53 protein-coding genes and 2 pseudogenes (2 of these 55 cut by a window edge) are annotated in these 56,781 nt (G+C 59.1%); 28 read left to right on the top strand and 27 right to left on the bottom strand.

Annotated elements, in window-relative coordinates; translation table 11 throughout:
* The 3 genes from LVY75_03440 to LVY75_03430 form a co-directional block, all read right to left on the bottom strand.
* Positions 1-346, bottom strand: partial view of an ABC transporter permease gene (locus LVY75_03440; protein XAZ21024.1) — the start only. It extends 635 nt beyond the left edge of the window; only the first 346 of its 981 coding nucleotides appear in the window; the start codon lies at positions 344-346; its stop codon lies off the left edge, out of view.
* Between the two features lie 19 nt (positions 347-365).
* Positions 366-2,060 (bottom strand): ABC transporter substrate-binding protein, encoded by a 1,695-nt coding sequence (locus LVY75_03435; GenBank protein XAZ21023.1) that lies wholly within the window; start codon positions 2,058-2,060, stop codon positions 366-368.
* A 372-nt stretch (positions 2,061-2,432) separates the two neighbouring features.
* Positions 2,433-2,900, bottom strand: a complete 468-nt coding sequence (locus tag LVY75_03430; GenBank protein ID XAZ21022.1) for an Lrp/AsnC family transcriptional regulator — start codon at positions 2,898-2,900, stop codon at positions 2,433-2,435.
* Between the two features lie 132 nt (positions 2,901-3,032).
* On the opposite strand from LVY75_03430, the gene LVY75_03425 reads away from it, so the two are divergent.
* Both LVY75_03425 and LVY75_03420 read left to right on the top strand, forming a co-directional pair.
* Positions 3,033-3,449: a DUF2000 domain-containing protein gene (locus LVY75_03425; GenBank protein ID XAZ21021.1), complete on the top strand. Its 417-nt coding sequence runs from the start codon at positions 3,033-3,035 to the stop codon at positions 3,447-3,449.
* Positions 3,450-3,555: 106 nt separating this feature from the next.
* Positions 3,556-4,185: a glutathione S-transferase family protein gene (locus tag LVY75_03420; protein ID XAZ21020.1), complete on the top strand. Its 630-nt coding sequence runs from the start codon at positions 3,556-3,558 to the stop codon at positions 4,183-4,185.
* Between the two features lie 445 nt (positions 4,186-4,630).
* Here the strand turns inward: LVY75_03420 and LVY75_03415 are convergent, their stop codons facing one another.
* Entirely contained in the window at positions 4,631-4,819 is a 189-nt protein-coding gene (locus LVY75_03415) for a hypothetical protein (GenBank protein XAZ21019.1), read from the bottom strand.
* Positions 4,820-5,120: 301 nt separating this feature from the next.
* Here LVY75_03415 and LVY75_03410 point away from each other — a divergent pair, with 301 nt between their 5' ends.
* The 4 genes and pseudogenes from LVY75_03410 to LVY75_03395 all read left to right on the top strand — a co-directional run bounded on the left by LVY75_03410 (position 5,121) and on the right by LVY75_03395 (position 7,748).
* A complete protein-coding gene (locus tag LVY75_03410) occupies positions 5,121-5,615 on the top strand; it encodes a DUF4334 domain-containing protein (protein XAZ21310.1) in 495 nt (164 codons plus the stop codon).
* Positions 5,602-5,988: a cytochrome c family protein gene (locus LVY75_03405; GenBank protein XAZ21018.1), complete on the top strand. Its 387-nt coding sequence runs from the start codon at positions 5,602-5,604 to the stop codon at positions 5,986-5,988. The genes LVY75_03410 and LVY75_03405 overlap by 14 nt, the downstream gene beginning before the upstream one ends.
* A gap of 151 nt (positions 5,989-6,139) precedes the next feature.
* Positions 6,140-6,585: pseudogene (locus LVY75_03400) on the top strand (SRPBCC domain-containing protein).
* 104 nt (positions 6,586-6,689) lie between these two features.
* Complete coding sequence (locus LVY75_03395) at positions 6,690-7,748, top strand: adenylate/guanylate cyclase domain-containing protein (protein ID XAZ21017.1); 1,059 nt, start codon at positions 6,690-6,692, stop codon at positions 7,746-7,748.
* Positions 7,749-7,811: 63 nt separating this feature from the next.
* Here LVY75_03395 and LVY75_03390 read toward each other — a convergent pair whose 3' ends face one another.
* The 3 genes from LVY75_03390 to LVY75_03380 form a co-directional block, all read right to left on the bottom strand.
* Positions 7,812-16,289 (bottom strand): protein ndvB, encoded by an 8,478-nt coding sequence (locus LVY75_03390; GenBank protein ID XAZ21309.1) that lies wholly within the window; start codon positions 16,287-16,289, stop codon positions 7,812-7,814.
* A gap of 412 nt (positions 16,290-16,701) precedes the next feature.
* Positions 16,702-17,916 (bottom strand): NO-inducible flavohemoprotein, encoded by a 1,215-nt coding sequence (gene hmpA, locus LVY75_03385; protein ID XAZ21016.1) that lies wholly within the window; start codon positions 17,914-17,916, stop codon positions 16,702-16,704.
* Positions 17,909-18,595, bottom strand: a complete 687-nt coding sequence (locus tag LVY75_03380; GenBank protein ID XAZ21015.1) for a DUF1971 domain-containing protein — start codon at positions 18,593-18,595, stop codon at positions 17,909-17,911. The genes hmpA and LVY75_03380 overlap by 8 nt, the downstream gene beginning before the upstream one ends.
* A gap of 103 nt (positions 18,596-18,698) precedes the next feature.
* Between LVY75_03380 and LVY75_03375 the strand changes: the two genes are divergently transcribed.
* Positions 18,699-19,118: an Rrf2 family transcriptional regulator gene (locus LVY75_03375; protein XAZ21308.1), complete on the top strand. Its 420-nt coding sequence runs from the start codon at positions 18,699-18,701 to the stop codon at positions 19,116-19,118.
* A 27-nt stretch (positions 19,119-19,145) separates the two neighbouring features.
* Here the strand turns inward: LVY75_03375 and LVY75_03370 are convergent, their stop codons facing one another.
* Entirely contained in the window at positions 19,146-20,165 is a 1,020-nt protein-coding gene (locus LVY75_03370; GenBank protein XAZ21014.1) for a LacI family transcriptional regulator, read from the bottom strand.
* 142 nt (positions 20,166-20,307) lie between these two features.
* Between LVY75_03370 and LVY75_03365 the strand changes: the two genes are divergently transcribed.
* The 5 genes from LVY75_03365 (at position 20,308) to LVY75_03345 (ending at position 26,724) form a co-directional block, all read left to right on the top strand.
* Positions 20,308-22,641, top strand: a complete 2,334-nt coding sequence (locus LVY75_03365; GenBank protein XAZ21013.1) for a glycoside hydrolase family 78 protein — start codon at positions 20,308-20,310, stop codon at positions 22,639-22,641.
* Positions 22,642-22,716: 75 nt separating this feature from the next.
* Positions 22,717-23,991 carry an extracellular solute-binding protein gene (locus tag LVY75_03360; GenBank protein XAZ21012.1) on the top strand — a complete coding sequence of 425 codons (1,275 nt, stop codon included), beginning with the start codon at positions 22,717-22,719 and terminating at the stop codon, positions 23,989-23,991.
* A gap of 64 nt (positions 23,992-24,055) precedes the next feature.
* A complete protein-coding gene (locus tag LVY75_03355) occupies positions 24,056-24,919 on the top strand; it encodes a sugar ABC transporter permease (GenBank protein ID XAZ21011.1) in 864 nt (287 codons plus the stop codon).
* The gene (locus LVY75_03350) at positions 24,916-25,740 is read left to right on the top strand and encodes a carbohydrate ABC transporter permease (GenBank protein XAZ21010.1); all 825 of its coding nucleotides are present in this window, start codon (positions 24,916-24,918) and stop codon (positions 25,738-25,740) included. Before LVY75_03355 ends, LVY75_03350 begins: the two co-directional genes overlap by 4 nt.
* 3 nt (positions 25,741-25,743) lie before the next feature.
* Positions 25,744-26,724 carry an ABC transporter ATP-binding protein gene (locus LVY75_03345; protein ID XAZ21009.1) on the top strand — a complete coding sequence of 327 codons (981 nt, stop codon included), beginning with the start codon at positions 25,744-25,746 and terminating at the stop codon, positions 26,722-26,724.
* A gap of 2 nt (positions 26,725-26,726) precedes the next feature.
* On the opposite strand, the gene LVY75_03340 is transcribed toward LVY75_03345, so the two are convergent.
* Complete coding sequence (locus LVY75_03340; GenBank protein ID XAZ21008.1) at positions 26,727-27,011, bottom strand: acylphosphatase; 285 nt, start codon at positions 27,009-27,011, stop codon at positions 26,727-26,729.
* Positions 27,012-27,103: 92 nt separating this feature from the next.
* On the bottom strand, positions 27,104-28,012 hold the full coding sequence (locus LVY75_03335) for a helix-turn-helix domain-containing protein (protein ID XAZ21307.1): 909 nt from the start codon (positions 28,010-28,012) through the stop codon (positions 27,104-27,106).
* An 85-nt stretch (positions 28,013-28,097) separates the two neighbouring features.
* Here LVY75_03335 and LVY75_03330 point away from each other — a divergent pair, with 85 nt between their 5' ends.
* The 7 genes from LVY75_03330 (at position 28,098) to LVY75_03300 (ending at position 35,113) form a co-directional block, all read left to right on the top strand.
* Complete coding sequence (locus LVY75_03330) at positions 28,098-29,372, top strand: ABC transporter substrate-binding protein (GenBank protein XAZ21007.1); 1,275 nt, start codon at positions 28,098-28,100, stop codon at positions 29,370-29,372.
* A gap of 80 nt (positions 29,373-29,452) precedes the next feature.
* Positions 29,453-30,313, top strand: a complete 861-nt coding sequence (locus LVY75_03325; protein ID XAZ21006.1) for a sugar ABC transporter permease — start codon at positions 29,453-29,455, stop codon at positions 30,311-30,313.
* Positions 30,310-31,146: a carbohydrate ABC transporter permease gene (locus LVY75_03320; GenBank protein ID XAZ21005.1), complete on the top strand. Its 837-nt coding sequence runs from the start codon at positions 30,310-30,312 to the stop codon at positions 31,144-31,146. Before LVY75_03325 ends, LVY75_03320 begins: the two co-directional genes overlap by 4 nt.
* An 11-nt stretch (positions 31,147-31,157) precedes the next feature.
* Positions 31,158-32,243, top strand: coding sequence for a sn-glycerol-3-phosphate ABC transporter ATP-binding protein UgpC (gene ugpC, locus LVY75_03315; GenBank protein ID XAZ21004.1), 1,086 nt, complete (start codon positions 31,158-31,160; stop codon positions 32,241-32,243).
* Positions 32,244-32,279: 36 nt separating this feature from the next.
* A complete protein-coding gene (locus LVY75_03310) occupies positions 32,280-34,283 on the top strand; it encodes an aldo/keto reductase (GenBank protein XAZ21003.1) in 2,004 nt (667 codons plus the stop codon).
* A gap of 171 nt (positions 34,284-34,454) precedes the next feature.
* Complete coding sequence (locus LVY75_03305; GenBank protein XAZ21002.1) at positions 34,455-34,673, top strand: hypothetical protein; 219 nt, start codon at positions 34,455-34,457, stop codon at positions 34,671-34,673.
* 65 nt (positions 34,674-34,738) lie between these two features.
* Positions 34,739-35,113: a hypothetical protein gene (locus LVY75_03300; GenBank protein ID XAZ21306.1), complete on the top strand. Its 375-nt coding sequence runs from the start codon at positions 34,739-34,741 to the stop codon at positions 35,111-35,113.
* Positions 35,114-35,146: 33 nt separating this feature from the next.
* On the opposite strand, the pseudogene LVY75_03295 reads toward LVY75_03300, so the two are convergent.
* The 3 genes and pseudogenes from LVY75_03295 to LVY75_03285 form a co-directional block, all read right to left on the bottom strand.
* Positions 35,147-35,356, bottom strand: a pseudogene (locus tag LVY75_03295) (DUF2934 domain-containing protein).
* Positions 35,357-35,397: 41 nt separating this feature from the next.
* Positions 35,398-35,580, bottom strand: a complete 183-nt coding sequence (locus tag LVY75_03290; protein XAZ21001.1) for a hypothetical protein — start codon at positions 35,578-35,580, stop codon at positions 35,398-35,400.
* Positions 35,581-35,712: 132 nt separating this feature from the next.
* Entirely contained in the window at positions 35,713-36,483 is a 771-nt protein-coding gene (locus LVY75_03285; protein XAZ21000.1) for a siderophore-interacting protein, read from the bottom strand.
* A gap of 317 nt (positions 36,484-36,800) precedes the next feature.
* Between LVY75_03285 and LVY75_03280 the strand changes: the two genes are divergently transcribed.
* Positions 36,801-37,064, top strand: coding sequence for a DUF982 domain-containing protein (locus tag LVY75_03280; GenBank protein ID XAZ20999.1), 264 nt, complete (start codon positions 36,801-36,803; stop codon positions 37,062-37,064).
* Positions 37,065-37,165: 101 nt separating this feature from the next.
* Complete coding sequence (locus tag LVY75_03275; GenBank protein ID XAZ20998.1) at positions 37,166-38,086, top strand: lytic transglycosylase domain-containing protein; 921 nt, start codon at positions 37,166-37,168, stop codon at positions 38,084-38,086.
* 742 nt (positions 38,087-38,828) lie between these two features.
* Here the strand turns inward: LVY75_03275 and LVY75_03270 are convergent.
* Positions 38,829-38,975, bottom strand: coding sequence for a DUF1127 domain-containing protein (locus LVY75_03270; protein ID XAZ20997.1), 147 nt, complete (start codon positions 38,973-38,975; stop codon positions 38,829-38,831).
* A 639-nt stretch (positions 38,976-39,614) separates the two neighbouring features.
* On the opposite strand from LVY75_03270, the gene LVY75_03265 reads away from it, so the two are divergent.
* Positions 39,615-40,535, top strand: coding sequence for a TIGR03571 family LLM class oxidoreductase (locus LVY75_03265; GenBank protein ID XAZ20996.1), 921 nt, complete (start codon positions 39,615-39,617; stop codon positions 40,533-40,535).
* A 16-nt stretch (positions 40,536-40,551) separates the two neighbouring features.
* Here LVY75_03265 and LVY75_03260 read toward each other — a convergent pair whose 3' ends face one another.
* Entirely contained in the window at positions 40,552-41,331 is a 780-nt protein-coding gene (locus tag LVY75_03260) for a DUF1194 domain-containing protein (protein XAZ20995.1), read from the bottom strand.
* A 225-nt stretch (positions 41,332-41,556) separates the two neighbouring features.
* Here LVY75_03260 and LVY75_03255 point away from each other — a divergent pair, with 225 nt between their 5' ends.
* Positions 41,557-41,799 (top strand): DUF6074 family protein, encoded by a 243-nt coding sequence (locus LVY75_03255; protein XAZ20994.1) that lies wholly within the window; start codon positions 41,557-41,559, stop codon positions 41,797-41,799.
* Between the two features lie 6 nt (positions 41,800-41,805).
* Here LVY75_03255 and LVY75_03250 read toward each other — a convergent pair whose 3' ends face one another.
* The 3 genes from LVY75_03250 to LVY75_03240 form a co-directional block, all read right to left on the bottom strand.
* Positions 41,806-42,108 (bottom strand): hypothetical protein, encoded by a 303-nt coding sequence (locus LVY75_03250; GenBank protein ID XAZ20993.1) that lies wholly within the window; start codon positions 42,106-42,108, stop codon positions 41,806-41,808.
* Positions 42,109-42,249: 141 nt separating this feature from the next.
* The gene (locus LVY75_03245; GenBank protein ID XAZ20992.1) at positions 42,250-42,471 is read right to left on the bottom strand and encodes a hypothetical protein; all 222 of its coding nucleotides are present in this window, start codon (positions 42,469-42,471) and stop codon (positions 42,250-42,252) included.
* Between the two features lie 46 nt (positions 42,472-42,517).
* The gene (locus LVY75_03240; GenBank protein XAZ20991.1) at positions 42,518-43,237 is read right to left on the bottom strand and encodes a Crp/Fnr family transcriptional regulator; all 720 of its coding nucleotides are present in this window, start codon (positions 43,235-43,237) and stop codon (positions 42,518-42,520) included.
* A 119-nt stretch (positions 43,238-43,356) separates the two neighbouring features.
* Between LVY75_03240 and LVY75_03235 the strand changes: the two genes are divergently transcribed.
* The gene (locus tag LVY75_03235; protein ID XAZ20990.1) at positions 43,357-43,590 is read left to right on the top strand and encodes a hypothetical protein; all 234 of its coding nucleotides are present in this window, start codon (positions 43,357-43,359) and stop codon (positions 43,588-43,590) included.
* Positions 43,591-43,897: 307 nt separating this feature from the next.
* Here the strand turns inward: LVY75_03235 and LVY75_03230 are convergent, their stop codons facing one another.
* Complete coding sequence (locus LVY75_03230; GenBank protein XAZ21305.1) at positions 43,898-45,190, bottom strand: sorbosone dehydrogenase family protein; 1,293 nt, start codon at positions 45,188-45,190, stop codon at positions 43,898-43,900.
* Positions 45,191-45,234: 44 nt separating this feature from the next.
* A complete protein-coding gene (locus LVY75_03225) occupies positions 45,235-45,678 on the bottom strand; it encodes a DUF2231 domain-containing protein (protein XAZ20989.1) in 444 nt (147 codons plus the stop codon).
* A gap of 144 nt (positions 45,679-45,822) precedes the next feature.
* Between LVY75_03225 and LVY75_03220 the strand changes: the two genes are divergently transcribed.
* The 3 genes from LVY75_03220 to LVY75_03210 all read left to right on the top strand — a co-directional run bounded on the left by LVY75_03220 (position 45,823) and on the right by LVY75_03210 (position 48,893).
* A complete protein-coding gene (locus LVY75_03220) occupies positions 45,823-46,983 on the top strand; it encodes an HlyD family secretion protein (GenBank protein ID XAZ20988.1) in 1,161 nt (386 codons plus the stop codon).
* A 1-nt stretch (position 46,984) separates the two neighbouring features.
* Complete coding sequence (locus tag LVY75_03215) at positions 46,985-48,595, top strand: DHA2 family efflux MFS transporter permease subunit (GenBank protein XAZ20987.1); 1,611 nt, start codon at positions 46,985-46,987, stop codon at positions 48,593-48,595.
* A 106-nt stretch (positions 48,596-48,701) separates the two neighbouring features.
* On the top strand, positions 48,702-48,893 hold the full coding sequence (locus LVY75_03210) for a hypothetical protein (protein XAZ20986.1): 192 nt from the start codon (positions 48,702-48,704) through the stop codon (positions 48,891-48,893).
* Between the two features lie 121 nt (positions 48,894-49,014).
* On the opposite strand, the gene LVY75_03205 is transcribed toward LVY75_03210, so the two are convergent.
* The 6 genes from LVY75_03205 to LVY75_03180 form a co-directional block, all read right to left on the bottom strand.
* Positions 49,015-50,085 (bottom strand): ABC transporter ATP-binding protein, encoded by a 1,071-nt coding sequence (locus LVY75_03205; GenBank protein XAZ20985.1) that lies wholly within the window; start codon positions 50,083-50,085, stop codon positions 49,015-49,017.
* A complete protein-coding gene (locus LVY75_03200; protein ID XAZ20984.1) occupies positions 50,082-50,909 on the bottom strand; it encodes a carbohydrate ABC transporter permease in 828 nt (275 codons plus the stop codon). Before LVY75_03200 ends, LVY75_03205 begins: the two co-directional genes overlap by 4 nt.
* Complete coding sequence (locus LVY75_03195; GenBank protein ID XAZ20983.1) at positions 50,906-51,808, bottom strand: sugar ABC transporter permease; 903 nt, start codon at positions 51,806-51,808, stop codon at positions 50,906-50,908. The genes LVY75_03200 and LVY75_03195 overlap by 4 nt, the downstream gene beginning before the upstream one ends.
* A 99-nt stretch (positions 51,809-51,907) precedes the next feature.
* Complete coding sequence (locus LVY75_03190) at positions 51,908-53,140, bottom strand: sugar ABC transporter substrate-binding protein (GenBank protein ID XAZ20982.1); 1,233 nt, start codon at positions 53,138-53,140, stop codon at positions 51,908-51,910.
* 65 nt (positions 53,141-53,205) lie between these two features.
* On the bottom strand, positions 53,206-54,108 hold the full coding sequence (locus LVY75_03185; GenBank protein XAZ20981.1) for a sugar phosphate isomerase/epimerase: 903 nt from the start codon (positions 54,106-54,108) through the stop codon (positions 53,206-53,208).
* Between the two features lie 11 nt (positions 54,109-54,119).
* Positions 54,120-55,154 (bottom strand): Gfo/Idh/MocA family oxidoreductase, encoded by a 1,035-nt coding sequence (locus tag LVY75_03180; GenBank protein XAZ20980.1) that lies wholly within the window; start codon positions 55,152-55,154, stop codon positions 54,120-54,122.
* A 287-nt stretch (positions 55,155-55,441) separates the two neighbouring features.
* Here LVY75_03180 and LVY75_03175 point away from each other — a divergent pair, with 287 nt between their 5' ends.
* Positions 55,442-56,488 (top strand): substrate-binding domain-containing protein, encoded by a 1,047-nt coding sequence (locus tag LVY75_03175; protein XAZ20979.1) that lies wholly within the window; start codon positions 55,442-55,444, stop codon positions 56,486-56,488.
* Between the two features lie 96 nt (positions 56,489-56,584).
* Here LVY75_03175 and LVY75_03170 read toward each other — a convergent pair whose 3' ends face one another.
* Positions 56,585-56,781, bottom strand: the 3' portion of a protein-coding gene (locus LVY75_03170) for a transglutaminase-like cysteine peptidase (GenBank protein ID XAZ20978.1). Its footprint extends 397 nt past the window's final position; the window shows 197 of its 594 coding nt (coding positions 398-594); the start codon falls outside the window, past its right edge; its stop codon occupies positions 56,585-56,587.

The following is a 56,781-nucleotide window of genomic DNA, read 5'->3' as shown; positions in this document are numbered from 1 at the left end:
CGCTGAGCGAAAAAATGATGGCGGTGACGACAAGGAAAATCGTCCAGATTGTCGAGCGGCTGAGGACCTGGACAACCGTCTGAGGGTAATATTTGACCGAGACGCCGAGATCGAAGGTTGCAAGTCCCTTCATATAGTCGACGAATTGCAGGAGCACCGGCTGATCGACTGCGCCGAAGCGTGCCTTGATCGCCTCGACGGCTGCAGGTGTCGCCCGCGGGCCGAGCTGCGCGACCATGGCATCGACGGGCGTCCCCGGCATAAGCCGGGGAAGTATGAAGTTCATCACGATGGCGAACGCCAGGGCGACTGCATAGACGCCAAGGCGCCGTCCGGAAACACGCATGTCCCTTGCCTCGCCGGTCTTATTGGACCGGCTTCAGGCGGAGCAGATGCATGAGGCGCATCCGGTTGTTATCGTGATCTTCCGGGTTCATGACCGGGTCTTTGTCGGTTACCCAGCCGGTAAAGCGCTTGCTGGAGAACTGATACCAGGTCGGACCATTGAAGACAGGCACGACGGGGAAATCTTCGGCCACCAGCAGCTGAATATCGTTGAAGATCTTCTTGTGATCATCATCGGACGTCGCCTTCAGATATTGATCGAAGAGCGCGTCGAGTTTCGGGTTGGAATAGCGCGAGGGAGCACCTGTGACGCGGCCGGCATAAGCCGTCGACAGGCTTTGGTAATAGCCGCGGAATGGAGTCGCCCCATCGGCACGCGAGTTCATGACGACCTCGAAACTACCGTCGAGAATCTGCTTGCGCCACTGTTCGTATTCCGGTGTCGTGACCGAAGCATTGATGCCGGCTGCGCGCAGGCCTTCGACGGCGATCTGCACGGCATCGATCCAGTCTGTCCAGCCATTGGGAACGATGATCGGGAAATTGATCGGCTTGCCGCTCGGCGTCGTACGAAAGCCGTCCGAACCCTTCTTGTAGCCTGCGTCGTCGAGGATCTTGCTGGCCTTCTCGGTATCAAAACCCATGAAGGCATCCTTGTCGCCTTCGGCAGCCTTGTTGCGCCAGCCTTCAAAGCGGGGCGGCAGGCCGGAGGCATGTTCGTTGACGACGGGATAGCCGAAGCCGGCAATGTCGACCATCGACTTGCGGTCCATGGCGAGGCTGAAGGCGTGACGGAAGTTCAGATCCTTGTAGGCTTCCAGATTGCCCTCGTCCTTGCTCTTGAAGTTCATCTGGAAGGCGACGGTTTCAGCCGGCGGCTGCCAGTAGCCGTTGTGATCGGCGTCGAGCGCCACGAAGGTCTTGTCGATCTCGGGGATGAAGGAGCCGATCCAATCCATATTGCCTTCCGGCAGGATCGCGAGCATCTGGTCGTTGCCGGAAATCTGCGGCAGTCGCAGGCAATCGACATGCAGCGAAGCGGCATCCCAGTAGTCCGGGTTGCGGCACTGTTCATAAACCTGCGGCGTGAACCGGCGCACTTCCGTCATCGGACCGGAACCGATCGGCTTCTCATTCTTGAAAGCAACCGGATCTGAAACATCCTTCCAGACATGTTGGGGAACGACGGCAAGATCGGCAAGCGATTCCGGGAAGTCGGAATTGACGGCCTTGAGCTTGATCGTCACCTCCGTCGGCGACGGCGCCTCGACGGATGCAACGGTCTCGCCGACACCAACCGTGTCGAGCGCGGCATTCTTCAGCATCAGATCGATTGTGTACTTGACGTCAGCTGAGGTCAGCGGCTGTCCATCAGACCATTTCGCGCCGGGCCGCAATTCATAGGTGATCGACATCATATCGTCGGAAAACTTGTAGCTTGTCGCCAAGCGCCAGACCGGCTTGCCGCCATCCTGCGCGTTGAAGATGACCAGCGGCTCATAGATGAAATCCATGGTGCTCTGCCGACGACCGGCAAGATCGAACGGATTGAAGTTTTGCACCCAGCTCGACTGCTCTTCGATATGCATCGTCAGCACGGATTCGGCAGCCGAAGCAGCCGATATACCAAAGGTCATCACCACCGTCAGGGCGGTGGCCGCGGCCCAGGCGGCGCGCGCAGAAACACTGCGGATTACGCTCTTATCCAGTCCCATTTTTTCGTTCCCTTAGTTGTTATTTTTTGATTCAATCAAATTGATTTAATCAAGCTAACGCAAGGTTTCCGATCCGGTCAATCGGGTGGAAACTAAAAATTTCGGCTTCCTGGAAACTGAATTCTTCTGTGCTGGTACACATCGCGGCAAACGGCTCAACAACTGTGGCACGGCCTGACAAATCAAATTGTCATACTTATTGTGCGTCGCGAAAAGTCTCGCGCAAGCGTCACCGATCATTCTGGATCTGTTGAAATGTGATTATTTGATCCAGCTATATTGAAGCCATGACGGCCCGCTTTTCAGTACCCTCTAGCCGTCCAGCACCCGCTGGACGGCTATTTCCACCGATCATCAATTCGGATCCGCTTCTTAAAATCCTACCGGAAAACCTTCGAACGGTTTGATTTCCTTAAGAACAAACGTGGTCTGCATTTCCTTGATGCGCGGCAGGCGGCGCACGACCGACATGGCGAAATCGGCATAGGAATCGAGATCAGCCGAGACGACCTGCAATAGAAAATCCGAATCTCCGGCAATGCTATAACAAGCGACGACTTCCTGTAGCCGTGCAACCTCGGCGGCAAAGGCGTCCGCCTCTGCCTCGTTATGACCATCTATCTTCACTCGGATGAAGGCAAGGACGCCGAGCCCGAGTTTGCGCCGGTTGAGATCGGCCTTGTAACCCCGGATCACACCTGTCTCTTCAAGCTGCCGCACCTTTCGCCAGCAAGGGGATGTGGACATGCCGACACGCTCGGACAATTCCTGATTTGTCAGGCGTCCCTCGGCCTGCAGGCTCGAAAGGATTTTCAGTTCAACCGGCTCAAATGTCGTCATGGGAAGCATCTACCTACAAATTGCACAAAGCAGGTCGATCCTACCAAGTTTCGGCCGAGGACGGCAATATCAGACAGGATTGTTCTGCTGCGATCACTTAGGCTGTCGCCATCGTAATCTCAGGTCTTTCAGATGCTCTCCGATATCCGCATTGCCATTGTCGTCGACCCCAAACTCCCGTCCGCTCTCATTGCAAATACAGTCAGCGCCATCGGCATTGGCGTAGGCGCCAAAATGCCGCTCCTTGGCGCCGAGAGGCTCAGCGACCGTGCTGGCAGGGCCACCGATATCGTCTCCAATCGACCGGTGCCGATCCTGCAGGCCGATGGCGAGACGATCCGACAGATCCTGTTGAAGGCGCTGAACCAGCCGGAAGAACACGCCATCGTACCGTTTCCTGGTTTTGCGCGCTCACTGCACGACTATACTGACTACCAGCGTCAGTTCCCGGACAGGGACTTGAGCGATGAGGAGATCGACGGACTGGGCCTTGCTGGACCGGCTAAATGGGTAAGGTCGCTGACCGGATCCCTGAAATTGCTGCGGTAAATTGCCGGGAATACACAAGTGCAGGCTTTGTTGTCGCCGCGACATGTTTGGTGGTGCAAAGCAAGATCTCATTCGATAACCAAGGCCCACTGGTTAGGAGTGGATCATGGGCGCCCTTCGAGTTCTTGGCAGGCAATCATCCATCAATGTTCGAAAGGTGCTGTGGACCTGCGAAGAGATCGGCATCGAGTATGTGCAGGAAGATTGGGGAACGGGATTTGCCTCGACCAGCGCACCGGAATTCCTTGCGCTTAATCCGAATGGTCTCGTGCCGGTCATCGATAGCGATGACGGCATCCTATGGGAGTCCAATACGATCTGCCGTTATCTTGCGTCCAGGTATGGCCGCGACGATCTCCTGCCACCCTCCCCATGGAGACGGGCGCTCGTCGAACGATGGATGGATTGGCAAGCAACGGAGCTCAACAGTGCCTGGCGCGGTGCATTCCAGGGCCTTGTGCGCAAGGACCTCGCCTATTCCGACCGCTCCGTCATTGCCGACAGTGCCGGGAACTGGAATCGCAGGATGGAAGTCCTGGAGAACACCCTCGCGACGACAGCACCTTTCGTAGCGGGAGACGAATTCACGCTGGCCGACATCCTGATCGGCCTTTCGGTCAACAGATGGTTTCACACGCCCATCGAACGACCCAGGTTACCGGCGGTTATAGCCTATTTCGAGCGCCTCAAGGCACGACCGTCCTTCCGCCGCGGCGGTTACGACATGTTCCCGTAGATATCGGGCATCCGACAACGCCGAGTGGCGTTGTCTCGCCTATTGTTGTTTGGGCGCAGGTGCCTGTTGGGGTGTGTCGCCCGGTCGAATGACCGGCATGTCCCCGGTCGGAGGGGCCGGTTCAACCATCCCGCGATCGCCCGTCGGCGGAGGCGTCAATACGCCTTTGCAGCGAGATATCTTGCTTTCCGATCCCCCATTCACCGTCTGCCGATCCGTCTCGACTGACGACGGGTTATCGGCCTGACATCCCGGTTGCTGTTCCTTGCTGCCGGCTTGGCTCATTGCAGCATGGGGAGCGGCGATGAAAAGCCCGACGGCAAGCCCAAACAAGAATGGCTTGCCGAAAAGGCGATGCATCGGGCGCCTGGCCGAGGGTATTTGCCGCAAAGTCCACATCGGTGTCACTTCCGGTTCCCCCAACCTGCGATGAGCTTCAGGCAAGTCATCGCTTTCCTTCGCGAACGCGAATGCCTGGCTTGCCAATCGGCATCAGGCGGGGATCGTTGATGCCCGGCCTTATGGCATCTTGCTCGCCCGACCCCTTGATAGGCGGGCCGCGCCCGACCTTGTTTTCCGGGGCGCCTGGAGGTGTTTCCAAATGTTCGCGATGTTGCTTGTCGAGTTTGGTCATAATCGGCCTCATTGCATCCGATCAATCGTGTGTCTGGCTAGGTATCCCGCGGCAGTTTTTTCGCGCATAAGCGCGGATTGGTATCGCCAACGCCAGGGCGAAAAAGCCACAATGAACACCCATTTTGCCGGACACCGTCTTGCGATTGACGCTCTTTATATTCAGTCCAACCAGCACGAACTTCGAAAGTTCCGGACAGAGAGAGGATTCGGCCCTCGGAATCTCCGCACACAAGCGCTACGTCGTTTCTGGTGTGACCATAGAAAAAGGTGAAGCCGTGCAAGTGGACCTGCAGAAAGACATGACGGATTGGTTCCGGTCGCTCGAGCCTGTCGATCCGCTTGAGATGACCGGGCTTTGGAGAGGCGCCGGCATTCCGTCGGGGCATCCACTGGACGGCGTTCTCGAGAATTTGCGATGGTTCGGCAAGCGCTTTCACCCCGACAGGCGAGCGGACGCCCTGCTCTTTCAGTGGCTTCCCGGGAGGCTTGTGGCCGTTGATCCACGCTTCGTTCCTCTCGGGCTTGCAATCAGGCTTGCGCCGTTGGGACGGACGTCCCTTGCCCGAAGCCTGTTTTCGCTTCTGCACAAGGCGTTCCGCGCGCGGGGCACGACAGCAGCCCTGGAAGTTCGGGCATTCGAGCACGTCGCAAGCGCTGCAATGGTTTACGACAGGCAACCGATCGTCGACCATTTCAGACGGGTGAACGATAACACGCTGGCTGGGATGATGTGCGTGCGCGACGACGAAAGGCGGTTCTTCTTCAAACTCACCAGGATCGATGCGCAGGCCTAGAACGACGTTGAAAACAATCGCATTGGCAATTACGGCAGCTTCAGTTGCGAGCAATAGTTTCGCGGCTGATGCAGATCGTGGTGCGAGAATTTTTCGGGCCTGTTCTTCGTGCCACATTGTCGATGACACCAGAAGTACATTTGGCCCCTCACTGAAGGGTGTCGTGGGAAGGCGGGCAGCTGGCCTAGACGACTACGCCTACTCCCCTGCCTTGAAGAAAGCCGGCGAAGAGGGGCTCGTGTGGAACGAGCATGAACTTGCCGAATTTTTGGCAGCGCCGAACAGAAAAGTCCCGGGAACAAAGATGCGCTTCTGGGGATTGTGGAGCTTCGAAGTCGACGATCTTATCGCCTTTCTAAAGGCAAATCCGTAGTTCCCCCCGTCATCTGCATAGGCCTGACGGCAACCACAATTCTCAAGACGATCACTCACGACGCCCTTGCTGGGAGAGATCTTCCCCCTAAAATAATTGAGGACACCGCGTCGTGGCCTCAATCGGCGCAGACCAATTTAGGGAGAAAACGATGCAGGAAGCTCTCGTTGTTCGCCGCGAAACGCATCTTTCTGCGCCGCCTGCGGCAGTGTTCGCCCTGCTGACGGATCCGGAAAAGATCCTCCGCTGGATGGGAACAGAGGCGGATATCGAGCCCAGCCCGGGGGGCTTTATCTCGTCAACGTGACAGGTGCGCGTTTCGCGCGCGGATCGTTCCGTGAAGTGGTGCCGGTCCACCGCCTGGCCTACAGCTTCGGCTGGGATGGCAGCGACGTGGTGCCGCCGGGATCGAGCCTCGTCGAGATCGATCTGATCGAGCAGCCTGATGGAACGCTCTTGCGTCTGACGCATACCGGCTTGCCCAATGTCGAGCAATGCGCCGGCCATGCCGAAGGCTGGGCCCACTACCTTGGCCGCCTGGAAGCAGTGACGGCGGGACGCGACCCGGGACCGGATATCTTTCACGGCAGGAAGTGACCAAGCTTATCATTTGAAAGGGAAGCCAGGTTCACGAAGAAAGCGCGTCCGACTGTCGCAGTCGTCTGGCTGACATCAGGCGGGCGCTATGGCATGATCGAGGAATGGATTTGCCCGCCCACCTCGCCTGGCTGGTCGATGAGGCCAGTACCTCGTCCAGCCCCGAACAATTCATAGCCGAGCTTGGCCGCCAGTTGCTTGCCGACGGTCTGCCACTTGCGGGCGGGGCTCTCACTCTTTCCATTCCGCATCCGATCATTGCGCGTCGGACCTGGTTGTGGAGGGCTGAAACCGGCGCCGTCATCGAGGCACTCGATTTTGCCGGCAGCTCGCTCAACAAGGCTGCGGGCGACTGGCTTGCCGGACTTGGACCAATATACGAAGGAAAGATCGGCCGAGGCTCTGACAATCCGATATTGGGCTGGGCCGGATCCCGCTCGTTCACCCCGTCCGAGACAGAGCGGCTGGACGAAGCCGCGCGTTTTGCAGCGGCACCCTTAGCGGCACTAACCGCCCGTACAGCGCTGACAACCCTTCTTGAAGCTTATCTCGGCAAACGCAGTGCCGCACAGGTACAGGCCGGGGCGCTCGGCCGCAACAATGGTGAAACCATTCGCGCCGCTTTGCTCTGTGCTGACCTCCGCGATTTCACGGCGCTCTCGGAAGCGACCGACCCCTCCCTCATGATCGCCACCCTTGACGCGTGGTTCGATCGTATTGCGGGTGCAGTGCATGCTTTCGGGGGCGAGGTGCTGAAGTTCATCGGGGACGGCGTTCTGGCGATCTTTCCCGTTACCGGAACGCCCGCTGAGGCCTGCGAAGCGTCTCTGCGTGCTGTCGCTGCCGCCCGTGCAGGCATGGTCCATCTCGACGCCACACGGCAAGCACAGGGCCTGGTCCCATTGCCCTTCGGCGTGGCGCTGCATTTCGGCGAAATGCTCTGGGGCAATATCGGTGCTGCCGACCGGCTGGATTTCACGGCCATCGGCCCCGCGGTCAATCTGGTCAGCCGGCTGGAAGGGCTCTGCAAGTCCCTTGGTCATCGTGTGCTGATATCAGGTGCGCTGGCAGCAGAGACGACAACGCAGCTGGTTCCACTGGGTGAACACCGATTGCGCGGCATCGCCGATCCCTGCACCGTCTTCACCCTGCCGACGGATTGAACGAGACTGGTCGGGACAATCGCCGGGGCAGTGACACCAGTCAGACTGCCCCGGCAACGAGTTTTACTTGGCCGCCAGCAGATATCCTTCGTTCAGATCATCAACTGCCGCGCCGTTGATGGTCACGGAGCAGCGATCCGAGTCCACCTTCGAAACGGAAACCTGATATTTCCCGCTCGGCAGATCGAGTTCGGCGGAGAAGCCGTCCCATCCGGCCGGCAGGACCGGCCTGACGTGCAGTCGGCCATTCTCCGAGCGGATGCCGAGGATGCCCTCGACGGCCACACGGTAGAGCCAGCCGGCCGAACCCGTGTACCAGCTCCAGCCGCCACGTCCCTTGAGAGCACCTTCGCCATAGACGTCGCCGGCGATCACATAGGGCTCGATGCGATAGACGTCTGCAGACGATTTATCGAGCGAATGATTGATCGGATTCAGCATCTCGAAAGCGCGCCAGGCGTCTTCGGCCCGCCCCATGCGGGCGAGAGCGAGCACGGCCCAGGTGGCGGCATGGGTGTACTGGCCACCGTTTTCGCGAACACCGGGCGGATAGGCCCTGATCACGCCGGGATCGTTGACCGGCTTGACGAAAGGCGGCGTCAGCAGGCGGATGAACTTGCCCTCCTCATCGACGAGCTTGTCGAGGACGGCCTTCATCGCCATGCCGCTGCGTTCCGGATTGCCCTCGCCTGACAGCACGCTCCAGGACTGGGCGATCGAATCGATCTTGTCCTCTTCGGATTGGCTGGAGCCGAGCGGCGCGCCGTTGTCGTAATAGCCACGGCGGTAATATTCGCCGTCCCAGCCCGCCGTTTCGATCGCGCTCTTGAGCTTCTCCAGATGTGCGGTCCAGTGGCTGACACGCTGCGTGTCGCCACGAGCTTCGGCATAGGCAATGAAGCGGCGCAGGGCACCGGCCAGGAACCATCCAAGCCAGACGCTTTCGCCACGGCCGGCCATGCCCACCCGGTCCATCTTGTCACACCAGTCGCCGCTCATCATCAGCGGCAAGCCGTTGACGCCGGTGCGTTTGATCGCAAGATCCAGCCCGAGGGCCGCATGCTCGTAGAGCGATGCGGTATTGTCGGAAACACGCGGCTGGATGAAAGCATCGTACTGACCGGGGCTGAGCTGCGCGCCCTCGACGAAGGGCAGCATCTCGTCCATGATCGCGCCGTCGCCTGTCGCCGTGCAATACTGATCGACGGCATAGGCAAGCCAGACCGGATCGTCGGAGATGTTCGTGCGAACGCCGGCGCCGCTGTCTGCCAGCCACCAATGCTGGAAGTCGCCTTCCGGAAACTGGCGCCGGCCGGTGTTGAGGATCTGCTTTCGGGCGATTTCCGGCGAATGCAGAAGGAAGGCCAGCGAATCCTGCAACTGGTCGCGCAGGTTCCAGGCACCGCTCGACTGATAGAAGGCGGTGCGCGCCATGATACGGCAGCCGTAGGTCTGATAGGGCAGCCAGCTGTTGACCATGAAGTCGAGACGCTGATCCGGTGTCGAAACACGCGTCTTGCCGGTAAAGTTCTTCCAGAAATCGCGGGTCTGACCGAGAACCTCTTCGAAGCCGACGGTGCGGATCTCGGCGATCAGAGCGGCGGCTTCCTCCTGCGAGGCGGCATCGCCCATATAGAAGCAGATGTCGCGCACTTCGCCAGGCCCGATCGTCAGATCGAAGGCCATGGCGGCTGCCGGATCACCATCGAGATCCAAAGCGTTGGAGAGACGCGAGCCCGCAGAAACGGTGCGCGGCTGCTGGATCGTCCCGTGACGGCCGATGAACTCGCGGCGGCTGGTGGAAACGCTCGACGGCGTTTCGCTTGCCGCAAATGCGGCGACACGCGTGCCGAAGTTCACGCTGAACGGATTATTCGCAAAGACCGCCCCACTCGCACTGTCGAAGTTCGAGATGATGAAGGGCTTGCTCTTCGTCGGGTTGTTGCCGAGGATCCATTCGGCATAACCATAGAGACGCAGTTTGCGCGTCTCACCCGCTTCGTTGCGGATGCGCAACTGCGTCAGCTTGACCGACTTCTGCATATGCAGGGTCTGCGTAACCTCCAGGGCGATTTCGTCCTGAACCGTCGAGAACACCGAGTAGCCGAGGCCATGGCGGGCCTCGAAGCGCGTGTCGGAACGCTGCGCCAGCGACGCATAGGGCACGATGACCGAACCGCGGTCGAGATCCTTCAGGTAGAAGGCCTCGCCCGGCCGGTTGGTGACCATGTCGTTGGTCCAGGGTGTCAGCTGATGGTCGCGCGAGTTCTGGCTCCAGGTGAAGGCGGCGCCTTCGGCCGAGACATGGAAGCCGAAACTGTCATTGGCCATGATGTTGACCCACGGATGCGGCGTCTGTTCGCCGCCCGAGAGGCGCACGACATATTCGCTGCCATCGGCCGCAAAGCCGCCGTAGCCGTTCCAGAAGGCGAGATCGCTGCCATCGGCCGAGGTCGCATCGCCTGCGTTGCGAACCATCCTCGGAACGAGGGTGGAATCGCCCCACTGGCCGAGCAGCGCCGGGGAGCCGGCAACGGAGCGGGCCTTCTGCACCTGGTCGATCAGGCTGCCGTCGCGGCCGCGCCACACGACACGCGAGGCGGCAATGATGGCATCATAGGCTTCCGGCGTCGTCAGATCCTTGCGCAACACGTAGATGTTGCGCTGGATGCCGGCAATCTCGCTGGCGTGACGCGCGGCGTCACAAAGCTGGTCGATCGTGCGCTGCATCTCGCCAGCCGCCTCACCGGCGCGCTCATTGAAGATAACGAGATCGACCTCTACGCCGCGGGCCTGCAGGAGGCCCTGGGCGCGCAGCAGTTCCTTGACAAGATCGGTGCCGAGCTCATCAGTGATGCGCAGCGTCATCAGTGGTGCGTCGCCGGAGAGCGTTGCGCCCCAGAGCACGGACTGCGACTTGAGGCCCTCCCGAACCAGCTTGCTGTCGGCGCGCAGCGCCATGTCGGGATAGATTATGTAGCGGGCGAACCGCTGATAGGCGGCCGCTTCCTTCGAGTTGACGCCGATCTGGCGCAACTGGCTCTGCGTTCTTGTCCAGGCCTGGACGAGGCCCTGGGCAAAGCTCTCCGGCTGGCGATAATGCTCGAGCGCCGCTTCGAGTTCGGCGCGTTCGCCGGCCGCAACGGTCCAGAAGGTCACGCTGACCTTTTCGCCGGCCGGCACGCGAAGCGTACGGCGCAGCGACACGCAGGCGTCCATGGTGAAACCGTCCGTGCCTGACAGCTTGGCATCGGCATCGAAAGCCGCAGCTTCGGTCAGGGTACGGCCGCGACCGAGGAAGCGCATGCGATCAGTCTCGCATTGCGTCGGGCCGCTTCCGCCTGACGTATCAACGATAAGCTGCGCGATGGCGACATCCGGATCCGTCAGGCCACGCCTCTGGCGCTCGACGACGATCGCGTCGCCGGCCGCGGCGATTTCGGTCTTCAGGAACATGCGGGCAAAGACCGGGTGGCCCGTATCGACGATATCGAGTGTCGCGACCGGCTCCATATAGGAGGTCACCTCGATCATGCGATCTTCCGTGCCGGTATTGGTGATCGTCAGACGGCGGCCTTCCGCATCGTGATCGCTCGCGACGAAGACCTCCATCTCGCTGGTCAGTTCACCGACGGTCTTGACGAATTCGGCCTTGTCGTCGCTGAAGCTGACGCGCACGTGCTCGTTGGCAATCGAGCGTGGCTCGGCGGTCGCGGACCACCACTCGTTCGATGCGGTGTCCCGCAGGAAGATGAAGGAACCCCAGCGATCCTCGGTCGGATCGGCCCGCCAGCGGTTGACGGAGAGGTTCTTCCAGCGGCTATAGCCGGATCCTGTCGCCGTCAGCATGGTCGAATAGCGACCGTTGGAGAGCAGCAGCAATTCGCGTTCGCGCGATGCCGGGTCTTCCAGGCGGCGCACTTCCGGGCGCATGAGATCGCCCTGGATGGTGGCAGGCGCATCGGTTTCGTGCTTGGCCGCCATGACGGGGATGTCGCGCGGTGCCTTTTCCTGCAGTAGCAGCTCGGCTGCTTCGATGACCGGATCGGCGTGGAAGAGTTCGCGCAGCATGCCGTCGAAGGCGACGTTGGCAACGGCCGCAATCGACATGCCGTGATGGTGCGCATAGTAGTTGTAGACCACAGCGCACTGCTTGCCCTCAGGCACACGGTTCGGCGTGAAATCCACGGCATCATGGAAACCATACATGCCGAGCGCGCCGACGGCCCGCAGCCTGTTGAGGTTTTCGAGTGCTGCGACCGGATTGTACTGGCTCGCCAGCAGCGAAGCGTAAGGGGCGATGACGGCATTCTGGCCGAGACCGCGCTTCAGACCGAGCGTCGGCACGCCAAAATTGCTGTACTGATAGTTCATCTGGTGGTCGCGAGCATTGAAGGCCGCTTCCGAGATGCCCCAGGGGGTGCCGAGCTTGCGGGCGTAATTCATCTGTTCGAGAACGATCAGATTGTTGGTCTGGTTGAGAATACCACCGCTGCGCTCCTGCATGACGAGCGGCGGCATCAGATATTCGAACATCGAGCCGGACCAGGAAACGAGCGCCCCGCGCGGGCCGACAGGCACGACGTGACGGCCGAGCTTGTACCAGTGCTCCGTCGGAAGATCGCCCTTGGCGACGGAAAACAGGCTGGTCAGGCGCGCTTCCGAAGCAAGAAGGTCGTAGCAGGCCGCATCGACTTCTTCCGTCTCCACGCGGAAGCCGATCGACAGGAGCCGACGCTCGGGGCGATAGAGGAAGCTGAAATCCATGTCGAAGGCGATTTCGCGGGCACGGTTGCCGACGCGCGTCAGCCTTTCGCTGATGGCATCCACCTGCGAAGGATCGAAGGCTTTATCTACCTGATGAAGCTCGCAGGTTGCCACGAGCTTCTCGGCCCAATGAACAACCTCGTCACTCTGCGCCGTCTTGACCTCCCGGTCGAGGCTGCCGGCGAGTTCGCGAATTTCCCGCGCCTGTCCGGCGAACCGCTCGATCAGGCCCGAAGAGAACTCCTTCTCGCGTTTGCCGGTGGCAACCGCAGCTTCGAGGTCGGCGATCCGGCCATCCAGACGATCGTGAAGGGATCGGACAGACCTGTCTGCTTCCCGAAGCTCGTTCAGCACCTCGCGAAGAATGGCCGCGACATCGCCGATGCCATCAAGGTCAGTGTGAATATGGGCAAGCGGCGACTGCGCCCAGATGCGGCAAGCTGACGATACCGCAATCAGATGACCGGCAAAATTGCCGCTGTCGACCGATGACACATAGCGCCGGCCAAGCGGCTTTAGGGTGTCTGTATGATACCAGTTGAAGAGATGACCGCGATACTTCTCGAGCCGGTCGACGGTTTCGATCGTCTGCTCGATACGCTTGACCGCGTCTTCGAAGGAAATCCAGCCGAAACGGCGCGCCGAAATCACCGACAACAGGTAGACGCCGATATTGGTCGGCGACGTGCGCATGGCCACGACGGCATGCGGCGTCTGCTGGACATTGTCCGGAGGCAGGTAATGCTGGCCGGGAACCACGAAGTGGTCGAAATAGCGCCAGGTACGCCTTGCGATCTTGCGCAATTCGTTGCGGACAGTCTCCGGCACATCGAGCCGGTCTTCGGTTTCCGCCGTCTGGCTGACCGTCCAGGCGATAGCCGGCGAGAGCGCCCACAGAATGACGAAGGGAAGACCGACCATCCAGGCGCTGTCGCCGGAGGAAATGACGAAAAGCAATGCCAGGATGGCAAGCACCGGAGCCCGCCACATGACCTTGTAGTGGCCGAGGATGGTCGTCTGCGCCATGGCCTGGGCGCTCGCGGCCGTACGCCACTGCAGCATCAGCTTGCGGCTGACGAACAGTCGATAGAGCGAGCGGATGATTGCGTCGGCCATCACGCAGGCAATGTCGGCGATGAAGACGATGCGCATCGCCACCTGGGCGTTGGCATTCTCGATGTCTTTCCAGACCGTATGCAGGTGCGCCTGAAGGATGATGTCGCTGGTGCGAGGGATGATACCATTGATCAGCGACAGGGTCGGCGCAACGAACAGGCTGAAGATCAGCAGGATCTGCCAGATGAGCGCACCAAGCGGGTCCATCCAGTACCAGCCGAGAACCGATGCCAGGAACCAGGCGATCGGGGTCAGCGAGCGGCGAAGATTGTCGAACATCTTCCAGCAGCCGAGCGCAGTCACGCCACGGCGATCATCGAAGATATAGGGAAGAAGTTGCCAGTCGCCGCGGGCCCAGCGGTGCTGGCGCGAGACTTCCACCTCATAACGGATCGGAAAATCCTCGACCAGTTCGCAGTCCGTCACAAGTGCGCAGCGCGCCATCGAACCTTCGAGCAGGTCGTGGCTCAGAACGGAGTTTTCCTTGATCCGGCCCTTCAGCGACGCCTCGAAAGCATCGACGTGATAGAGCCCCTTGCCGGTAAACGTGCCTTCGCCGGTAATGTCCTGATAAACGTCAGAGACGGCAAAGACGTAAGGGTCGAGACCGCGATTGACCGAGAAGACGCGCTGGAAGGTCGATGCATCCTTGCCTGTCGTCAGCGACGGCGTCACGCGGGGCTGGAGCACGCCGTAACCATCAACGACACGCTGTTTCTTTTCGTCGAAGACAGGGCGGTTGATCGGATGATGCAGCTTGCCGACAAGCTTGGTCACCGTGTCGCGGACGACACGCGTGTCGCTGTCGAGCGTCATCACATATTTCACGTCCTGCGGCACGACATCGGCGCCCGGCAGGAAACTCGTATTCGGCTCGCCACGCAGCAGCATATTCAGTTCGTGCAGCTTGCCGCGCTTGCGCTCCCAGCCCATCCAGGCGCCTTCGGCGGGATTATATTGGCGGCGGCGATGCAGGAGGTAGAAGCGCTGCTTGCCGTCTTCGGCGTAACGTGCCTCCAAATTGGCAATCTTGCTCAACGCATAGTCGAGCACTTCCAGATCGCGGGCGTTCTGTTCTTCCTGTGCATCCGGCCAGTCGCTCAAAAGCGCGTAGTAGATCTCACCGCGCGCATTGGCGAGGTAATGAACTTCGAGGTTACGAACGAGTTCATCGACATGTTCGCGCTTGCCGATCAGGCAGGGAATCGTGACGAGCGTGCGGGCTTCCGCCGGCAGGCCCTTCTTGAATTCGTAGCCGACGAGGCGGTCGGGCGTGATGAAGAAGGTGGCGAAGAAGTTGAAGAGGCCGGTCGCTCCCTCGGAAGCCGGAAGCGCAAACATCAGCAGCAGCACGATCGTCGCAAAAAGCGGCATGCCGGCGTCAACGAAAATGGCATCGGTGATGACCAGTGCCAGCAGCGTCAGCAGCAGAACCGGTACGGCGATCGCCAGCCAGTTCAGCTTGCGGATCACGCGCATGAAGCGCAAGCCGAGCGGTGGCCGGAAGCCGATCTCGGTTTCGAGCGCCGGACGTCCATTGCCGACGAAATAATAGCCGACATTGCCGGCTGAAGCCGAAAGATCCTGGCTGTCGGCCTTCGCGCGGTCGGCCAGGCGCACGGCCGCCTCGGCGATATCCATTTCCGTCTTGTCGGAGCGCTTTGCGAGCTTTTCGATCTGGCGGCGATAGCTGTTGCGGGAACCGGAATCGAGCTCGGCATAATCCGTCTGCTGCCAAAGCAGCTTGTCGATGGTGCTGACCTCTTCGACCCATTCGGACCAGTCGGTATCGTTGATCTCGCGCAGGCTCTTGATGATACTGCCCATCAGAGCATTGGCCGCGCCAAGACGAGTCTGTTCCGCCGACATGACGGCTTCGGCGTCGGTCCCCTTTGCGGCAAGCTTGCTCTCAAGCCAGCTCAGCGCGGATTCGGTCGGCTCGAGCGCATTGCGCAGGCGATAATGCAGCTGCGTGACGAAGGTCGTATCGTCGAGGCTGGCAGCCAGCGTCTCCAGATGATCGGCCGCGCCTGCGTCGCCGAGCGCGATCGCCTGGGTCGCCGCGGCATTGGCGCTTGCCCGCATCAGGCGGCTCTTGTCGATATGAGACGCGACGCGGCGAAGGTTGTCGATCAGCACATAACGGACGAGCGACGGTAGCGCCCAGAGCTCGCCGATGCGCAGCGTTTCCTTATCTTGGAACCCTTCTGTGACGGCTGCCATGCCGGCATTGCTGATATTGCTGTGAGCATGCGCCATGTAGAGCCAGGCAAGCGCCAGCGTGCGCGGCACTTCCGTCCCGTCGAGCGTGATCTTGCGCAGCTCGCGATAGAACTTCTTCGGAAAGTCGCGACGGACTTCCTGGATCGCCTCTTCGACGATGTAGTGATTGTCGAGCAGCCATTCGGTGGCGGGCGTAATGCTCTCGCCGGCATCGACGTCAGCGGCAGCGGCGCGGTAGACCCTCAGGATCTCGGCCTCATTCTCCCGGTGGCGCTGGAAGAAATCAAAATTCTTGAAATTCGTTACATCAAGGGCGCGGCTTTCCGCAAACTGCGCAGCCCTGGCCCTCAACTGGTCGTTCGACAGGAGCGGCGCGCGAATGCCGAAATCAGGATCCGCGGACGATGCTTGAACATGCACGCTCGTAGCACCCATAACATTTTGAGAGGTCATAGTGTTTTCTCTTCTACTGGGTTCGTGTCCAACGAATGCATTCTTGCGGAACTGGATGCGAGCAGGAGCACGAGCGTTTCGAATTAGGCATCTTCATCGCTTTTGAAAGGGAGTTTACATTCAAACTGGGATTGTTCGAAATGGCGGATAGCGGTCAATAGCGACCACAAAATGAACAGGCGATTAATCGGGTTGCTCGCTGGATAAAATGGCCTCGCCAGGGATCGGCAACCTGCCGAAAAGGCGAACTCCTCGCCTGACAAGCGGCCGCCATCTCCGTCCAATTTATGGTGTCAAGACGGTCTTTATAATGAAAGCGACCAGGCGAAGCCTAAGCTGGCTTCGCCTGGTCGCGAATCTGGAGGTGCTGGAATAGACGGCTGAACAGATAGCTTCAGGCGGCCAGCGCCTCATCGGTCGGCCCGAAGAATTCGTAGTGGATGCGATCGCGCGAAACGCCAAGGCCCAGCAAGTCACCGACTATTGCCCTCAGAAACGGCTTCGGTCCGCAGAGATAGAAATTGGCCGTTTCAATCGGCGTATTTGCGGCCAGCCATTTCCCGGTAACGAAACCATCCTCGTCATGAGAATAGCCCGCGGCATCCTGAGCCGTCGGTTCACTGTAGAAGGTGCTGACCGATACCCGGCCATGGCTTTGCGCAAGCGAGCGGACGTGCTTGTCCATCGCATGCGTCGAGCTGTTGAGCGCGCCGTGTACGAAATGCGCTTCGACTTCGGGATAATCGGCAGCGATCGCTTCCAGCATGCTGACCATGGGCGTAAGACCCACGCCGCCGGACAGCAGAACCATTTCGCTGGTCGGCTCTTCGGGCAGGTAGAAATCTCCGGCAGGCGGAGTGACTTTCAAGATCGCCCCCACCTCGACATTATCGTGCAGATAGCGCGACGCGCCCTTGCCGTTTTCTTCCCGCTTGACCGATATGCGGTAGAAATCCTGGTTCGGGCCGGATGAGATGGAATAGTTCCGCTTCATCTTGACGCCTTCGGGAAGGCTGAAATCGAAGGTCAGGTACTGGCCGGCACGATGCAAGGCCACCGTTTGTCCGTCGACAGGACGCAGGACAAAGGAGGTCACGACGTCGCTTTCCTTGATTTTTTCGGCAACCCTGAATTCGCGCCATCCGTTCCAGCCGCCTGCCCGCTTTTCGAGTTCGGCTCGTATCTGCTCCTCTCTTTCGATCAGAGTGTCAGCAAGGAACCAGTAAGCTTCACCCCAGGCATTGATAAGTTCCTCGGATGCTGCTTCGCCCAATACTTCACGAATTGCCGCCAGCAACGATTTGGCGACGTAGGGATAATGCTCGGCGAGGATATGAAAACCGATGTGCTTGTGGGCGATCCGTTCGATGACGGGCACGAGTGGTGCGAGGTTGTCGATATTCTGTGCATAGCCGACGATTGCCGCCGCCAGTGCATGAACCTGAGAACCATTCTCACCGTGATTGGCCTGATTGAACAGCGCCTTGATGTGCTCATCCTTGAAGAGCAGCCCGTACATTGTTTTCGTAATGTCGCTTGCATGGGCGGCGACCGCCGGGGCGCTCTGCTTCACCAGTTCGATGGTGCGCGGCGAAAGTGGCTTAGGCATATTCTTTCCTTTCAATGCTATCAGTGTGGAGAGGATCGCGATCGAAGAATTCGATCTGAAATTGAACCGGGCCGTGGAGTTCCAGATGATGCTCGACCTCAGGCAGGACCCGGCCGATACAATCGGGGCTCAAGGAGCTCACGGTCTGCCCTGTCACCAGACGCACGCCGCCCCTCAGAACGCGGATGAGCGCCCAAGCGCCGGACTTGAGCCGATGGCTTTCGAGAAGCGCCGTCGGCACAGTCGTTTCATCGAAGATCTTTGTCGTCTTGTATGGCGTCAGCGCCAGCACTGCATCTGGGGCCCGTAATTCAAGCACCTCCCCAGTCAGCGCCAGGTTCAGGCGCGAGGCAATCCGCCCCGCCTTGATTTGCATCTCCTGCGCAACCGAAGGCAGCAACATCTCGTTCGTTGTCTCGTGCCATATCGCAAGCCAGCGTTCGAACATCGCGGGCTCTATTCTGTCGGCATGGATCAGGTGCATCGCGACGGGATTGCCCTTGTATTTGCCTGATGTCAGCATCAGCGAAGACCAGAAGTCGGTTAGTCGCTGCAAATGCTCCGGCCAATCCGCAACCACGGCGAAAACCGGGCCAAGCATCGGATCACGCCGGACCTTTTCGTAAAACCGCTCCAGTACCGGGAGGATCTGCCCCTCTTCCAATTTGGCCGTATCCATCGCGTTGCTCCATAATCATGCATCTTGAATGCATGTATACGACGCCGATAAAAGATGCTATTGGAATGCATCATTTCTTTTCGGGCGTTTTGACGCAGGTGCGATGAAGCTCACACGCTACACAGACTATGCGATCCGCGTGATGATTTACCTTGGATCACATGAGGGAGAGATCTGTTCGATCAGACAGGTCGCCGACGCTTATGACATCTCCCAGAACCACCTGATGAAAGTCGTTCAGGATCTCGCCAAAGCCGGGTTCGTGGAATCGATCAGAGGCAGAAATGGCGGGATCCGGCTCGATCGTCCGGCGACCTCCATCAATCTTGGCAGTTTGCTCCGACATACCGAAGGTCTGGATGATATTCTCGAGTGCTCCTCCTGCTCCATCAGACAAGGCTGCGGCATGCCCCCTATCCTGCGGGAAGCGACGGCCGCTTTTGTCGGGGTCTTCGATCGCTATAGCGTTGCCGACATTACAGAGCGGAAAGACGTCTTAAGAACGCTCTTTGCCGCGGCATAGGCTGCGACCACAGAAAGGCTGTAGCGTTCAGGTGCTTCCGCGCATCTCGACATGCGGCTCGATCAGCACGTGACGAGCCTCTTCGCGGCCATCAATCCTGCTGAGCAATATCTCGGCAGCGGTTCTGCCCAGTTCGGCGGCGTTCTGGTCCACGCTGGTCAGGCCGACGAGCGGTATGACCGCCATCGGCGAGTTGTCGTAGCCGATAATCGCAAGATCTTCCGGAACCCGTATACCGCTCATGCGCGCGGCATTGATGAGCGGCACGGCATCAAGATCCGACCAGACGAAGACCGCGCGCGGGCGGTCCTTCAAGGCCAGGAAATCATTGATCGCGGCGCGGCGGTCGGCTCCCACCAGAGGCAGACGGATGATGCGAGCCGCCAGACCCGCCGTCTTCATGCCGTCAAGATAACCCTTCTCGCGCTGGAGGGCGACGATGGTCGGCGGTGAATCAGCGAGCTCATAGCTCAGCATCGCGATGTTCTCGTAGCCGGACCGCAATGCCGCTTCCACGGCCAAAGTTGCACCCTTGCGATCATCGGAATTAACGGTGTCATAGGTCTGGGCGTGCAGCTCGTGATGGGCAATGACGACGATCGGGATCTGACGTGCATAGCGCTCCAGTACCTTGCCCGATATGCGAGGCGCGATGATCAGTACGCCATCCATGCGATTGTCGATCATCGACTCGATCATCGATGCCTCGATCGGGCTCGTGGAACGACCAATCCCGATCAGCGCCTTGAATCCGTTTTCGGCCAAGGTGGCATTCGCCTCCTCGATGACCCCGGCCAGGAAGGGGTTGGACAATTCGATGACCAGCACACCGACTGTCTGCGTGCGGCCGCGCATGGCGCGCGCTGCCACAGAAGGTCGGTAATTCAGCTTCTCGATCGAGGTCTCGACCTTCGTTCGCAAGACTTCACTAACGCCGTAGGCATTGCGCAGAACCTTCGACACCGCAGCGACGGAGACACCGGCATCCTGCGCCACGTCCCGGATGGTGATCCTGTCCCTCGTCACGTTAACGGCCTGATTTTTCATTCCAAAATGCCTTACTCTCAAGTGTGGCGAAAACTATACGCACAAAAGCTCTTGCGCGGCAATCGATAGTGTAGAATGATATACATAGAACGATATACACGGAGTGACCGCCGGAGGAATTGGCGGTCGAGGGAGGTTCTCAATGAAGACTGTTTCGGCCCACGGCATCGCCGGGGAGGACGGCCTTGCCGGTTCTGCTTTCCGGTTCACGGCGTCAATGATCGGCCCGTCCTGCGACGGTGGCCAGGCAACATCGGGCACGTTTGTGTCGCGTGAATTCGCACTCGACGCCGTTCCTGCCGAAACAACGCTGCGTATCTCCGCGCTCGGCCTCTATCGTGCCTTCATCAACGGACAGCGCGTGGGTGATGACCTTCTGACGCCCGGATGGACCTGTTATGACGACCGGATCGCCTATCAGGCCTATGATGTCGCGAAACTCCTGCAGCCCGGCGACAATCGCATCGAGATCTGGCTCGGCGACGGCTGGTATCGCAGCCAACTGATGTGGGCGTCCAATCCGATCATCAATTGCTGGGGCGAGCGGACGGGGGCGATCGCAGAATTAAGCGCGGGCGGCGAAGCGCTCCTTAAAACCGACGACAGCTGGAAGAGCGGCTTCACTCCCGTTACGCGCAACGGGATCTATTATGGCGAAGATTATGATGCCCGCATCCGCCCGCGGGACAGCCACGGTATCGATGTTCTCTCATTCGACAAGGCTTTGCTCGTTCCGCACGAGACCGGCGCAGTCAAGGAACTGCCCGGCCTCGCTCCTGTCGATCGCTGGACCGAGAGCGACGGCCGGATCGTCTATGATTTCGGGCAGAATGCGGGCGCCTATATAAGGCTGCGGCTCGAAGGTACTGCCGGAGCGCAGGTGCGCGTCGAGCATTCCGAAGTGCTCGGCGCTGACCGCTTTTTCGACAATCGCAACTACCGCAGCGCGCGTGCCGAGCTGATCTATACGCTGTCGGGTGAAGGCGAAGAGGAATATGCGCCGCTCTTCACTTTCATGGGCTTTCGCTATGCACGCATTACCGTCACCGGCCAGGCCGAAGTGATCGCGGTCACCATGGTCCCGGTAACCTCGGTGCCGACAAGCGCCGGCGGTTTCACATCAGGTATTGCCGCCGTCAACAAGCTTGTCGACAACACCATCTGGTCGCAGCGCTCCAATTTTATAGAAGTGCCCACCGATTGCCCGCAGCGCGACGAACGCCTCGGCTGGACCGGCGATGCGCAGGTCTTCGCCGGAGCGTCCTGCTGGCTTGCCGACAGCCAGTCCTTCCTCAAGAAATATCTTCGCGATGTGATCCACGACCAGCGCGCCAATGGCGCCGTTTCGCATTTTTCACCCGATCCCACTCGATTGCACCCGATCGACGGACGGGGTGACTGGGCTGGCTCGACCGGCTGGGGCGACGCGATTGTCATCATTCCCTGGCAGCTCTACCTGCATTACGGCGATAGCGCAGTGCTGGAAGAATGCTTCCCGGCGATGCTGGGCTGGCTCGAGTATCTCTGGGGAATTTCGGATGGACCGATCATACGCCCGCCCGCCGTCTGGGGCGAGCATGGCTTTACCTTCGGTGACTGGCTCCAGCCGGTGGGCGACAACAGGAAGCCACGGCCGACCGTAGCGGATGATTGCGCAGCCACCCTCTACCATTTCATTTCAACGCAGCTGACGGCAAAAATCGCCCGCATTCTTGGAGAGACTGTCGAGGCCGCTCGGCTGGAAAAGCGTGCCAACGAGATCAGGGCAGCATTCAGGAACGAGTTCTTTTCACCCTCCGGCCGCATTGCCCATAACGACCAGACATCCTGGTCTCTGGCGTTCCTCTATGGCCTTGTCCCGCCCGAATATGAGGAGGCCGCTCGCGGCTATTTCCGCAGAGTGGCAGAAGAGACCGACGGCGTTATCGGTACCGGATTCATTGGCACCCCTGCCCTGCTACCTGCGCTAACGCGGCTCGGCATGCTGGATCTTGCCGAAAAGATGTTCCTCAACCGGAAGGTCCCGGGCTGGCTTTATCAGGTCGAACGCGGCGCGACATCGATCTGGGAACGATGGGATGCGCTTGCCGAGGACGGCACGATCTATGATCCCGATATGAACAGCTATAACCACTATGCCTACGGCGCGGTGTGCCAATGGCTCTTCGAAGATGTTGCCGGCATCAAGCCGCTGGAAGACAAGCCCGGCTTCGAGGAAGTGGCCTTCGACCCCGCGATTCTGCCCGCCCTCTCACCGGTTTCGGCCTGGCATGACACGCGCTTCGGTCGCATCGAAGCTGGATGGACCCTGGAGGAGGGAACCGTCACATGCCGCCTGGTGCTGCCGCAGGGCGTGACCGCGCGTCTGCAAGGGAGAGGCGATCGCAAGTCGCTGCAGGCGAATGGCGCCCCGATCGAGCAAGGTGAGGAGACCAGGCTCGATGCAGGAGAACATACGATTACGTTTTCCATCTGATGCGATTGCCCGCGGGTTTTCGATCCGCGGGCAATCAGCCCAACGCATTCCGGTCTTCAAGAGGAGGAAATGACTATGCGAATGACGAAGTGCAGCATCCTTGCAGCCAGCATCATGGCTCTTGCCGCTGGAGTGGCACATGCAGATGTGACCCTCAGCGTGCTGATCGATACCAATCCGGAATCCATTGCCTCGTTCGATGCCGTTTCCAAAGCCTATATGGAAAAGCATCCGGACGTCACATTCGACGTCGAACAGCGTGCCGGTGGCTCTGAGGGTGATAACATCATCAAGACCCGGCTTGCTACGGGCGAAATGGCTGATATTTTTCAGTATAATAGCGGTTCACTCTTCCAGGCATTGAAGCCGCAGGAGACGATCGCAGATCTTTCTGACCTTCCGTCTGAAGCTGGCATTCTCGACAGTTTCAAGAAGGTCGTCACCAGCCCCGACGGCCACGTTCGCGGCCTTCCTTTTGGTCCCGCCATGGGCGGCGGCATCTTCTATAACAGAAAGATCTACGCCGATCTCGGCCTCACCCCGCCGAAGACCTGGGCGGAGTTCATGAGCAACAACGAGAAGATCAAGGCAGCCGGCAAGGTAGCCGTGGCCCAGACTTACGGCACGACCTGGACGTCGCAGCTCTTCGTGCTGGCGGATTTCTATAACGTTCAGGCCGAGGTTCCGAACTTCGCGAGCGACTACACAGCCAACAAGATCAAATATGCCACGACACCTGCCGCATTGCGCGGTTTCGAACATCTCGAGGAGGTTGCGAAAGGCGGGTTCCTCAATGCGGACTTCGGCGCGGCCACCTTTGACGACGGTATGCGGATGGTGGCCACGGGAGAAGCCGCGCACTATCCGAATCTCACCTTCGGCATCGGCACCATCCAGCAGAATTTCCCTGACAACCTGAAGGACCTGGGCTTCTTTGCCCAACCCGGGACGGACGCTGCCAAGAACGGCCTGACCGTCTGGATGCCCTCGGCGCTCTATGCTTCCGCCAAGTCCGAAAACCTGGAAGAGGCCAAGAAATTCCTTGATTTCGTCGGCTCCAAGGAAGCCTGCGATCTGATGGCGAAAGCCGTTCCCTCAGGTCCCTATCTCGTCAAGGGATGCGAACTTCCGAAGGATATTCCGCCGGTCGTTTCCGACATGCTGCCCTACTTCAATGCTGACGGGCACAATGGTCCGGCACTCGAATTCCTGTCGCCGGTGAAGGGACCGGCGCTTGAGCAGATTACCGTCGAGGTCGGGACCGGCATACGCTCTGCCAAGGACGCAGCCGCTCTCTACGATCAGGATGTCGAGAAGCAGGCCAAGCAGCTTGGCCTGCCGAACTGGTAACCTTCCAGCCGCTCCCCCGCTCACCGCGTTGAGCTCTGAGTGGGGGACGCTTCACGGTGTCCGCATGACAACACGCAAGTCGCCTTATCCCTATTGGTTCGTACTGCCGGCGGCGGTGATATTCACCGTCCTCTTCCTGGTGCCAACGATCGCATCCTTCTGGTTCAGTCTCACACGTTGGGATCTCTTCACCACGCAGTTCATCGGTCTCGAGAACTACCGGCAGTTCTTCCGCGAGCCCTTCCTGATCCAGGGCCTGGTCAACACGATCATCTATGCGGTTCTGACGTCGGGCACGAAAACCGTCCTTGGTCTCCTTCTCGCGGTGCTATTGACCTCAGGCCTGTGGGGACAAGGCCTGCTGCGCACCGTGATCTTCTTTCCGGTTCTTGTCTCGACAATCGGCGTCGGCATCACCTTCTCGGTGCTCATGCATCCGACCCGCGGGCTGATCAATGTCGCGCTTGCAGCCATTGGCATCCACGGCCCCGGCTGGCTGACCGATCCGGCTCTTGCGCTCTACTCCATCGTCTTCGTCGATCTCTGGAAAGGCATCGGCCTTGCGACCGTGATCTATATTGCCGGGCTCGCCTCAATCAGCCCGGACTATTATGAAGCCGCCCGTATCGATGGCGCGACCCGTACGCAGATGTTTTTCCGTGTCACGGTCCCGCTGGTGCGCCCCGCCACAGTGACCGTCGTGACGCTCTCGCTGATCGGCGGGCTCAGAAGTTTCGACCTGATATGGGCAATGACCCGCGGCGGGCCGGGCTTTTCCTCTGATGTTCTCGCAAGCGTCATCTACAAACAATACCAGGCAGGCTTCTATGGCCTTTCGACGGCCGGTAACGTGATCCTCTTCCTGCTCATCGGCCTCATCGTCCTGCCACTGACGGCCTGGTTCAATCGCAAGGAGGTGGACCTATGAGCCGCCGCCAGCTTTATACCGGGGTTGCGGCACTGGCCGCCTGCAGCGTGATCTTCGTGCTGCCTTTCCTCTTCATCTTCGTAACGGCGGCCAAGACGAAACAGGATGCGGCTGCGCTGAAATTCAGCTGGCCGGCCGAGTGGCAGCTCTGGCAGAATTTCATGGAGGTCGTGCAGACCCGCAACTACATGCTGCTGCTCGCCTATTTCAATTCGACCGTTATCACCGTGGCGGCCGTCAGCCTGCTGGTATTGTTCGGGGCGATGGTCGGCTACGTGCTGCAGCGCCGCCCCTCGCGTTGGAATACGGTCATTTATGGATGTGTGCTCGCCGGCCTGATGATCCCGCCGGCCATTGTTCCGACCATCTGGGTACTGCAGCTGCTCGGCCTCTTCAAGACACTGTCGGGCATGGTGCTGATCCAGGTCGCCTATGGCCTCGGCTTCACGGTTCTGCTGTTTCGCAGCTTCATCGCAACCATTCCGCGGGATCTCGATGAGGCTGCGATCATCGACGGGGCAAAGCCGTTCCAAATCTTCTTTCGCGTCATTCTGCCGCTTTTGAAGCCCGTCACCGTGACTGTCATTGTCGTCCAGTCTATTGCCATCTTCAATGATTTCACCAACCCGCTCTACTATCTGCCGGGCCGCGAGAACGTGACTGTGCAGCTGACGCTTTATAACTTCCAGGGCCAGTTCCAGACCCAGTTCAACCTGCTGTTCATGAACATCCTCCTGGTAACCATTCCGCCCCTGATCGTCTTCATCTTCTTCAACCGCCAGATTGTTGCAGGCATGACTGCCGGCGCAGTCAAGGGATAGGCCATGACATCAGTTGTTCTCGAAAGTGTCCGCAAGAATTTTGGCAGCCTGGAAGTCATGAAGGGCATTGATCTCACTGTTGAGCCGGGTGAGTTCTGCGTCTTCGTCGGCCCGTCCGGCTGTGGGAAATCGACGCTGCTCCGCATCATCTCGGGATTGGAGACGACAACATCGGGGCAGGTCTTCATCGACGGAAAGGACGTGACCGATGCCGAACCATCCGAGCGCGGTATCGCCATGGTCTTCCAGTCCTATGCCCTCTACCCGCATCTGACCGTGGCGGAAAATATCGGCTTCGGCCTGTCGCTTGCCAGGCGCCCAAAGGCGGAAATCGCCGAAAGGGTGAAGCAGACGGCCGATATCCTGCAGCTTTCGCATCTGCTCGAGCGCAAACCAAGGGCGCTTTCGGGTGGACAACGGCAACGCGTCGCAATCGGCAGGGCGATCATCCGCAACCCCAAGGTCTTCCTGTTCGACGAGCCGCTTTCGAACCTCGACGCGTCGCTGCGTTCGCAGATGCGCATCGAGTTGACCGAGCTTCATGCCAAGCTCGGTGCCACGATGATCTACGTCACCCATGACCAGGTCGAGGCGATGACGATGGCCGACAAGATCGTCGTTCTGAACGGCGGCCAGATCGAGCAGGTCGGGACGCCGATGACGCTCTATAACAATCCGGCCAGCCCCTTCGTCGCCGGCTTCATCGGCTCGCCGAAGATGAACCTGTTCGACGGAGAGATCGCTGCGCGGGAGAATTGCCGGACTTACGGCATCCGGCCGGAGCATATCGCGCTCTCATCGATCGAAGGAAAGTGGCAGGGCAAGGTACGCCATATCGAGCGGCTCGGTGCCGACACGGTAGTCTATCTCGATGTACCGGAATTGCAGACGCTTGTCGTACGAACGGATGGCGACCGGCCGATCAAGATCGGAGAAATGCAATTCGCCTCGCCGCTCGCCGCGAAGGAACACAGGTTCTCCTGATCTTATCGGACGATACGAAAGTCGCTCGGCACCTCGTCGAGAGCGGCCTCCTCTGTTTTCACCTCCAATACGGAGGAACCGGCGGGACCGCTCCAGAAACGCTCAAGCATGGAACCGGTGGCGACTGGGGAGCCGACAATCAGAGCGCTGACCGAGCCGTCGGCCTCATTCCGCACCCAGCCCGTCAAGCCGAGCTGCAGGGCTTGACCGCGGGCCCAGGCGCGATAGCCGACGCCCTGCACACCGCCGGTAATGCGTACACGAAAAGCATCCTGGCTGGTTGTCATTTTGAAGTCCTCTCTGACAACCGGATAGTCATTCCAGGTTGTCGCTCGTTCCAATCGCGCGAACGGTTCCGAGAGGCAGATCGAACGGCATCTCAACCGGCGACGGAGATGTTTCCTATCACTGAGCGTATATCGCGCCGGAAGTCGGATGGGGACATGCCGGCAATATTCCGGAACGACTTGTTGAATGCACTGATCGACCCGAACCCACTATCCATCGCGATCTGAAGCACATTCGAGCCCTCGCCCATCAACTGTGCCTGGGCATGCGAAAGACGCAGCAGATTGAGATACTTACTGATCGTCATGCCGGTCGTTTTCTTGAACAGGTTCATCGCATATTTCGGATGGAGCTCGACCGCGCGGGCGATTTCGACCGTATCAATATCCTGCAGGAAATTGCTCGCGATGAAGTCGCACATGCGAGCGACGCTGCGGGACAAATGTGCGCTGGGCTGCTCAAGTTCGTCGGCGCTATCGTCGGGCGTCATCGAGTAGGAATCCAAGGCAATCCGCTCGATGCGCAGAAGCAATTCGTCAACGGCATGCTGCGTTTTCCGCGGGTCGCCGGACCTGGCATAGTCATACCAACGCGGAAAATTTGCCTCGTCGGCCGCATCGGTCGCAGATGTCAGCAGGATCTCCCCCTTCATCAGACGGGTGCCTATGGTCGGAGGCAGGCGCATCTTGAAGAAATAAACGAGCGGCAAATGCGCGCCGGCATAGAGAGAATCATCGGAGGATTCGTCCATCTGATGCGGCTGCCCGCCCCAGAACAAGCACATCTGACCGGCCTTGAGGCTGACTTCATGGCCATTCATGCGGTAGTGAACGTCGCCGCGCATGATATAATTGACCTCGACCTGCGCATGCCAGTGCGGCATCGCCATGACCGGCGGATGGGCGTAAAACATCTGAAGCGCCATCGGCATGCCTTCAATGGTGCTCGCACCAGGCTGGTAAACAGGTTTGCCGACGACCTTACTTTCCGCCAATTCGATATTCCCTTTTTATGAGACAGCCGTTTCCGCCGCGTTAGATTAGCCACGTTCGCACAGCGACAGCAATTGAAAAGGGAGGATTTTCATGCGCTCTAAACTCATAACGGCAACGACAGCGCTCGTGCTGCTTGCATCCGGATCTGCCTATGCGCAATCCGCTACGCTTACCATCTGGAGCTGGAACGTCGCAGCTTCCGCTCTCAAATCGACGATCGAGGGCTTCAACAAGCAGTTCCCGGACATCAAGGTCGATGTCCAGGATCTCGGCAACCAGCAGGTCTTCGACAAGACGCTCGCCGCCTGCGCCGCCGGCGGCGACGGCCTTCCCGATATCGTGACGATCGAGAATTTCGAGGCGGAAATCTTCTGGAGCCGTTTCCCGGATTGCTTCGCCAATCTGAAGGATCTCGGCTACAACGCCGACATGCAGTCGAAATTCCCCGATTTCAAGCGCACCGAGCTTGAAATCGGCGATGTCGCCTATGCCATGCCGTGGGATTCCGGTCCGGTTACCGTCTTCTATCGTCGCGATTACTACGAAAAGGCCGGTGTCGATCCGAAGTCGATTGCAACCTGGGACGATTTCATTGCCGCCGGCAAGAAGATCTCGGCAGCCAATCCCGGCGTCTTGATGGGCCAGGCCGATTTCAACGGCGACAGCGAATGGTTCCGCATGCTCGCCAACGAACAGGGCTGCGGCTATTTCTCGACCGACGGCCAGTCGATCACCGTCAACCAGCCGGCTTGCGTCCAGACGCTGGAAAAAGTCAAGGCGATGAAGGATGCCGGCACGCTGACGGCAGCAAACTGGGACGAAAAGATCTCCTCCAACACCGCCGGCAAAGTCGCAAGCCAGGTTTTCGGCGGCTGGTATGAAGGCACGATCCGTTCCGGCTCTCCCGATCTGTCGGGCAAATGGGGTGTCTACGCCATGCCCGGTATGAGCGCGGACAGCCCGCATGCTGCCAACCTCGGCGGCTCTTCGCTCGCCATCAATGCCAATTCGCAGAACAAGGAAGCAGCCTTCAAGTATCTGACATACGCACTCACCACCAATGAGGGCCAGGTCACGATGCTGAAGTCGTTCGGCCTCGTGCCGTCGCTGCTGTCGGCCGTGCAGGATCCCTTCGTCAACGAGCCGCAGCCCTATTGGGGCGGCCAGAAGATCTGGGCCGACATCCTCGCTACCCTGCCGAAGATCGTGCCGAGCCGTGGCACGGCCTTCCAGACTGACGCGGATGCAATCTACAAGACGACGCAGACAAAGTATTTCGCCGGCGGCTATCCCGATGCGAAGGCGGCTCTCGACGACGCCGCCAAACAGATCGCCTCGGCGACGGGTCTTCCTATCGCTCAATGAATGGCAAGCCGGGTGCCTAAGCGCCCGGCCTCGCCTGCCGCGGGAGGCGGCAGGCACATTCGTTTCGGTAAGGAGGTACCATGCCGATCAGAAACCGGAGCGCCTATGCGTTCCTAGCGCCCTATCTTCTGGTCTTCGCCGCCTTCTGGGTGTGGCCGATCATCAATTCATTTCTGATTTCGTTCCAGAACACACGCATCAATCCGTGGAAATTCAGCCTGCAGGCCAATTGGGGGCGCCTCTTCGCCGACCCGGCCTTCTATAACGCCGTCTATAACACGCTCATCATCCTGGTCATCCAGGTGCCGGTCATGATTACGCTGGCAACCATCATGGCCGTACTGCTCAATTCGCCGCTTCTGAAAGCGCGCGCCCTGTTCCGTTTCGCCTTTTTTGCGCCGGTCGTGGTTGGCGAAGTCGCCTATGCAGCGGTGTTCAGGCTGATGTTCAATCTCGATTTCGGCATCATCAACAAGCTGATCGGCGCAGCCGGTCTTGCCCCCGTTTCCTGGTTCGACAATGCCAATGCCGCCATGGTCGTCATCATTATCGCCGTTACCTGGCGATGGGCGGGTTACAACGCCATCATCATTCTGGCTGGCCTGCAATCGATCCCCGAGGATGTCTATGAAGCGGCAACGCTCGATCGCGTCAGCAAGCTGCAGCAATTCTTCCACATCACCCTGCCCCTCCTGAAGCCGATCATCCTCTTCTGCGTGGTCTTGTCGGTCATCGGCACGATGCAACTCTTCGCCGAGCCCTTCCTGATCACCAATCGCGGTGGCCCAGGCGGCGGCACCGAGACACTGGGCCTGCTTCTCTATCGCCAGGGCTTCACCTCGCTGAATTTCGGCTACGCTTCGGCGATTGCCTATACGATGGCAGCACTCGCAGTGGTGATCTCGCTTCTCAATCTCTGGGTCGGGAGGGAACCGAAATGAGATCCAAGTCGCAATCGCTTCTCCTGCGCAAGATTGCCCTGCACGCTTTCCTCCTGCCGCTCGCGATCATCTGGCTCTTTCCGCTCTGGATGATGTTCGTCTTCTCGACTATGCCGGATTACGGCATTTTCAGCCCGCAGATCGTACTTTGGCCCTCGACCAATTTTGTCGCGAACTTCCAGAACCTGCAGGCGGACACGAACTTCATCGGCGCCATGATGATCTCAATCGTCGTCGCCACCGTCTATACCGTCCTGTCGGTGATGCTGACCTCCATGGCCGGCTGGGCGCTCGCCCGCTACCGCTTCGTCGGCCGTTCGCTTGTCATCGCCATCATTCTCGGCACGATCACGCTTCCCTATTTCGTCGTGGTCATTCCGCAATTCATCATGGTGGCGCGTGAGTTCAAGCTCGCCAATACCTGGATCGCACTCATCGTGCCGCCGCTCTTCAATTCGCTCGGCGTGCTCTTCATGCGGCAATCCTTTTCCATGATGCCGAATGACCTTTTCGATGCGGCCCGCGTCGAGGGTGTCAAGGAGTGGCAGATCTTCCTGCGCATTGCATTGCCACTGGCGCGCCCGACCATTGCGGCACTGGCGATTATCCTCTTCCTCGCGTCCTGGAACAATTATCTCTGGCCGCTGCTGATCAATTCGAAGCCGGGCATGATGACGGCTCCTGTCGCACTCGGTGTGCTGATCGGCCTCACCAAGGTTTCCTGGGGCGGCATCATGGCGGGTGCAGTGCTTCTGACGGCACCGATACTCGTCGTCTTCGTGGCCCTGCAGCGTCACTTCATCGCCGGCATTGCGGCCGGCGCTATCAAATAATCGAGGGGCCCATGGCAGAGCTTTTACTCAACAATATCGTCAAGCGGTACGGCGCGCTTGAAATCATTCACGGCGCCGACCTCGACGTGAAGGACGGCGAATTTGTCGTCTTCGTCGGCCCCTCCGGCTGTGGAAAGTCCACGCTCTTGCGCATGATCGCCGGCCTTGAGGATATTACCGGCGGTGAACTGAAGATCGGCGGCCGTGTTGTCAACGACGTCGAGCCGGCCGACCGTGGCATCGCCATGGTCTTCCAATCCTACGCGCTCTATCCGCATCTGACCGTCGAGGAGAACCTGAGCTTCGGCCTGCGTATGAATGGCAATCCGAAGGCAGATACCGAACGGCGTGTGCGCCATGTCGCAGAGATCCTGCAGATTACTGAACTGATGAAACGCCGGCCGAAGCAGCTATCCGGCGGCCAGCGGCAGCGCGTCGCAATCGGCCGGGCCATCGTGCGCGAACCACAGGTCTTCCTCTTCGACGAGCCATTGTCGAACCTCGACGCGGAACTGCGGGTGCAGATGCGCGTCGAGATCTCCAGGCTGCACAAGCAGCTCGGCACGACGATGATCTATGTGACACATGACCAGACGGAGGCAATGACGCTCGCCGACAAGATTGTCGTTCTGCGCGCCGGCAATATCGAACAGATCGGCGCGCCGCTCGATCTCTATGACGATCCGGCTAACCAGTTCGTCGCCGGCTTCGTCGGCTCGCCGAAAATGAATTTCCTCAAGGCCGAGGTCGCCGAGATACAGGCGGGCAAAGCGACGGTCGTGCTTGCGGACGACAAAATGGTGCGCCTCGAGGTACCATTGCACGACCCGTCCATCAAATCGGGGACATCGGTCACACTCGGCATTCGGCCGGAGCATTTCGGTGAGGCAGGTCGGGGCGAAGCGGACCTGACGGTTGCCGTCGATGTCGCCGAGCACCTCGGCAACACCAGCTACATCTACGCAAATTTCGGCGGCGACCAACTCATCATAGAACAGCCAGAATCCCGCAACCTCGGCAAGACCGAGCGGCTGACGGTGTCGCTGTCCGCCGCCCGCACCTTCCTGTTCGATACCGCCGGCAAGCGGCTTCGATAACGTGATCCCAAGACTGAAATACGAAAGAGGATAGTCATGACTTCAGATAATCCGATCCGCTGGGGCATTATCGGCCCCGGCACTATCGCCCGCACCTTTGCCGATGGCGTCGCGCATTCACGCACCGGCAAGCTCGTGGCCATCGCGACCCGCAATCCCGATAAGCCGGGCCTCGCCGACGGCTTTCCTGGCGCGCGTATCGTCAATGGTTACGAAGCACTGCTAAGGGACAACGAGGTCGACGCGATCTATATCGCCACGCCGCATACCGGCCACGCCGAATGGGCCATCAAGGCGATCCGCGCCGGCAAGCATGTGCTGGTCGAAAAGCCGATCGCTCTCTCAGCCTATGATGCCGAGGCAATCTACTATGAGGCGAAAAAGGCCGGTGTGTTTGCCGGTGAAGCCTTCATGTATCGCGTCCATCCGCAGACCGAAAAGCTGGTAGAACTCGTCAAGAGCGGCGTGATCGGCGAAATCCGCATCATCCGCTCGAGCTTCGGCTTCAGCATGGGGACATACAGGCCGGAACACCGCCTGTTTGCCAATGAAACGGCAGGCGGCGGCATTCTCGATGTCGGGGGCTATCCCGTTTCCATGGCCCGGCTGATCGCGGGTGCGGCGGCGGGCAAACCCTTCCTCGATCCGGAAAAGGTTTCGGGTGTCGCCCATCTCGGCCAGTCCGGTGTCGATGAATGGGCGTCGGCCGTACTCAAATTCCCTAACGAAATCATAGCCGAGGTCTCATGCTCGATCATGGCGCAGCAGGACAATGTGCTGCGCATCATCGGCTCGCAGGGCCGTATCGAGGTGAAGGATTTCTGGTTCGCCTCCGGTCACAAGGGCGGGGTCGGCAAGATCGAGATTTTCAAGAATGGCGAGCAGGAAACAATCGAAGTCAAGGAAGACCGCTGGCTTTACTCTTTCGAAGCGGATGCTGCCGGTGACGCGATCCGCGCCGGCGAGAAGGAATTCCGCTCACCCGGCATGAGCTGGGCGGACTCGATCAACAATCTGAAGGTGCTCGACCAATGGCGCGATTCGGTTGGCCTCGAATATGGTGTCGAGAAAGCCGCCAAGCGCACCGTGAACATTGCCGGCGACGCCGTCCGGCGCGGCAGCTCCATTCCGCAGCGCCAGATCCCCGGCATTTCCAAACCCGCTTCGGTCGTCACCCTCGGTTTCGAATTCTTCCCGAGTTTCGCAGCCGCCTCGCTGACGCTCGACACCTTTTTTGAAGCCGGTGGCAATGTCTTCGATACGGCCTTCGTCTATGGCGGCGGCAAGACGGAGAGCATTTTTGGCGACTGGCATACAAGCCGGCAGGTACCACGCGAGGAGATCGTGCTGATCGGCAAGGGCGCCCATTCGCCGCTCTGCTATCCTGATGTCATCAGCAAGCAGCTCGACCAGTCTCTCAACCGCCTGAAGACCGATTATGTCGATATCTACTTCATGCATCGCGACAATACCGACGTACCTGTCGGTGAATTCGTCGATGCCATGGATGCCGAGGTCAAGCGCGGCCGCATCCGCGGCATCTTCGGTGGCTCGAACTGGACGCGCGAGCGCTTCGACGAAGCGATTGCCTATGCGAGAAAGAACGGCAAGGCAGCGCCCGCCGCCCTTTCCAACAACTTCTCGCTTGCCGAAATGCTCGATCCGATCTGGGCCGGCTGCGTTGCCGCCTCCGATGACGAGTGGAAAAATTGGCTGAACGAAAAGCAGATCCCGAACTTTGCCTGGTCGAGCCAGGGCCGCGGTTTCTTCACCGACCGGGCCGGCCGCGACAAGCGTGACGACGAGGAGATCGTGCGCTGCTGGTATTCGGATCGCAATTTCGAACGGCGTGACCGCGCGATCGCGCTTGCCAAGGAGCTTGGCCGGCATCCGATCCATATCGCACTTGCCTATGTCATCGCCAAACCCTTCCCGGTCATTCCGCTGATCGGGCCGCGCACGATCGCAGAACTGGAAGACAGCCTTTCGGCGTTGGACATCAAGTTGACGCCTGAACAGGTGAAATGGCTGGAAGCCTGATAGCCTCTCACGGAGAACGCGCTACGATAAGCGGCAGGCCTCAACGCCTGCCGCTTTTCTGTTGCGCGACGGCGCACGGGCCGACGACAACTAATCCGTCAGTGTTGCATTCTCGCCATTGCCCTCAACCATAGGTCATCTAGTGTGTGCCCCGCACCAGGGAGCAAGGCAATGACGCGAACGGTTTGGCCGAAAGAAGTCCTGACGTCGGAGACGATGAATTTTCTCGACGGCATTCACCAGGAATGGTGTGCCGCCGCGCGTTGCGGCCGTAGCAGCAATCTCGGAATGGCAAAGGCGAAAGCGCTGGTCGACTGGTTCGAATTCGGTGTGCGCGATCGCGGTGAATTGCTCGGCCTGCTGTCGGAAGATTTTTCCGGCGCCGCCTGATGGCCCCACTTGTTTTTGCCGTATCGGCGCTACCTCACTCAGAACGATACAATGAGGAGACGCGCTTGCGTAAACATCTAGTATTATTCGGCATTATCCTGTTTCCAGCGCCAGCTTTCGCGCAATCTCCGGATCTGGAGGCGACATGTCAGTCAGTCGCCAAAGGCTTCTTCATGAGCGATCAGCTTTTGATCGGCACCGTTCAATCTTTCCCGGAACTCAAGCCACCGGGCGTCCGCATGACCTATTCGACGCGACCGGGGACCGCACCGGGAGAGATGACCGACGAGTTCGAGTGCGAATTCGACAAAGCCGACAAGCCGCATCATCTCGCGCGGTTCTGCGTGTCGAATACCTGTTATTCGCCGAGTGAAGATGATGCCGATCGAAAGCGCCGCTTCGAGGAAGCCCGAATTCTACTGGAGCGAACCGAGAAGTAATCTACCTATGCGCGACTAGCGGCGCGTATGAATGTCTCCGCTCTCACCGGCGCCTTGGAGCAAAGCAGCATCGTCGCGATCGTCCTCATCGATCAATTCCTGCATCGTCTCGTGTTCGTCATCGTCGCTGAATTCGTCGGATGCCTGGAGCCAATGCCGAAGCGCCGCTCCTTCCGGTCGGCCCTCCTGCTCCCAAATCTCGTAGGCGCGCTGCCGAATTGCTTCTTCTTTGTCCCTAGCCATTCTGTTAACTCCAACCGCTCCAATCTGCCGGCGTCTTCTCGTCAGTGAGCAACGCCGGTGATCGGATCGACGATCGGCCGCTCGCTTTCATCCCTTGCGCCTGGCGGCTGGATCGTCGGCGGGGCAATGGACTCCCTGTCTGCACGATCTGGTGTTTCCGCAATCGGTCCGACATCCCTCGGACGGCGTTGTTCGGCTTTGGCGTTGGTATCCTTCGTGCCCATGACGCATCTCCTTTTTCAGAAAACACCGGCATTCGTTCGAGGTTCCACCGCAGAGTTCAAATGAGGGTCTTGCCAGGCCGCTCCAGCCGACCGGCTGGAGCGATATGGCGAAGCCGAGGATTTTCTCGGCTATCAGAACTTTTCGGTCGTATCGGCCTTGCCCTTGACCCAGTAACCTGAGGCCTTGATCCAGCTCAGCGGATAGCCGCGTTCTTCGACGAGATAGGCACGGATTGCCCGCACCACCGACGCCTCTGCTGCAATCCAGACGAATGTCTGGGGAAGGATGTCGATCCCGGCCAGAGCAGCAATCAGCGGTTCGGCATTCGTTGCATCGGAAAGAGGACGGTAGATCCAGCGGATCGTGAGTGCCGCTGATGTCTGGAAGGATTGCTGTTCTCCGGAATCTGCGACCGCGGCGATTGCCGTTATGGTCGTGTCGGCACCGCTCTCTTCGATCCTCCGGCCGATGGCGGGCAGCGCCGTCTCATCGCCGATCAGAAACCATCTCTTCACGCTGCCGGCAACCACGGCAGAGCCGCGCGGGCCACCGATCTCAAGAGGCGTGCCGGGCTGGGCGTCGATCGCCCATTGCGTGGCCGGACCCGCCTCGTGCAGCGCGAAGTCGATTGTCAGGCTGCGGGCGGCGTTATCATAGCGGCGCGGCGTGTAGTCCCGACGTTCCTCGGCGCCGCCGACGCCGGGCAGGATGATCTTGATGTGATCATCCGGTGCAAGGCTGATGAAATCGGCAAGATCATCGCCTTTCAGCACGATGCGCCGCATGCCGGGCGCGATATCGGCCACGCTCTGGACAATCAGCGAACGGCGGCGCAATTCATGGCGCACCCGTTCGATAGCAGGTGCTGGGAACGGGTGATGTGCGGATTGGTTGTTATCCATTATGTCCTTCCGGGGCTTCGGGAAACGATCCGCAGGACACAGTCGCGCAGATCGAAGCCGCAAAGCCGTTCGATCATACGCGTTGAGTGACGTTAACGCTTACGTGGCCGGATCATCTTCGGCCAATAACGATCCCTGTTTAGCGAAGGCAAAAACGGGACGCAATAAAAACTTGAGTTTCACGCTCCATTTTGTGCATGATCCACACGTGAAATTCGACCCACAACCCTAAATCTGTCGGATGCACGATTTTCACACGCGATCGGTATGGTTCTTGCAACGTTACCAATATCCTTACGTTGGGGAGACCAAGTGTAATGGAATGGAACACATACGAACGCTTTCCCCCACTGGTGCTGATGCTGGGTGGCCGGGAAAAATACAGGGTCCTCAGGACGTTGAGAGACGCCGCTGAGGTTTTGATAGCGGACTGGCCGTCCGAGGACGGTGAGGAATATGTCGTGGCCGTCAAGGCCTGCGTCGATGCGATCACGGGACAGATCGATGTCGGTGAGCTGCAGGACGCCATTCGCCGTGCGGCGGCTGAAGCCGGCATTGCGATCTTGACGGTCGTGCACTGAAACCCGTCGCCCGTGGCCTAGGCCGCGGGCTGACAAAGGAAGCTTGCCGTCTCGCCCGAAAACCGCGACGATGCTGTCAGGCAAGGTTTGGCGATGATGAGATGGGCATAGGCCTGACGGCAACGGCGCTGGTTTCTGCCGTGTGGGTTATCATGGCGTCCGCGGTCAGCGCGGCCGAGCCATCCGTTCCCGAACCGGCTTGCCTTTACCGGGGCAACGCCGAGGACGGGCAGACGCTCTGCATTCGAAAAGATCACTTTAATGCCGATCTCTGCGCCGTCATGGACCGTTTCGCAGCAACCCATAACATTCCGCCTGCCTTCTTTGCCCGGTTGATCTGGCGCGAAAGCCTGTTCCGCCCGGAAGCGGTCAGTCCGAAGGGTGCAGAGGGCATCGCGCAATTCATGCCGGGCACAGCCCGGATGCGAGCGCTGGAAAACAGCTTCGATGTCGTCCAGGCGCTCAAAGCGTCGTCCGCCTACCTTGACGAACTCAGGCTTCGTTTCGGCAATCTCGGACTTGCAGCTGCCGCCTACAATGCCGGAGAATCCGGCCTCAGCCGGTTTCTTTCCTCCGGCCGCCTGCCGATCGAGACCCGCGACTATGTGTTCGCAATTACCGGGCAGACCGTCGAGACCTGGCGGGACAGCCCTCCGGAAGCCGCTGCGCCTGAGCTGCGCGACGGCATGGCGTTCCGCGAGGCATGTGTGGCGCTTGCAGAGACGCGGCAGATGAACGAGCCGGTCCTGACGGGATCGGCCGACTGGGCGCCATGGGGCGTACAGCTTGCCGCCCATTACAATCCGTCCGTGGCTGACCGGCTCTTCACCATATCGCTGGCAAAGCTTCCGGAACCGCTGAACGCCGAACGCGCCCTGATCGTGCGCCAGAGGGGCGGCAACTTCGGCTATCGTCCACGCTATGCCGCGAGAATCGGTCGGGAGACACGAGCCGAAGCAACCAAGCTTTGCAGCACGATCCGCTCGGCCGGTGTTGCCTGCACAGTCTTCCGGAATCGCTGATCCGAAGCACATTACAGCTCGCCCCTATCCGACAGTTTAGTGCCGACCTCCCGCCAGGCTTGCTAAGTTGGTGAGATTACGCATCAAGGGGATTGAAATGATCAGACCTGTCGAAACTGCCAACAAGCATAACAGGACAGATACATCCGCACAGGAGCAGGACGACTTTCTCGAGGAGTCGCTCGAGGAAACATTCCCGGCAAGCGATCCGATCGCACCCGGTCGCCCGTCGCGGCAACCGCCAAAGGATGTGCCTCCAACTGACGGGACGTGATCGACAACCACCAGTATCGGTCCAGGAGCCAGCCGCTTCCAAGCCAAAAAATGAGTGCATCCCCAGTTGCTGCAATTCAGCCTGCGACTGCACGGACCGTGCATGATGCCTGCAACGCACTGATAGAGCTTGCCGAGACTATTGGGGACTGAGCTATGGCCCGAAAACAATAAGGCGTCTGCCGGGGGAGGAGATCCAGCAGACGCCCTTATCACGCGTGGCGACGGGAGGAGGATGCCGCCACGTAGACGCTGGCTCGGGAGGAGGTAAGCCGCGTCTCGGACAAAGCGACGAGGGAGGAGTTTCATCGCTTCGTTGACTTCGAATATAGGCCGATCGCTGCCGGCCTTCTAGGCATATATTTGCAAAGCTGCCATGCGCTATGCGTTAGAAGAAGAGCTTATATGATACAAAAAACGCGCCCGCCTTCATGGGGCGAGCGCGTTTGACATCAATGGAAACTGGGTCTTAGCGGCCGGTAGCCGCGCGTGCGACGTCACGAATATCGCCACGAGCGATACCCAGGTCGTTCAGTTCACGGCTCGACATACGGCCAAGCTCAGCAACCGTTTGACGATACTTGCGCCAGTTATTGAAGGTGCGTGCGATGCTCATTGCAATCCCCTTTCCGTGGGTCCAGCGACAGCTGCCAGGTAGCGGCGCTTCGTTCGCTTTGATGAGAAATATATAATATGGGGCCGCGAAAATGAGTAGCGTTCAGACTACAGCTCACCCATGCATAAAACGCATAGATAAGCAGCCCATTGGCTGCTTATGAGGCAGTTTCCTATCCATGAGTATAGTTGAAGGAGGCCCACCGAAGCCCCACGTGAACTCACGATCCTTCAAAGCCGCTCAGGGGCAAATCGATGTCTAGCTCAGTCTGCGAAACCTACCCCGGAATATGCAGTAAATCCCGCCTCGCATACCCACGTCCTCTCCGCCTGCACCATCCCGCAAACGACAATATAAAAAATGCGATCCGGCCATCTGTTGTCACTCTAACGACCAGCCTTCCAGTATTCCCGGCCAACCCGATATCTGCCCTGGAAGTCGGATCGGCGATTTCAATGCTGGGGCTGCTTGTCTTCGCCGCTCACGAGGAGATCGTGGCCGTCGCCCCCGCGGTCGCTTCCGCTCTCGAGCAGTTTTTTGCAAGCGCACCCGCCGCCCTCTGGTAGCCGCAACATCACGTCCTGTTGCAAAGCTCGTCAGCATTACCCAAGTGCAGGCAGGTAGCGCTGGATATGACCGATGCTCTTTGAAGATTCACGGCTGACAATTGGTGTCGTACTCCCCATGCAGGAGCGAGAACGGGGCGACATCGACTTCGGCCTTCAGCTGGAGCTTGCCCGTCGCGCCGATGAGCTTGGCTTCTCCGCAATCTGGGTCCGCGACGTCCCCTTGAACAGTCCCACCTATCCGGATCCCGTCGGTCATTCCGATCCGTGGGTATTGCTTGGTGCACTGGCGGCATCGACCCGCTCGATCGCGTTAGCGACCGGCGCGATCGTTCTGCCCTTGCGTCATCCGCTTCATATCGCCAAAGCGGCCCTGTCGATGGAAGTGCTGTCATCGGGCAGGTTCGTTCTCGGACTTGGCTCCGGCGACCGTCCGTCGGAATTTGCGGCATTCGACCGCAATGTTGACGACCGGCGCGAATTGTTTCGGTCCAACTGGGCCGTACTCAGCGATGCGCTTGAGGGCCATGCTGGCTCACGGACCGGCGAGGACCAGTTCGAGATCCGCCCCCGCAGCGGGCGGCGGGTGCCGCTGGTGGCCGTCGGTTCGTCCTCGCAATCGCTCGAATGGATCGCCAGAAACGCCGGCGCCTGGATGACCTACCACCGCCCCCTTAGCGCGCAGAAAGATCGGATAGCGCTGTGGCATGGAGCGGTGCAGCGCACGACCACCGAATTCCGCGGTATGGGTCAGGCGATGGCCCTCGATCTTGTGGATGCCTCATCAGACCATGTCGACGAGATCGCACTCGGATATCGAACCGGACCAGAAGGATTGCTCGCCGCACTCCGAGCCCTGCGCAATCTCGGCGTTCACCACGTCGCGTTCAACCTGCTGGTCAATGGGCGCAAGGCTCTCACAGATCTCGAGACTATCGCACGGGAAGTTCTGCCGCGGCTGAACCAGGCCACAAAACTGCAGGCGTCGCGATGATCTGCGGAGTGAGCGACTAGCGGTCGAAGAAATTCTGCCAAAGCTTTTCGCCAACAAGGCAATCCGTGGTCGGCTGGTTCATGGCAATTCTGCGGATCTGTGCTGGTGGCTCGAGTCCGCTTACTTCCCAGACGAGCTTCCGGCGGACGGCAACGGCGAAATCCTCGATCTTGTGCACCGGCAGAACGAAGGAGCCGGGGCCGCCGATCACGCAATCACCGTAATATTTGTCGAGCCCTTCGGGCACGTCAGATGGCCGCAACATGATGGCCAGTCCATTGATGATGATGCCCGCCTTCAAAGCAGCATCGCGTGCGGGTGTGACGGGATCGCCGGAATTGTTGGGACCGTCGCCGGAAACGTCGATCACCTCACGATTTCCTTTAAAGGGGCTCGCCGCAAGCATCGTTGCGCCTTGAACGATCGCTGCGGATATGGATGTGCGGCGCTGGGTGGCAATCGGCCGCGCCTCCAATTTGTCGGCAAAATCCATCGCATCCTTTTCCGTCTCGATCACCTGCCAGTCGATAACGGAACCGGGCACGACATACCCGGCCCATTCAAAATAGCTGACGGCGATCCGCCCGGTCAGCCCTCCTTTCACAGCGTCGAGGAATTCCTTATGCCGCAGCGCCTCCACATAGCCCTCGCGCTGGATGCGGACCTCTTCATAGTCCATCGAGCGCGACGTATCGACGGCCAGCACCAACTCGACGTCGACTTCGTCTTGGCTTGATTGCGCGATCGTGGCGGCAGCGCCGGACAGGCTCGCGAGTATCGCAAGTGTCGTCAGCATCATCACTTCCCATCACTGCGTTATGTCGAGAACTCTAACATAGCCTGGCGTGGCCGCGACTGCCGCCAGATTGCATCCTGTCAATTTTCAGTGATGTCGGGTGCCATGCGATAATCGAGCAGTATCTGAGGAGTCATGTCTCCGCGATCGGCTTCACCACTTGTGAAGAACTCATAGCCATTCTGCGGGACACTTGGCGATTCGCCCAGCAATGACGGAGATAGCATGCCGCTTCTGCAGTTTCCCGCCGACCGACGCACAGCCGATATCAGACGCTGTGCCGAGGCCCTTCAGAACCTTCACGGCGAGGCCGCCAACCGCTTCTGGCGGACGGAGATGGCCGGGTTCGCAGCCAATCTGAGAGAACAGGGCTGCAGCGATGCTGAACTCTCGCGGCAGGCCGCCCTGTTCATGGATGCGGTACAGATGGAGCTTCAGGTCGTCTACGCAGCCGCGGCAGAGCGATAAAAAGCACTATTTGGGAATGCGGTTGTAGAAGGATTGCGGGTCGTAAACGCACTCGTAGTCGAGCACGCACATTTCCCCGTTAGCTGCGCGCACTCTGGCCACGCTGTATTTGTCGCCCAACTGGCATCGCGCCGGCGGGGAACGGAAGCTCCGGCCTCCAAGGCCCATGCGAACGAACACGGCCTTTTTCTGCTGGATAATTTGTGCAAGCTCGCGGCAGGAATGGTCGCGCGCGTTGACCTCTACGGCGTCCAGCGCAAAGGCAGCCGTAGGGAGCAAGAGGGCAGCCGCTAAAATCAAACTTCTCATAAGACCTCCTGATGCGGGCGGGTTGGCAACAGCACCTGCGGGCTTCAATCACAAAAGTAGGCGCCTATGTCGCGCCATAAAGGTAGGATTTGGGCGGATGGCAAACCAGATCTATCCATCCACATTGAAGACGTGCCGGCCTCAGATCTTGCCGCGCGTCGCAAAGACCAACGTCTTCAGTTGTTCCTCGTCGTGAACGCCCTGGCGGTAGAGTTCGATGATGATGGCAGCCGAGCGGCTCACTTCCTCATCGTCATCAGCAAGCCCGAATTCGGCCTTCACAATATCCAGCACTTTCTGGCATGTGGCGAGATCATCCGACGTCAACGCTTCGTCGCGAGGTTTGATATGGCGGCTGATCATGATGCGTTCCCATGTTGGACCTGACACGTCGTCAATAAAGACATTTCTACCGCGCTTCGATTGACAGCGACAAATAGCCGGCGTCAAAGCCGGCAATCTTCTGCAGCTTGTCCCAGTCGATGATGGTAATCACTCTGCCCTCCCAGGTGAAGGCCTTCTCCTTCCGCAGCGATTGCAGCGTCTTGTTCAGATGAACGAGGGAAACGCCCAGAACATCCGCCATGGCGTTCTGTGTCAATGGCAGCTGAAAGCTCGGCCCATTCGTTCTGTGTACCGTTCGCAACCGAACATAGAGCTCGCAGATAAGATGGGCGATATGCGCCTTCTTCGAGCGACGGCCCATCGCAACAATCCATTCGCGGTGCACCGCGCCGTCTACAAGCGTATCAAGCCATAGCAGCCTTGTCAGATGCGGATTGGTCTCGGTTATCGCCTTGAGTTCCTGGTGATCCACCGATGCAACACGGCAATTCGAAATCGCGAGAATGCCGTGGTCCATGACCTTCAGCGGAAAGGCATGAAGATCGACGAAATCGCCGGCTACTTGCAGCGCGGTGATCTGCCGGGTGCCGTCCTCCAAAACCTTGTACCTGGCGGCAAATCCGTCGAGGAGCAGCGTGGAATGATTGGGTCGGCTTCCTTCGGAGACGAGGTCTTCGCCCGCGGCCACGGATCTTTCGCGACCGAAAATAGAGCGCAAGAGCTCGATTTCGGCAGCAGAGAGGACATCGTGACTTTCAAGATTGAGAAGGAGCGGCTCGATCACGAACGGCTCCCGCTATCTAAGGCGGCGACTGAAAACAGATTATATTCCAACAGGGTAGAAAAAGGGAACAAATTCGAGAGCCGGCACTTCATGGTGAAATATTCTGATGGTGGGAGCAGATGGCCCGATATTTTTTTGACCTTCACAATGGTGACGGCCCGATCCGGGACAATGAGGGAACGGAACTTGAGTCGCGGGCCGAGGTACTCAGGGAAATGGCACGAATCCTGGTGGATATCGCACGTGATGAACTGCCAGCCGGAGAGAGAACGATCATATCGTTGACGGTCCGGTCCGGAGAGCGGCCAATTTCCGTTGCAAGCCTCGCCTTTTCAAACGAATGGCTGGATTGACCCCACCCTGAATCAAGCCGGATAGCCGGTGAATAACTGATCGAACGTGCCAAACTTGCGCCCCTGACATGACATGCAAGACAGTGCATGCGGCAGGACCATAGCTGGCAGTCTATTTGCCAGCATTTAAATTTGACACAACCGACCGCCGCTTCGAGATGTCAGTCGAACGACTTGCGATATCCTGGACCGTCTTCGCAAGACCGTATTACCTCCTGTCCCGCCGAAATGCGCGAGAGCATTTTCGGATATCGCCAGCCTTGTGAACGGCAAGGCCGCCCCCGAGAGAAAAGGTTTATTCGGCGACCTACTTTGCTGCAGTCACACGCCAGACGGTGTTGCCGACATCATCGGCAATCAGCAGCCCGCCGGATCTGTCGACGGCAAGGCCGACGGGCCTGCCATGTGCCTGGTCCTCCCCTTGAAGAAAGCCGGTGACGATGTCCTGCGGATTGCCGCTCGGCTTGCCATTCTGGAAAGGCACGAAAACGACCTTGTAGCCATTGAATTCGTGGCGGTTCCAGCTTCCATGCTCGCCGACGAAAGCACCGCCTCGATATTCGGCCGGGAGGTTGTCAGCCGTATAAAAGGCCATGCCGAGCGGTGCGACATGCGAGCTCAGTGAATAATCGGGGGCAATCGCCTTGGCCACGAGATCCGGCCTCTGCGGCATGACACGCGGATCGATATTCTGGCCGTAATAGCTGTATGGCCAGCCATAGAAGCCACCATCCCTGACCGATGTCATGTAATCGGGAACAAGATTGGGGCCAAGTTCATCCCTTTCATTGACGACCGTCCAGAGCATATGGGTCTGTGGCTCCCAACTGAGGCCATTGGGATTGCGCAGCCCATCGGCGAATATCCTGAATCTGCCAGTCTGGCGGTCGACCTGCAGAATGGCGGCGCGGTTCTTCTCTGCCTCGATGCCATTTTCAGTGATATTGCTGTTCGAACCAACGCCGACATAGAGCGTGTTGCCGTCTTCGCTGGCGAGGAGGCTCTTCGTCCAGTGATGGTCGATCGGCCCGCCGGGGAGCTCGGTCAGCACGACGCCGGGTTCGGTGATCTTCGTCTCGCCTTGCTGATAGGGATAACGCCTGATGGCATCGGTATCGGCGACATAGAGATCGTTGCCGACGAGGGCCACGCCAAAGGGCGAATTGAGATGGTCGAGGAAGATGTCCTTGACCTCGGCAATACCATCTCCATCGGCGTCGCGCAGCAGCGTAATGCGATTGCTGCCCTCGTTGCTGGAACCACCGCCCGAGGTCGCCATGGATTCGATCCAGCCCATGATAAGATCCTTGGGCCGCTTGATCGATGCAGCCGGAGGCGCAATGGACTCGACTGCCAGGACGTCACCATTCGGTAGCACATAGACCGAGCGCGGATGCTTCAGATCCGTTGCCAGCGCCTTGATCCGCAGCCCGTCCGCGACCTTCGGCGTTTCGCCTTCCTTCCATCCGATGACCGAAGCGACATGCATCGGTGGGACGAGATATTGCGACTGCTCCGGCAGCTTTGGACCTGGGCCGATTTCGCTTGTCGGATTCGGTTCATTGTCACTGCAGGCCGTAAGCACGCAGCTGCCGCACATAAGAAACAAGGCCAAAGCGCCGGAAGGGGCAAAAGACCGGGTCATCATTCGAGCCCTCCGATGTGCTGGCGCAGAACAACCCAGCCGAGACAGGCATTGATGACGATCAGCGCGGTTGCAGCGACCGACAGCATCAGCCCTGTCGGCACGACGGATGTCCAGGCATCGCGGCTATGAATGAAGGCGTTGAACAGCGACACCAGGAAAGTTGCGATGTTGCCGATGACATAAAGCCATCCCACGCCGCGTAGCGGCAGCCGGCCGATGAAGATGTCAACGAGCGCGGCGAGGGCGGCCAGTCCACCGAGCAACAGTCCCGATGCCAGGAGCCAGGCGGAAAAATTGGTCCACATCATCTCTGCCGTTCGCCAATAGGTGATGTCCGTCAGCAGTGCCCCGATAAAGCAGCCGGCTGAAAAATGAAGCGGGATCGAGCGTAGAGGTGGCGCCACGATCGAAGTGTAGGCGCGTGTGGTGGAATAGGTCATGTTCTTGATCCATAGAGGTCGCCCGGCGTTGGCTTAACCTTCGCCACCTGGAATTGTTCCTCAGCTACAGTTGCTCTAGGAGGTCTTGCGGCATTTTGACCGGAACCGAAGCCGATGATCCGGCGTTGGTTTCAGGTTTTCATAATGAAAGACATTGCCGTGCCCCAGAACCAGCGCGCCGCCGCCGGGCAAGATCAGTCCTCCGGTCCTGCAAAAAACGAAGCACCGGACCGGGAGGTCAAGAACGAAACGGAAGCTGAGAAGCGTCCCTCCATTATCCGGCGCCATCCGATAGCGACCATACTTATCGTTCTTGCCCTGATCGTTCTTGCTGCCGTCGGCTATTTCATCTGGCTTATCTATTTCCATCCCTATGAAACAACGGACGATGCCTTTGTCGATGCCCGCAGCTTCTCGGTCGCTGCCAAGGTATCGGGTTATGTCTCGGATGTTCCCGTCTCCGATAACAAGCATGTCGACGCCGGCGCGATCATCGTCAAGATCGACCCCCGCGACTATCAGATCGCACTGGATCAGGCCCACGGCCAGGTCGGTGTCGCAAAGGCAGCGATCTCCAACGCCGAAGCGCAGATTGCAGCGGCAGCCGCAGCGATCGACGAGGCCAAGGCACAGCAAACCTCTGCAGAAGCGGCCCTTCAATATGCACAGGATGAAAACGACCGGCAGCAGCAGCTGGTCAAAAGCGGCGCCGGTTCGGAACAGGCCGCACAGCAGGCAGCATCAACATTGAGGCAAAACAGAGCAAGTACCGCTCAAGCGCAGGCAAGCGTCACCTCGGCGGTCAAGAACAAGGCAGCTGCCGAAGCGCAACGGGCCAGCGCCGTCGCCAATCTGCGTCAGGCGGAAGCCCAGGTTGAAGCGGCGGAACAGAATCTGAGCTACACGACGATCACGGCCGCGCAGCCCGGCCGTGTCGTCAAACTCAGTGGCTCGAAAGGGCAATATGTCCAGGCTGGGCAGGCAGTCTCCATGTTCGTGCCCGACGAGATCTGGGTGACGGCCAATTTCAAGGAAACCCAGCTGACGGACATGCGGCCGGGCCAGCCCGTCGATGTGACGATCGACGCCTATCCAGATCATGTGCTTCGCGGCCGTGTCGATTCCGTCCAGCCCGGTTCGGGCACTGCCTTTTCACTGCTTCCGGCTGAAAACGCGACCGGCAACTATGTCAAGGTCACACAGCGCGTGCCCGTCAAGATCGTCGTCGACAACTGGCCGAAGGACGTGGCCATCGGTCCCGGCATGTCCGTGGTGCCAACGGTAACCGTGCGCCCGAGGAACTGACATGACCGAAGCCACGACAGCCGATGGCACGCCGGCATCTGGTGCCAGGATCGCCAATCCGTGGCTGATCGCGCTCGTCGTTTCGCTCGCGACCTTCATGGAAGTTCTGGATACGACGATTGCCAATGTGGCGCTGCGCTACATCTCCGGCGGCCTTGCCGTCAGCGCCGATGAAGCGTCATGGGTCGTAACCACCTATCTCGTGTCCAACGCCATCATTCTCGTCGCCAGCAGTTTCATTGCCAAGCGCTACGGGAGACGGCGCTTCTATCTTCTGTGCCTTGCGACCTTCACCATTGTCTCTCTCTGCTGCGGCCTCGCCTGGAACCTGCAATCCCTGCTGATCTTTCGCATGATCCAAGGCTTCGCAGGCGGCGGCATGGTGCCGATCTCCCAGTCGATCCTCGCCGATTCCTTTCCGCCATCGAAGCGCAGCCAGGCATTTGCACTCTTCGGCGTTGCCGTTGTTGTCGCTCCCGTCGTCGGCCCGACGCTCGGCGGCTACCTTTCGGACAATTTCTCCTGGCACTGGTGCTTCCTGATCAACGGACCCGTCGGCCTCTTTGCCTTCATCCTCGTCTATTTCCTCGTGGACGAACCGGACTCGCTGCGTCAGGAGCGCGCGCGGATGCGCCGGAAGGGCGTGCGCTTCGATATTGTCGGCTTCCTGCTGGTCGCGACCTTTCTCGGCGCGCTCGAATTGGTTCTCGACCGAGGTCAGACGGAAGACTGGTTCGACTCGAACTTCATCATCGGTGCGACGGCAATCTGCATCGCAGCTTTTCTTCTTGCGATTCCATGGCTGATGAAAGCGACCAATCCCGTCGTCGACCTGCGCTTGCTGGCAAGCCGGCAATTCGGTTCCTGCTTCATCGTCATGCTGGCAACGGGCGCGATCCTGATCGCCACAACCCAGTTCATTCCGCAGGTCCTGCAGCAGAATTTCGGCTATACAGCGACCTGGGCCGGGCTTGCGCTCTCGCCCGGCGGCCTGGTCACGATGTTCATGATGTTCGTGGCGGGCCGGATCTCCAACAAGGTCCAGCCGAAATATCTGATCGCCATCGGCACGGCAATCATTGCAGCTGCAATGTATGACATGACGCGCCTCAATGCCGATTTGAACTTCGGTTTTTTCGTCTGGTCGCGCATCTATCTCGGCTTCGGCCTTCCGCTGATCTTCATTCCCATGACCGCAGCTTCCTATGACGGCCTCAGGCCGGACCAGACCGACCAGGCATCGGCCCTCATCAATGCGGCGCGCAATACCGGCGGCTCTATTGGTGTTTCAATCGCATCCAACGTGCTTGCCCATCGTGAACAATGGCATCAAAGCCGGTTGGTCGAGCACATCATCCCCTCCGACCCCGCCTACAATCATGCGCTGCAGGGGGCGACCCAATATTTTGCCGACAGAGGAAACGGAGCGATCGATGCACAATCGCAGGCCCTAGGCTGGATCGGCCAACAGGTGCAGAGCCAGGCTAGCTATCTTGCCTATATCGACGTCTTTCACACATTGATGTGGCTGTCGCTGGCAGTTTTGCCGCTCGCCTTCATTCTGCGCAAGATCGACCTCGGTGAAGGCTCAAGCCACCCCAGCGGGCACTGATCTGCCCAACATCAACAACCTCGTGTATATCCCCTAATCTGGGGGTTCATTCGAATCACCGCATGTACTATGTATGCGACGTGATATTCACACGAGACAGGTACTGATGACCCCAGAAATGTCCGGCTTTGAATGCACCCGCGGCAATGCCGTTTCCGGCAAGCTGAAGCTTTCAAGCAAACTGCCCTATTTCATCGTTGCAGGACTTGCTGTGGCTGTATGGGCAAACTCCAGCGAACGACCGCATGATACGGAAGTTGCAGCCAAGAAGGCCGCGACGGCTTCGCTCGCTCAATAAGCATAGCGATGGCTCGGCCGACGCACATGGCCGCCGAGAGCATTCAGATTTGTCGCTGATAAATCATGGCCAAGCAGGATCCCGCAGTGGATAGCTGCGGGGACCTGACTTAAATGCGACATCAAATTCTGATGCCGCTCGTCTCATCAAAGAGATGCACCTGTACCGGATCGACAGTGACGCCGATCGTCTGGCCCGGCTGAACCGATCCTCTGCCCGTTTCGACGATCGTCATTTCGGGTGTCGTAGCCGCGGTGATGAAGGTCGATGAGCCCGTGGATTCAACGACCGCGACCGGCACGTCAAAGCTCCCCTGCCCCTGATTGGTGATGCCGATATGCTCAGGCCGGATGCCGGCGGTGACCTTGCGGCCCGGCTGGATCTGATGATCGATGGCAATCTGCTGCCTGACCGCGCCGAGATCGAGCGTCAGGCTTTTTCCATCCTCGCCGGCCACGGCCGGAATGAAGTTCATCGCAGGTGAACCAATGAAACCTGCGACGAATTTGTTGGCAGGCCGGTCATAGAGATCAAGCGGACGGCCCTGTTGTTCGATGATGCCGTCGCGCATGACGACGACATGATCGGCCATGGTCATCGCTTCGATCTGGTCATGCGTTACATAGACCGAGGTCGCGTGCAGACGATCGTGCAGCGCGCGGATCTCCTTGCGCATATGGACGCGCAGCGCCGCATCGAGGTTCGACAGGGGTTCGTCGAAAAGGAACGCCTTCGGGTGGCGGATGATGGCACGGCTCATGGCAACGCGTTGGCGCTGACCGCCGGAAAGCTCACGCGGATAGCGCTTCAGCAGATGCGAAAGGCCTGTGGTGGCGGCGACCTCCTCGGCCGCCTTCTTCGCCTCCGCCTTTGCAACGCCACGCATGCGCAGGCTGTAGGTGAGGTTTTCCTCAACGGTCATATGCGGATAAAGCGCATAGGACTGGAATACCATGGCAACATCGCGTTTACGCGGCGGCACCCCGTTCATCATCTCGCCGGCAATCTTCAGGCTGCCATCGGAAATGGTCTCCAGTCCGGCGAGCGAACGCAGCAGGGTCGACTTGCCGCAGCCGGAAGGGCCAACGAGTGCGACGAAGGTGCCCTTGGCGATGGAAAGGTCGATATTCTTCAAGGCATGGAAGGCGCCGTAATATTTGTTGACGCCGGCAAGCTCGATCTGTGGGGTCATTTGAGGGCTCCCGAAGTGAGGCCGGATACGATGCGGCGCTGCAAGAGAACGAAGATGGCGAGGATCGGCGTCACATACATCGTGGCGTAGGCCATGATGTTGTTCCATTCATTGGTATTCGGCCCCATGAAGGAATTGAGCCCGACGCTTGCCGGCTGAAGCTCGGCGGCCTGGATCATCGACTTGGAATAGACGAACTCGCCGAAGGCCTGCATGAAGATGAGGATAGCGCTGACCAAAATGCCGTTACGGGCAAGCGGGAGCACGATATTGAAGAAGGCGCCGACACGTGAATTGCCGTCGACGAGGGCCGCCTCTTCGAGCTCCATCGGAACCGCCATGAACGTGGCGCGCACCAACACGACGAAGAACGGCATGCTTTTCGCGGCAATGGCGATGATGACGGCAAGCCGCGGATAATTCAGCATGCCGATCTGCGAGAAGCCGACAAAGATCGGCGTGATCATCAGCGAAGCCGGCAGAACCTGCAGCATGAGAATAAGAAAGAGGCCGATATCCACCCAGATGTTGCGGTAGCGCGCCAGCACATAGGCGCAGCCAACGCCGAGCACCGTGATGATAACGACTGCGCCAATCGCGATCACCAGCGAGTTCCAGAGATAGAGCCCCATGTTCCGGCTTTCCCAGACATAGGTATAGGTGCTCCATTGCGGCGAGGCCGGCCAGAAGCTCGGGGGTGTGGCGAACATCTCCGAACCGCTCTTCAGCGCGGTGATGTACATCCAATAGAGCGGGAAAAGGTAGATCGCCGCCATGATGATGGCGATCACGAGCATCAATCGATTGCGTGCAGTCTCGCTCATCCGCGCACCTCATGGCGGGTTGAGCGCACGTAGACGACAGAGGCGAACATCACGAAGACGATCATGATGACGGAAATGGTCGCGCCCTTGGCGAAATCGTATTGGCGGAAAGACAAATCCCAGGCCCAGTATTGCGTGACGTTGGAGGAGTTGTTTGGTCCGCCTGAAGTGATGGCGGCAAAGAGGTCGAACTGCTGCAGCGTGAAGATCAGCCCGAGCGCAATGATGGCGCCAATCGTCGAGCGCATCATCGGCAGCGTGATCGTCCAGAAGCGCTGCCAGGCCGTGGCACCGTCAAGTTCGGCGGCCTCATAGAGATCACCCGGGATACCGGAGAGACCGACGGACAGCAGGATCATGTTGAAGGACGTGCCGAGCCAGATATTGGCGATGATGACGGCGTAGAGCGAATAGTGCGGGTCCGAGCGCCAGAAGATATTGCCGGAGATGATGCCGCTTTCCTTCAGGATGAAGTTCAGCACACCGAAATCACCTGACAGGATCCAGTTCCAGATCGCACCAACGACGAGGCCAGGCATGACCCAGGAGACAAGAAAGAGGCCGCGCAGCCAGGAGGCGCCTGGGAAATTGACCCAGAAGAACAGTGCCAGACCGAAGCCTATCAAGAACTGGCCGGCGATCGAACCGACGACGAAGATCGCCGTATTGTAGAGGATCGGCAGCGTTTCAGGCTGTGCAAAGAGGTCCACGTAATTCTTGAAACCCACCCAGGGGCGTGAGAAGGTACCGAGGCTGAACATGTCAACCTCCTGAAAGCTCATCACCACATTGTAGATGAGCGGCAGGCCTGCCATCAGGAACAGAAAGCCGAGCGGAAAGGCGACGAGCACGATATCGAAACCGCGGCCATCCCTGACGCTGGAAAGGATCCTTCTCATGGGTCCTCCATTGCTCCGAACGGGGCTGCCCGACGCTTTCGCGGGAGACAGCCCCTGCCGGGAGGAAAAGATGGATGGCCGGTGGCCATCCGGTGATGGTTAGCCGAGCACTGCCTTGATCTTGTCGGCAGCCTGATCAAGCGCGTCCTTCGGACTCATCTGGCCGGTGAGTGCGGCCTGAATGGCGTCCTGGATCGCCTTGGAAATCTTCGGCCACTGCGGATGCGGGCCGCGCGGCTTGGCGTATTTCAGCTGTTCGAGGAAGACCTTGAGGGCAGCATCCTTCAACGGCTGGCCGGTCTCGGGGATCGAGATATCGGAACGGGCCGGAAGCTGGCCGAAGTTCTTGAACATCTTGTCGTCCTGCGACGCGAAATATTCGAGCGCCTTGAAGGCTTCAGCCGGATGTTTGCTCGTCGAGAAAACCGCCCAGTTGAAGTCGCCCATGGCCGAGGAACGCTCAGCACCTTCTTTCGGGACCGGCAGCAGAGTGACACCCCAGTCGAACTTGGCTTCCTTCGTCATACGGTCCAGCTCCCACGGACCGGAAATCGCCATGGCAGCGTTGCCGGAATTGAAAGTGCCGGTCGAATCCCACTGGCCACGGGTCAGCGTATCCGGAGAAGCAAGCTTCTCGTCCATGATCGTCTTCCAGACTTCAAGCGCCTTGACCGCACCGTCGGAATTGATGTGTTCATAACTGCCGCCGCCCATCTGCGCCCAGGGCAGGAACTGGAAGGTGCCTTCCTCATTGGCCTTGGCCGAGAAGGCGAGACCATAGACGTTCTTAGCCGGATCCGTCAGCTTGCGGGCATCTTCGACAAGTTCGTCCCAGGTCTGCGGCGGCTTGTTCGGATCAAGGCCTTTCGCCTTGAACATGTCCTTGTTGTAGTAAAGCGCGATCGTGTTCGTTGCCTTCGGCACACCGAAATATTTGCCGTCCCACTCGACCGACTTCAGCGGTCCGGGGAAGTAGTTTTCGGGCTTGATGACCTTGGAATTCTTGATCATATCGGTCAGATCAAGGAAGGCGCCGCGCGATGAAAATAGCGCGTGCTCGGGATTGTCGACGGCGATGATGTCGGGAGCCTGGCCGGTAGCATAGGCGCGCATCGCTTCGGTAACGACGTCATCGAACTGGATCAGGCGATATTCGATGGTAATGCCATTGTGCTGGTCATTGAATTCCTTGACCAGGTTCGGCGCCGGCTGGATGTCCTTGTCGAGCGACCACAGCGTCAGCTTGACGTCTTCCGCCTTGGCGGAAAGACCGAAGAGCGAAACGCCAGCAAGCGCCAGCGCACCCAGAACTGCAAATTTGCGGATAGCCATAGTTCTCCTCCTTCGTGGTTATCCCTTGAAATGGCCGGCATGTCCTCCGTGCCGGCCATGTTTCCTCACACCGGATCGATGACGAAATCGCCGCCCCGGGCATGTTTCAGATGATTGAGCGCGTAGACCTGACCGGTCATTTCGAGCGCATCACGATAGACCGGGTCATGCCAGCCTTCGATATCGATGGAACCGGACCAGCCGGCGAGCCGCAGCTCGGAAATGATGTCTGTCCAGTTGCTGTCGCCGAAGCCCGGCGTGCGCATGAAGACGAACTTCTCCTTGCCGAAAATACCGTGTTCCTTGATCACATCCCAGCGGATGGTCGCATCCTTGCCGTGGACGTGGAAGATCTTGCTCGCCCACTTGCGGATCTGCGGCAGCGGCTCGATCAGATAGACCATCTGATGGCACGGCTCCCATTCGAGGCCGATATTGTCGTCGGGCGTCTCGTTGAAGATCAGTTCCCAGGCATCGGGATTGTGGGCAATGTTCCAGTCGCCGGTCGCCCAGTTGCCGTCCATGGCGCAATTTTCGAAAGCGATCTTGATGCCCTTGTCGGCAGCGCGCTTGGCGAGCTCGCTCCAGATCTGCTTGTAGCGCGGCAGACTTTCGGTCAGCGGCTTGTTGCGGATGCGGCCGGTAAAACCGGCAACGCAGGTGGCGCCGAAGTGATGGGCGTTATCGATGCAATCCTTCCAGCCCTGCAGCGTCTGCAGGTCGATATCGGTCTCCTCGAGCGGATTGCCGAACATGCCGAGCGTCGAAATGGTGATGTCGCGATCACCGATTGCGTCGACGCTACGCTTGCCGAGTTCGGCGAGATCCTGGCCATTGGTGGTCTGCCAGAAGAAAGGCTCGAAGCTTTCGAAACCCATATCGGCGATCTGGGCAATGCGCTTGTCGGCGCCGCCCTTGGAGGCGCTGACCATGGTGCCGATGCGAATGGCTTTGGCGGGGTTGCTCACGTCATCTATCCTTATGCTGAAATTTCGACGCGACGTCCGGTCTTGGCGCTTTCGATCGCACCGAAAACCATGGCGAGGCTTCTGATATTGTCGGAACTGGCCGTCTCCGGCCGCTTGCCGGTGCGGATCGCTTCGACGAAGCTGGCGATCACGCTGGCATGGCCATGCGTTTCTTCCTCGCGCTCGGGTGCGGGAACCTCCACAGGCGAAAAGCCGTGAAGCAGGCCCGTCTCATTGCCGGAGGTAGCCGCCTTGAACCCGTCCTCGCCATCCCAGGTCAGCATGCCCCTGGAACCGACGATCCGCCACTGGCTTTCCCAGCTCGTGCGCTCACCCTCGGCACACCAGGAGCCGCGATAGGTGAAGACGACATCGTCGGAGAATTCGAAAGTGGCATTGGCCGAGGCACCATGGCGATACCAGGACCCTCTGGGATTACGCTCAACGCAATAGACGGCGAGCGGCTTTTTGCCGGCCACATAGCGTGCCGCATCGAAAGTGTGGATCGCCATGTCCAGCAACAGGACATTGTCCATCTCTTCGCGGAAGCCACCGAAATGCGGGGCGATGAAGAAGTCACAATGAATGCCGGTCAACTCGCCGATCGCCCCGCTCTCGACGAAGCGACGCAGGCGGCGCACACCGGATATGAAACGGCGGTTCTGAATGATCGCATGGATTTTGCCGGTCTCGGCGGCAAGGTCGATGAGTGCTGCACCTTCAGCAAGCGAGGTCGCCATCGGCTTTTCACTCAGCACATGGCAACCGGCCTTCATGGCCGTCGATACGACGTTGAAACGAGCGGTCGGGATAACGACATCGAAAACGATGTCTGCTTTGGTTTCGGCGATGACGGCGGCGAGATCGGTGCCGATGCGAGCCGCGCTCAAGCCGAATTCCTCGGCGAGCTTCTCAGCGGCAGCCGGATTGACGTCGACAAGGCCGACGACTTCGATTGCCTCGGCAAGGTCGGGCGTTTCCTTGATAGCACGCAGCCAGCCTTTGGACATAGCTCCGCACCCGCACAGAATGGCATTCAATTTCACGATTTCCTCCAGCGGTGCGCTTCAGATTTCCTCCCGAAACGCCTTCCGTAAACGTTTACGATACTAAGCGGAAACGTTTGCTGCTGTCAATGCCGGCACGGTTTGTCAAATTGCTGCGGAAAATCACAATGCGAACGGGCGCTTAGGCAAAAGCTTCGGCAATGCAGCAACAAATTTTTTTTCGGACCGCGCAAAAATACAGTACGCCGTCACGGCAAATGCTTTCCGTAAACGTTTTCTCATGGCAATAAGATGAGAGGATCCGCCTACCGGAAGAAAGTTTGCAGATGAAGGGTATCCGCCAGCTCGCCGAACATCTCGATATATCGATCGGGACGGTTTCGCGTGCGCTGAACGGCAAGGCCGATGTCAACGAGGAGACCCGCAAGCGCGTGCTGGCCGCCGCCCAAGAATTCGGTTACGTGGCCAATCAATCCGGCCGCAGCCTTCGTCAGGGAACGACCAACGTCATCGGCCTGATGATTGAATCCAGCAAGGAGACGGTCGAAAACAGCGACAACTTCTTCCTCGGCGTCACCGGCGGGCTCCAAAGCGTGTTGTCGCGACATAAACTCGATCTCGTCATGCTGCCCTGCCCCAGCGACGAGGATCCCTACGAGTATCTGAAGCGTATGGTGGCGCGCCGTGTCGTCGATGCCATGATCATCTCCGCAACTCAACGCATCGACAAACGCATCGATTTGCTCGTCAAGGCGAAGATCCCCTTCGTCGCACTCGGTCGCAGCTCTTCCGGCGGCGGCAACTTCACCTGGATCGACCTTGATTTCGAAGGTGTTGCGACCTGCGCCGTCGACCGGCTCGTCGGCAAGGGGCATCGCCGCATTGCGATTGCCGCACCGTCAGGGGAGATCAATCTCGGCTATATCTTTGTCGATGCCTACCGGAAGGCCCTGGAGAAGCACGGTATCGGCTATGATCCGAAGCTGGTGATCCGCGTGAAGTCCAGTGAACAGGGCGGGTATCAAGCCGGCGACGAACTGTTGCGGATCGAGGACAAGCCCACAGCGATCATTTTGATCTACGAACTGATGGCGATCGGCCTCTACCGCCGCCTTGTCGAAGCCGGCATCGTCCCCGGCCGCGATCTCGCTGTTATCGGCTTCCGCGAGGAACCCCGCGCCAGATTCCTGCAGCCGACACTCACCTGCTTCCGCATGTCGCTGCCTGACCTCGGTGCGGCACTTGCCGAAACCTTGCTTGCGGGAATGCCTGCCTATTCGGAAACCTACAGCAACGGAGTGCGTAACCGCATCTGGCCGCTGGAACTTGTGCCCGCGGAAAGTGACGCCTTTTTGATGGAGCCCAGAACGTGACGCAATGGGCGTCACGCCATCCATGTTCGTGATACGAAACCAACGGCTCGGCTAAGAACCGTCTGTCCGGCTGGTTTTACGGTGCAGCAAATCCAATCAGAGTTCGTACCATATCCGCGGGTTATCGCCCGACTGGATCATCAGCCAGCGAAGATCCGTATCCTTCCAGCCCTTGATCGCATTCGTGCGGTTGTCGAGCACCAGATCGCCCTGATCGGTCTTGACAACCAGAACCGCGTGTCCTTCACCGTAGGGCGTCTTCGTCACCGCAATCCGCAGTGCCTTCGGCGACC

It is taken from the genome of Sinorhizobium sp. B11 (assembly GCA_039725955.1).
GTDB lineage: Bacteria > Pseudomonadota > Alphaproteobacteria > Rhizobiales > Rhizobiaceae > Rhizobium.
This window is presented reverse-complemented; position numbering and strand designations above follow the sequence as displayed.

What these genes read in the sequence shown, in the direction of transcription:
- LVY75_03330 (XAZ21007.1), top strand. Translation starts at nt 28,098, where the DNA reads ATGCGCTCTAAACTCATAACGGCAACGACAGCGCTCGTGCTGCTTGCA.
- LVY75_03425 (XAZ21021.1), top strand. Translation starts at nt 3,033, where the DNA reads ATGCTCTCCGATATCCGCATTGCCATTGTCGTCGACCCCAAACTCCCG.
- LVY75_03415 (XAZ21019.1), bottom strand. Translation starts at nt 4,819, where the DNA reads ATGACCAAACTCGACAAGCAACATCGCGAACATTTGGAAACACCTCCA.
- LVY75_03190 (XAZ20982.1), bottom strand. Translation starts at nt 53,140, where the DNA reads ATGGCTATCCGCAAATTTGCAGTTCTGGGTGCGCTGGCGCTTGCTGGC.
- LVY75_03250 (XAZ20993.1), bottom strand. Translation starts at nt 42,108, where the DNA reads ATGAGAAGTTTGATTTTAGCGGCTGCCCTCTTGCTCCCTACGGCTGCC.
- LVY75_03390 (XAZ21309.1), bottom strand. Translation starts at nt 16,289, where the DNA reads ATGGGTGCTACGAGCGTGCATGTTCAAGCATCGTCCGCGGATCCTGAT.
- ugpC (XAZ21004.1), top strand. Translation starts at nt 31,158, where the DNA reads ATGGCAGAGCTTTTACTCAACAATATCGTCAAGCGGTACGGCGCGCTT.
- LVY75_03220 (XAZ20988.1), top strand. Translation starts at nt 45,823, where the DNA reads ATGAAAGACATTGCCGTGCCCCAGAACCAGCGCGCCGCCGCCGGGCAA.
- LVY75_03345 (XAZ21009.1), top strand. Translation starts at nt 25,744, where the DNA reads ATGACATCAGTTGTTCTCGAAAGTGTCCGCAAGAATTTTGGCAGCCTG.
- LVY75_03405 (XAZ21018.1), top strand. Translation starts at nt 5,602, where the DNA reads ATGCGCAGGCCTAGAACGACGTTGAAAACAATCGCATTGGCAATTACG.
- LVY75_03260 (XAZ20995.1), bottom strand. Translation starts at nt 41,331, where the DNA reads ATGCTGACGACACTTGCGATACTCGCGAGCCTGTCCGGCGCTGCCGCC.
- LVY75_03290 (XAZ21001.1), bottom strand. Translation starts at nt 35,580, where the DNA reads ATGGGCACGAAGGATACCAACGCCAAAGCCGAACAACGCCGTCCGAGG.
- LVY75_03395 (XAZ21017.1), top strand. Translation starts at nt 6,690, where the DNA reads ATGGATTTGCCCGCCCACCTCGCCTGGCTGGTCGATGAGGCCAGTACC.
- LVY75_03325 (XAZ21006.1), top strand. Translation starts at nt 29,453, where the DNA reads ATGCCGATCAGAAACCGGAGCGCCTATGCGTTCCTAGCGCCCTATCTT.
- LVY75_03225 (XAZ20989.1), bottom strand. Translation starts at nt 45,678, where the DNA reads ATGACCTATTCCACCACACGCGCCTACACTTCGATCGTGGCGCCACCT.
- LVY75_03340 (XAZ21008.1), bottom strand. Translation starts at nt 27,011, where the DNA reads ATGACAACCAGCCAGGATGCTTTTCGTGTACGCATTACCGGCGGTGTG.
- LVY75_03305 (XAZ21002.1), top strand. Translation starts at nt 34,455, where the DNA reads ATGACGCGAACGGTTTGGCCGAAAGAAGTCCTGACGTCGGAGACGATG.
- hmpA (XAZ21016.1), bottom strand. Translation starts at nt 17,916, where the DNA reads ATGCCTAAGCCACTTTCGCCGCGCACCATCGAACTGGTGAAGCAGAGC.
- LVY75_03410 (XAZ21310.1), top strand. Translation starts at nt 5,121, where the DNA reads ATGACGGATTGGTTCCGGTCGCTCGAGCCTGTCGATCCGCTTGAGATG.
- LVY75_03245 (XAZ20992.1), bottom strand. Translation starts at nt 42,471, where the DNA reads ATGATCAGCCGCCATATCAAACCTCGCGACGAAGCGTTGACGTCGGAT.
- LVY75_03280 (XAZ20999.1), top strand. Translation starts at nt 36,801, where the DNA reads ATGGAATGGAACACATACGAACGCTTTCCCCCACTGGTGCTGATGCTG.
- LVY75_03310 (XAZ21003.1), top strand. Translation starts at nt 32,280, where the DNA reads ATGACTTCAGATAATCCGATCCGCTGGGGCATTATCGGCCCCGGCACT.
- LVY75_03275 (XAZ20998.1), top strand. Translation starts at nt 37,166, where the DNA reads ATGGGCATAGGCCTGACGGCAACGGCGCTGGTTTCTGCCGTGTGGGTT.
- LVY75_03370 (XAZ21014.1), bottom strand. Translation starts at nt 20,165, where the DNA reads ATGAAAAATCAGGCCGTTAACGTGACGAGGGACAGGATCACCATCCGG.
- LVY75_03175 (XAZ20979.1), top strand. Translation starts at nt 55,442, where the DNA reads ATGAAGGGTATCCGCCAGCTCGCCGAACATCTCGATATATCGATCGGG.
- LVY75_03210 (XAZ20986.1), top strand. Translation starts at nt 48,702, where the DNA reads ATGACCCCAGAAATGTCCGGCTTTGAATGCACCCGCGGCAATGCCGTT.
- LVY75_03235 (XAZ20990.1), top strand. Translation starts at nt 43,357, where the DNA reads ATGGCCCGATATTTTTTTGACCTTCACAATGGTGACGGCCCGATCCGG.
- LVY75_03270 (XAZ20997.1), bottom strand. Translation starts at nt 38,975, where the DNA reads ATGAGCATCGCACGCACCTTCAATAACTGGCGCAAGTATCGTCAAACG.
- LVY75_03265 (XAZ20996.1), top strand. Translation starts at nt 39,615, where the DNA reads ATGCTCTTTGAAGATTCACGGCTGACAATTGGTGTCGTACTCCCCATG.
- LVY75_03255 (XAZ20994.1), top strand. Translation starts at nt 41,557, where the DNA reads ATGCCGCTTCTGCAGTTTCCCGCCGACCGACGCACAGCCGATATCAGA.
- LVY75_03375 (XAZ21308.1), top strand. Translation starts at nt 18,699, where the DNA reads ATGAAGCTCACACGCTACACAGACTATGCGATCCGCGTGATGATTTAC.
- LVY75_03215 (XAZ20987.1), top strand. Translation starts at nt 46,985, where the DNA reads ATGACCGAAGCCACGACAGCCGATGGCACGCCGGCATCTGGTGCCAGG.
- LVY75_03285 (XAZ21000.1), bottom strand. Translation starts at nt 36,483, where the DNA reads ATGGATAACAACCAATCCGCACATCACCCGTTCCCAGCACCTGCTATC.
- LVY75_03365 (XAZ21013.1), top strand. Translation starts at nt 20,308, where the DNA reads ATGAAGACTGTTTCGGCCCACGGCATCGCCGGGGAGGACGGCCTTGCC.
- LVY75_03435 (XAZ21023.1), bottom strand. Translation starts at nt 2,060, where the DNA reads ATGGGACTGGATAAGAGCGTAATCCGCAGTGTTTCTGCGCGCGCCGCC.
- LVY75_03355 (XAZ21011.1), top strand. Translation starts at nt 24,056, where the DNA reads ATGACAACACGCAAGTCGCCTTATCCCTATTGGTTCGTACTGCCGGCG.
- LVY75_03200 (XAZ20984.1), bottom strand. Translation starts at nt 50,909, where the DNA reads ATGAGCGAGACTGCACGCAATCGATTGATGCTCGTGATCGCCATCATC.
- LVY75_03430 (XAZ21022.1), bottom strand. Translation starts at nt 2,900, where the DNA reads ATGACGACATTTGAGCCGGTTGAACTGAAAATCCTTTCGAGCCTGCAG.
- LVY75_03230 (XAZ21305.1), bottom strand. Translation starts at nt 45,190, where the DNA reads ATGTGCGGCAGCTGCGTGCTTACGGCCTGCAGTGACAATGAACCGAAT.
- LVY75_03205 (XAZ20985.1), bottom strand. Translation starts at nt 50,085, where the DNA reads ATGACCCCACAGATCGAGCTTGCCGGCGTCAACAAATATTACGGCGCC.
- LVY75_03360 (XAZ21012.1), top strand. Translation starts at nt 22,717, where the DNA reads ATGCGAATGACGAAGTGCAGCATCCTTGCAGCCAGCATCATGGCTCTT.
- LVY75_03350 (XAZ21010.1), top strand. Translation starts at nt 24,916, where the DNA reads ATGAGCCGCCGCCAGCTTTATACCGGGGTTGCGGCACTGGCCGCCTGC.
- LVY75_03320 (XAZ21005.1), top strand. Translation starts at nt 30,310, where the DNA reads ATGAGATCCAAGTCGCAATCGCTTCTCCTGCGCAAGATTGCCCTGCAC.
- LVY75_03380 (XAZ21015.1), bottom strand. Translation starts at nt 18,595, where the DNA reads ATGGATACGGCCAAATTGGAAGAGGGGCAGATCCTCCCGGTACTGGAG.
- LVY75_03420 (XAZ21020.1), top strand. Translation starts at nt 3,556, where the DNA reads ATGGGCGCCCTTCGAGTTCTTGGCAGGCAATCATCCATCAATGTTCGA.
- LVY75_03195 (XAZ20983.1), bottom strand. Translation starts at nt 51,808, where the DNA reads ATGAGAAGGATCCTTTCCAGCGTCAGGGATGGCCGCGGTTTCGATATC.